This is a genomic window from Streptomyces sp. NPDC058157 (assembly GCF_042884105.1).
Taxonomy (GTDB): domain Bacteria; phylum Actinomycetota; class Actinomycetes; order Streptomycetales; family Streptomycetaceae; genus Streptomyces.
The window spans coordinates 1-57,671 of sequence record NZ_JBHVUQ010000027.1 but is presented as its reverse complement, the minus strand read 5'-3'; the positions used below and the strand labels follow the sequence as shown (position 1 = coordinate 57,671).

Annotated in this window: 46 protein-coding genes (1 of these 46 running past the window's edge); 18 read left to right on the top strand and 28 right to left on the bottom strand. The window is 73.2% G+C overall.

All coding sequences use genetic code 11. The features are described from left to right. Positions 1-906 carry the 3' portion of an alpha/beta fold hydrolase gene (locus tag ACFVXK_RS09985; protein ID WP_389611020.1) on the top strand. 21 nt of this gene lie to the left of the window's left edge, so only the last 906 of its 927 coding nucleotides appear in the window; its start codon lies off the left edge, out of view; it ends in the stop codon at positions 904-906. Here ACFVXK_RS09985 and ACFVXK_RS09980 read toward each other — a convergent pair. The 3 genes from ACFVXK_RS09980 to ACFVXK_RS09970 all read right to left on the bottom strand — a co-directional run bounded on the left by ACFVXK_RS09980 (position 875) and on the right by ACFVXK_RS09970 (position 2,744). Then, positions 875-1,600, bottom strand: a complete 726-nt coding sequence (locus ACFVXK_RS09980; protein ID WP_389611019.1) for a DUF305 domain-containing protein — start codon at positions 1,598-1,600, stop codon at positions 875-877. The genes ACFVXK_RS09985 and ACFVXK_RS09980 overlap by 32 nt on opposite strands. After that, a complete protein-coding gene (locus ACFVXK_RS09975; RefSeq protein WP_389611018.1) occupies positions 1,597-2,247 on the bottom strand; it encodes a DUF3105 domain-containing protein in 651 nt (216 codons plus the stop codon). Before ACFVXK_RS09975 ends, ACFVXK_RS09980 begins: the two co-directional genes overlap by 4 nt. Before the next feature lie 71 nt (positions 2,248-2,318). Continuing rightward, positions 2,319-2,744 carry a hypothetical protein gene (locus tag ACFVXK_RS09970; protein ID WP_389611017.1) on the bottom strand — a complete coding sequence of 142 codons (426 nt, stop codon included), beginning with the start codon at positions 2,742-2,744 and terminating at the stop codon, positions 2,319-2,321. Positions 2,745-2,918: 174 nt separating this feature from the next. On the opposite strand from ACFVXK_RS09970, the gene ACFVXK_RS09965 reads away from it, so the two are divergent. Then, positions 2,919-4,280, top strand: a complete 1,362-nt coding sequence (locus ACFVXK_RS09965) for a glutamine synthetase family protein (RefSeq protein WP_389611016.1) — start codon at positions 2,919-2,921, stop codon at positions 4,278-4,280. Here ACFVXK_RS09965 and ACFVXK_RS09960 read toward each other — a convergent pair. Together ACFVXK_RS09960 and ACFVXK_RS09955 are read right to left on the bottom strand one after the other, a co-directional pair. After that, a complete protein-coding gene (locus tag ACFVXK_RS09960; RefSeq protein WP_389611015.1) occupies positions 4,240-6,426 on the bottom strand; it encodes a PIG-L family deacetylase in 2,187 nt (728 codons plus the stop codon). The two genes, ACFVXK_RS09965 and ACFVXK_RS09960, sit on opposite strands and share 41 nt — an antisense overlap. A gap of 282 nt (positions 6,427-6,708) precedes the next feature. Continuing rightward, positions 6,709-9,219 carry a PIG-L family deacetylase gene (locus ACFVXK_RS09955; protein ID WP_389611014.1) on the bottom strand — a complete coding sequence of 837 codons (2,511 nt, stop codon included), beginning with the start codon at positions 9,217-9,219 and terminating at the stop codon, positions 6,709-6,711. A gap of 223 nt (positions 9,220-9,442) precedes the next feature. Between ACFVXK_RS09955 and ACFVXK_RS09950 the strand changes: the two genes are divergently transcribed. Further along, positions 9,443-12,430: a bifunctional [glutamine synthetase] adenylyltransferase/[glutamine synthetase]-adenylyl-L-tyrosine phosphorylase gene (locus ACFVXK_RS09950; RefSeq protein WP_389611013.1), complete on the top strand. Its 2,988-nt coding sequence runs from the start codon at positions 9,443-9,445 to the stop codon at positions 12,428-12,430. Between the two features lie 351 nt (positions 12,431-12,781). Beyond that, positions 12,782-13,222: a hypothetical protein gene (locus ACFVXK_RS09945; RefSeq protein WP_389611012.1), complete on the top strand. Its 441-nt coding sequence runs from the start codon at positions 12,782-12,784 to the stop codon at positions 13,220-13,222. 15 nt (positions 13,223-13,237) lie between these two features. Here ACFVXK_RS09945 and ACFVXK_RS09940 read toward each other — a convergent pair whose 3' ends face one another. From ACFVXK_RS09940 to ACFVXK_RS09930, 3 genes are all read right to left on the bottom strand, one after another. Continuing rightward, a complete protein-coding gene (locus ACFVXK_RS09940) occupies positions 13,238-14,155 on the bottom strand; it encodes a phosphatase PAP2 family protein (protein WP_389611011.1) in 918 nt (305 codons plus the stop codon). A 102-nt stretch (positions 14,156-14,257) separates the two neighbouring features. Beyond that, entirely contained in the window at positions 14,258-15,295 is a 1,038-nt protein-coding gene (locus ACFVXK_RS09935; protein ID WP_389611010.1) for a LacI family DNA-binding transcriptional regulator, read from the bottom strand. A gap of 26 nt (positions 15,296-15,321) precedes the next feature. Further along, complete coding sequence (locus ACFVXK_RS09930) at positions 15,322-17,073, bottom strand: glycoside hydrolase family 13 protein (protein WP_389611009.1); 1,752 nt, start codon at positions 17,071-17,073, stop codon at positions 15,322-15,324. 222 nt (positions 17,074-17,295) lie between these two features. On the opposite strand from ACFVXK_RS09930, the gene ACFVXK_RS09925 reads away from it, so the two are divergent. The 5 genes from ACFVXK_RS09925 to ACFVXK_RS09905 are packed head-to-tail and all read left to right on the top strand — an operon-like array spanning position 17,296 to position 23,140. Beyond that, positions 17,296-18,570: an extracellular solute-binding protein gene (locus ACFVXK_RS09925; RefSeq protein ID WP_389611008.1), complete on the top strand. Its 1,275-nt coding sequence runs from the start codon at positions 17,296-17,298 to the stop codon at positions 18,568-18,570. A gap of 8 nt (positions 18,571-18,578) precedes the next feature. After that, entirely contained in the window at positions 18,579-19,628 is a 1,050-nt protein-coding gene (locus ACFVXK_RS09920) for a carbohydrate ABC transporter permease (RefSeq protein ID WP_389611007.1), read from the top strand. Further along, the gene (locus ACFVXK_RS09915; RefSeq protein ID WP_389611006.1) at positions 19,625-20,497 is read left to right on the top strand and encodes a sugar ABC transporter permease; all 873 of its coding nucleotides are present in this window, start codon (positions 19,625-19,627) and stop codon (positions 20,495-20,497) included. The genes ACFVXK_RS09920 and ACFVXK_RS09915 overlap by 4 nt, the downstream gene beginning before the upstream one ends. 52 nt (positions 20,498-20,549) lie before the next feature. Further along, entirely contained in the window at positions 20,550-22,145 is a 1,596-nt protein-coding gene (locus tag ACFVXK_RS09910; RefSeq protein WP_389611005.1) for a glycoside hydrolase family 13 protein, read from the top strand. Next, entirely contained in the window at positions 22,133-23,140 is a 1,008-nt protein-coding gene (locus ACFVXK_RS09905) for a LacI family DNA-binding transcriptional regulator (protein ID WP_389611004.1), read from the top strand. The genes ACFVXK_RS09910 and ACFVXK_RS09905 overlap by 13 nt, the downstream gene beginning before the upstream one ends. 434 nt (positions 23,141-23,574) lie before the next feature. Here the strand turns inward: ACFVXK_RS09905 and ACFVXK_RS09900 are convergent, their stop codons facing one another. The 3 genes from ACFVXK_RS09900 to ACFVXK_RS09890 form a co-directional block, all read right to left on the bottom strand. After that, positions 23,575-23,832 (bottom strand): hypothetical protein, encoded by a 258-nt coding sequence (locus tag ACFVXK_RS09900; RefSeq protein WP_389611003.1) that lies wholly within the window; start codon positions 23,830-23,832, stop codon positions 23,575-23,577. A gap of 276 nt (positions 23,833-24,108) precedes the next feature. Further along, a complete protein-coding gene (locus ACFVXK_RS09895; RefSeq protein WP_389611002.1) occupies positions 24,109-25,293 on the bottom strand; it encodes a helix-turn-helix domain-containing protein in 1,185 nt (394 codons plus the stop codon). Positions 25,294-25,398: 105 nt separating this feature from the next. Further along, the gene (locus tag ACFVXK_RS09890; protein WP_389611001.1) at positions 25,399-26,424 is read right to left on the bottom strand and encodes an XRE family transcriptional regulator; all 1,026 of its coding nucleotides are present in this window, start codon (positions 26,422-26,424) and stop codon (positions 25,399-25,401) included. 222 nt (positions 26,425-26,646) lie between these two features. Between ACFVXK_RS09890 and ACFVXK_RS09885 the strand changes: the two genes are divergently transcribed. Beyond that, entirely contained in the window at positions 26,647-28,209 is a 1,563-nt protein-coding gene (locus ACFVXK_RS09885) for a M4 family metallopeptidase (RefSeq protein ID WP_389611000.1), read from the top strand. Positions 28,210-28,478: 269 nt separating this feature from the next. Here ACFVXK_RS09885 and ACFVXK_RS09880 read toward each other — a convergent pair whose 3' ends face one another. Continuing rightward, a complete protein-coding gene (locus ACFVXK_RS09880) occupies positions 28,479-29,759 on the bottom strand; it encodes an RNA-guided endonuclease InsQ/TnpB family protein (RefSeq protein WP_389610999.1) in 1,281 nt (426 codons plus the stop codon). Positions 29,760-29,886: 127 nt separating this feature from the next. Then, positions 29,887-30,321 carry a hypothetical protein gene (locus ACFVXK_RS09875; protein ID WP_389610998.1) on the bottom strand — a complete coding sequence of 145 codons (435 nt, stop codon included), beginning with the start codon at positions 30,319-30,321 and terminating at the stop codon, positions 29,887-29,889. Positions 30,322-30,556: 235 nt separating this feature from the next. On the opposite strand from ACFVXK_RS09875, the gene ACFVXK_RS09870 reads away from it, so the two are divergent. Together ACFVXK_RS09870 and pulA are read left to right on the top strand one after the other, a co-directional pair. Continuing rightward, on the top strand, positions 30,557-32,260 hold the full coding sequence (locus tag ACFVXK_RS09870) for a carbohydrate-binding module family 20 domain-containing protein (protein WP_389610997.1): 1,704 nt from the start codon (positions 30,557-30,559) through the stop codon (positions 32,258-32,260). An 83-nt stretch (positions 32,261-32,343) separates the two neighbouring features. Beyond that, positions 32,344-37,734, top strand: a complete 5,391-nt coding sequence (gene pulA, locus ACFVXK_RS09865) for a pullulanase-type alpha-1,6-glucosidase (protein ID WP_389610996.1) — start codon at positions 32,344-32,346, stop codon at positions 37,732-37,734. Between the two features lie 64 nt (positions 37,735-37,798). Here the strand turns inward: pulA and ACFVXK_RS09860 are convergent, their stop codons facing one another. The 8 genes from ACFVXK_RS09860 to ACFVXK_RS09825 all read right to left on the bottom strand — a co-directional run bounded on the left by ACFVXK_RS09860 (position 37,799) and on the right by ACFVXK_RS09825 (position 45,568). Then, on the bottom strand, positions 37,799-38,383 hold the full coding sequence (locus tag ACFVXK_RS09860; protein ID WP_389610995.1) for a polysaccharide deacetylase: 585 nt from the start codon (positions 38,381-38,383) through the stop codon (positions 37,799-37,801). 156 nt (positions 38,384-38,539) lie between these two features. Continuing rightward, positions 38,540-39,064 (bottom strand): GNAT family N-acetyltransferase, encoded by a 525-nt coding sequence (locus ACFVXK_RS09855; protein WP_389610994.1) that lies wholly within the window; start codon positions 39,062-39,064, stop codon positions 38,540-38,542. A 55-nt stretch (positions 39,065-39,119) separates the two neighbouring features. Further along, positions 39,120-39,836, bottom strand: a complete 717-nt coding sequence (locus ACFVXK_RS09850) for a TetR/AcrR family transcriptional regulator (protein WP_389610993.1) — start codon at positions 39,834-39,836, stop codon at positions 39,120-39,122. 38 nt (positions 39,837-39,874) lie between these two features. After that, a complete protein-coding gene (locus ACFVXK_RS09845; protein ID WP_389610992.1) occupies positions 39,875-40,918 on the bottom strand; it encodes a PDR/VanB family oxidoreductase in 1,044 nt (347 codons plus the stop codon). After that, positions 40,915-41,811, bottom strand: coding sequence for a metal-dependent hydrolase (locus ACFVXK_RS09840; RefSeq protein ID WP_389610991.1), 897 nt, complete (start codon positions 41,809-41,811; stop codon positions 40,915-40,917). Before ACFVXK_RS09840 ends, ACFVXK_RS09845 begins: the two co-directional genes overlap by 4 nt. 146 nt (positions 41,812-41,957) lie before the next feature. Next, positions 41,958-43,883, bottom strand: a complete 1,926-nt coding sequence (locus ACFVXK_RS09835) for a hypothetical protein (protein WP_389610990.1) — start codon at positions 43,881-43,883, stop codon at positions 41,958-41,960. A gap of 128 nt (positions 43,884-44,011) precedes the next feature. Beyond that, positions 44,012-44,806, bottom strand: a complete 795-nt coding sequence (locus ACFVXK_RS09830; protein ID WP_389610989.1) for a tyrosine-protein phosphatase — start codon at positions 44,804-44,806, stop codon at positions 44,012-44,014. A 138-nt stretch (positions 44,807-44,944) separates the two neighbouring features. Continuing rightward, on the bottom strand, positions 44,945-45,568 hold the full coding sequence (locus tag ACFVXK_RS09825; RefSeq protein ID WP_389610988.1) for a rhomboid-like protein: 624 nt from the start codon (positions 45,566-45,568) through the stop codon (positions 44,945-44,947). Between the two features lie 65 nt (positions 45,569-45,633). Here ACFVXK_RS09825 and ACFVXK_RS09820 point away from each other — a divergent pair, with 65 nt between their 5' ends. After that, positions 45,634-46,758: a hypothetical protein gene (locus ACFVXK_RS09820; RefSeq protein ID WP_389610987.1), complete on the top strand. Its 1,125-nt coding sequence runs from the start codon at positions 45,634-45,636 to the stop codon at positions 46,756-46,758. A gap of 79 nt (positions 46,759-46,837) precedes the next feature. Beyond that, the gene (locus ACFVXK_RS09815; RefSeq protein ID WP_389610986.1) at positions 46,838-48,499 is read left to right on the top strand and encodes a PepSY-associated TM helix domain-containing protein; all 1,662 of its coding nucleotides are present in this window, start codon (positions 46,838-46,840) and stop codon (positions 48,497-48,499) included. Between the two features lie 94 nt (positions 48,500-48,593). Here ACFVXK_RS09815 and ACFVXK_RS09810 read toward each other — a convergent pair whose 3' ends face one another. Continuing rightward, complete coding sequence (locus ACFVXK_RS09810) at positions 48,594-49,229, bottom strand: winged helix-turn-helix domain-containing protein (protein ID WP_389610985.1); 636 nt, start codon at positions 49,227-49,229, stop codon at positions 48,594-48,596. Between the two features lie 467 nt (positions 49,230-49,696). Next, complete coding sequence (glnII, locus tag ACFVXK_RS09805) at positions 49,697-50,716, bottom strand: glutamine synthetase (protein WP_389610984.1); 1,020 nt, start codon at positions 50,714-50,716, stop codon at positions 49,697-49,699. 205 nt (positions 50,717-50,921) lie between these two features. On the opposite strand from glnII, the gene ACFVXK_RS09800 reads away from it, so the two are divergent. Continuing rightward, positions 50,922-51,854, top strand: a complete 933-nt coding sequence (locus ACFVXK_RS09800; RefSeq protein ID WP_389610983.1) for a Gfo/Idh/MocA family protein — start codon at positions 50,922-50,924, stop codon at positions 51,852-51,854. Here the strand turns inward: ACFVXK_RS09800 and ACFVXK_RS09795 are convergent. Together ACFVXK_RS09795 and ACFVXK_RS09790 are read right to left on the bottom strand one after the other, a co-directional pair. Next, entirely contained in the window at positions 51,847-52,377 is a 531-nt protein-coding gene (locus ACFVXK_RS09795; RefSeq protein ID WP_389610982.1) for a hypothetical protein, read from the bottom strand. The two genes, ACFVXK_RS09800 and ACFVXK_RS09795, sit on opposite strands and share 8 nt — an antisense overlap. A gap of 132 nt (positions 52,378-52,509) precedes the next feature. Continuing rightward, complete coding sequence (locus tag ACFVXK_RS09790; protein WP_389610981.1) at positions 52,510-52,965, bottom strand: MarR family transcriptional regulator; 456 nt, start codon at positions 52,963-52,965, stop codon at positions 52,510-52,512. A gap of 74 nt (positions 52,966-53,039) precedes the next feature. Between ACFVXK_RS09790 and ACFVXK_RS09785 the strand changes: the two genes are divergently transcribed. Next, positions 53,040-53,897, top strand: coding sequence for an alpha/beta fold hydrolase (locus ACFVXK_RS09785; RefSeq protein ID WP_389610980.1), 858 nt, complete (start codon positions 53,040-53,042; stop codon positions 53,895-53,897). A gap of 37 nt (positions 53,898-53,934) precedes the next feature. On the opposite strand, the gene ACFVXK_RS09780 is transcribed toward ACFVXK_RS09785, so the two are convergent. Then, the gene (locus tag ACFVXK_RS09780; RefSeq protein ID WP_389610979.1) at positions 53,935-54,306 is read right to left on the bottom strand and encodes an ArsC/Spx/MgsR family protein; all 372 of its coding nucleotides are present in this window, start codon (positions 54,304-54,306) and stop codon (positions 53,935-53,937) included. 106 nt (positions 54,307-54,412) lie between these two features. On the opposite strand from ACFVXK_RS09780, the gene ACFVXK_RS09775 reads away from it, so the two are divergent. Then, entirely contained in the window at positions 54,413-54,670 is a 258-nt protein-coding gene (locus ACFVXK_RS09775) for a hypothetical protein (RefSeq protein WP_389610978.1), read from the top strand. A 58-nt stretch (positions 54,671-54,728) separates the two neighbouring features. Here the strand turns inward: ACFVXK_RS09775 and ACFVXK_RS09770 are convergent, their stop codons facing one another. After that, complete coding sequence (locus ACFVXK_RS09770) at positions 54,729-55,673, bottom strand: nuclease (protein ID WP_389610977.1); 945 nt, start codon at positions 55,671-55,673, stop codon at positions 54,729-54,731. A gap of 52 nt (positions 55,674-55,725) precedes the next feature. Beyond that, positions 55,726-56,757 carry a PP2C family protein-serine/threonine phosphatase gene (locus ACFVXK_RS09765; RefSeq protein ID WP_389610976.1) on the bottom strand — a complete coding sequence of 344 codons (1,032 nt, stop codon included), beginning with the start codon at positions 56,755-56,757 and terminating at the stop codon, positions 55,726-55,728. Between the two features lie 186 nt (positions 56,758-56,943). Here ACFVXK_RS09765 and ACFVXK_RS09760 point away from each other — a divergent pair, with 186 nt between their 5' ends. Continuing rightward, positions 56,944-57,633, top strand: coding sequence for a VIT family protein (locus ACFVXK_RS09760; protein WP_389610975.1), 690 nt, complete (start codon positions 56,944-56,946; stop codon positions 57,631-57,633). Positions 57,634-57,671 lie beyond the last annotated feature (38 nt).

Below are 57,671 nucleotides of genomic sequence, written 5' to 3'. Positions count from 1 at the left end.
GGCCGCTTCGTCCGGGTGGACGGCGCCGCCCTGCACACCCTCGTCGAGGGCGAGGGCCGTACGGGACCGCCCGTCGTGCTCAGCGCCGGGCTCGCCATGGCCTGGTTCGACTGGGACGAGACCGCCGGGCTGCTCGTGGCCGCCGGACGGACCGTCATCCGCTTCGACCGCCCCGGCCACGGCCTCAGCGCCCCCGCCACCGCCCCGCCGACCGCCGCCGGAGAGGCCCGCCGCATCGCCGGCCTGCTGGACGCGCTCGGCGTCACCGAGCCCGTCACCGTGGTCGGACACTCCCTCGCCGGGTTCCACGCCGAGGCCTTCGCTCGCCTCCTCCCGGAGCGCACCGCCGCCCTGGTCCTGGTCGACTCCAGCGTCGAGGAGGCCCCCCGTACGCTCCTGCCCGCCGCGCTGCGCACCGGCGTCGCCCGCGCGCTGGGCCGGGCCCTCACCGCCGCCGGTCTCCCCGCCGCGCTGGGACCGGCCGCCCGCCGGGCCGCCGTACGGGCCTCCCGTGCGGGGAGCGGGGCCGCCGACCCGGCCGCGCCGGACCTCGTACGCCGCTGCTACCGCACCGGCCGGGTCTGGCAGGGCGCCCTCCTGGAGAACGCCCGCTACCCGGACACCGCCGCCGAACTCCTCGCCCTGCGCGCCCGCCGCCCGCTGCCGGCCCCCACCACGGTCCTCGCCGCGCACGACGGGGGCCACGGCCGGGCCGCCCGGCGCTGGCTCGCCCGGCAGGCGGCCCTCGCCGACCGGCTGGGCGCCCGCTTCGAGGTGGCCGAGCCGGCCGGCCACCTGGTCATGCTGGACCGCCCGCACCAACTGGCACGGGCGGTCCGCCACGCGGCGGCCCCGCTCCCGCCGGGCCGCCCCGTCACGGGCGCGGCGCGGCCCCCCGCTCCTTGAGCATGTCGGCCATCAGCTTCATCTCCGACTGCTGCGCCTCGACCATCCCCTGGGCCAGCGCCCGTTCCGCCGGGGTCCGGCACTGCTTGGCGCAGCCCTGGGCCATGGCGACGCCGCCCTTGTGGTGCTCGGTCATCAGCTGGAGGTAGAGCACCTCGGCGTCCCGGCCGCTGCTGGTGCGGAGCTGGTCGAGCTCCTCCTTGGTGGCCATGCCGGGCATGAGCGCACCGGGCTTCGTGGCCGCCTCCCCGTGCCCCGCCGAGTGGTCCATGGACCCCATCGATCCCATGGACCCCATCGACCCCGTGGACCCCATCTCCATCCACGACATCGGCGGCTCGTCGGCCACCACCTTCGGCAGCCCCCACAGGTCCAGCCAGCCCAGCAGCATGCCGCGCTGGTTGGCCTGGGTGTTGGCGATGTCGTACGCGAGCCCGCGGACCGGCTCGTCCTGGGTGCGGTCGCGGACGATGAAGGACATCTCCACCGCCTGCTGGTGGTGCACCGACATGTCCCGCGCGAACCCCGCGTCGGGGGAGTACAGCGCCGGCGCGCCCGAGGCGGCGGAGCCGCCCGCGTTGCCGGAGCCCGAGCCGTCCGCCGTGGCGAAGGTGGCCCCGGCGGCGAACAGCGCGGCCAGCACGACCGCCGTGCCGGCCGCCCAGTACGTGCGGTTCGTACGGCTGCGGGTCACTTCTCGCCCAGCCCGTTGGTGCAGGCCGCGCCCGGCTCGGGGGTCTGCGGGCCCTGCACGTACTTGGTGAAGAACTGCGCCACCCGGGGGTCGTCCGCCTTGTCCACCGTCAGCTGCTTGCCCCAGGCGCTGAGCATGATCGTGCCCGCCTGCTCCTTGTCGGGGCTCATCAGCGTGTAGGGGGTCTTGCCGACCTTCCCGGCCAGCGCCTCGACGTCGGCCTTGGCGGCCTTCTCGTTGTACGTCACCCAGACCGCGCCGTGCTCCAGCGAGTGCACGGCGTTCACCTCGGGGACCGCGTTCTTGTAGACGTCGCCGTTGCAGTTCATCCAGCGGGGGTTGTGGTCGCCGCCGACCGGCGGGTTCATCTCGTACTTTACCGGGGTCTCGACGTGGTTGCGGCCGAGCTTCTTCGCGTCCCAGGTCTTCTCGCCGTCGACCGGCGCCTTGCGGGCCGCGACCGCGTCCTTGTCCTTCTGCTTCTGTTCGATGATCACCCACGAGCCGAAGCCGATGAGGCCGGCGACGACCGCCGCGGAGACGCTGATCGCGATGATCTTGTTGCGGCGGTCGCGCGCCTTCTCGGCGCGGCGCATCTCGGCTATGCGGTTCTGGCGGGAGTTCTTGTCGGACGTCCTGCTGGCCATGTGCCCTGGTTCCTTCTGCTGAGGGGGGTGTGGGGGTGGTGCCGGTGGTGTCGTCTACGGCGCCGCAGCCGTCAGGTCCGCAGCACTTGCAGGGCGTACAGGTCGGGGGCGCGCGCGAGGGTCCCCGGCGGACGTACCGGGCCCGTGGCCGCCGCGAGGGCGCCCGGAGCCGGGCCGGGCCGCGCCGCGGTGACGGCGGGCTGCGGGGCCGGTGGGACGGCCGGGGTCACGTGGGACAGGGGGGAACAGCCGGGGGCCTCGTACGGGGACGCGCAGGCGGCACGCTCCCCCGACGGGCCGTGTACGCGGTGTACGCCGTGTCCGGCGTACACCCGTACGGGCCCTTCCGCGCCCCGGGCGTCCTGGGCGGAACCCCCGCCGGGCACGCACAGGAACCCCATTCCGGCCGCCACGCCGAGGGCGAGCAGCAGCAGGAGGGCGCGGCGACGGGCGGGACGTCCGTGACGCCCGCTCCGCGTGTGCTCCCAGCCCCCCATGGCCGCAGATGGTAATGCTCATGACGGGCCCGAGGTCAGAGCGGGGGTGTCATCGGCCTTGGGGGGTGCGTAATGTGGCGGAAACCACCACTAGCGATACTGGACGGGCCCGGCTGCGCCGCCGGTCCTCCGGGTCGGTGGTGTACAGATCGTCTGAACTGCGAGGATGAAGGCATGGACAAGCAGCAGGAATTCGTCCTCCGGACGCTCGAGGAGCGCGACATCCGCTTCGTGCGCCTGTGGTTCACCGATGTGCTGGGCTTCCTGAAGTCCGTCGCGGTCGCCCCCGCCGAGCTGGAGCAGGCCTTCGACGAGGGCATCGGCTTCGACGGCTCCGCGATCGAGGGCTTCGCCCGCGTCTACGAGTCCGACATGATCGCCAAGCCGGACCCGGGCACGTTCCAGATACTGCCGTGGCGCGCCGAGGCCCCCGGGACCGCCCGGATGTTCTGCGACATCCTGATGCCGGACGGCTCCCCGTCCTTCGCGGACCCGCGCTACGTCCTCAAGCGCATCCTCGCCAAGACCTCCGACCTGGGCTTCACCTTCTACACCCACCCGGAGATCGAGTTCTTCCTGCTGAAGGACAAGCCGCTGGACGGCACCCGCCCGGTCCCGGCGGACAATTCCGGCTATTTCGACCACACTCCGCAGAACGTCGGCATGGACTTCCGCCGCCAGGCGATCACCATGCTCGAATCCATGGGCATCTCGGTCGAGTTCAGCCACCACGAGGGCGCCCCGGGCCAGCAGGAGATCGACCTGCGCTACGCCGACGCCCTCTCCACGGCCGACAACATCATGACGTTCCGCCTGGTCATGAAGCAGGTCGCCCTCGAACAGGGCGTCCAGGCGACGTTCATGCCGAAGCCGTTCTCGGAGTACCCCGGCTCCGGCATGCACACCCACCTCTCCCTCTTCGAGGGCGACCGCAACGCCTTCTACGAGTCGGGCGCCGAGTACCAGCTCTCCAAGGTCGGCCGCTCCTTCATCGCGGGCCTCCTGCGCCACGCCGCGGAGACGGCGGCGGTCACCAACCAGTGGGTCAACTCCTACAAGCGCATCTGGGGCGGCTCCTCCCGCACCGCCGGCTCCGGCGGCGAGGCCCCCTCGTACATCTGCTGGGGCCACAACAACCGCTCGGCCCTGATCCGCGTCCCGATGTACAAGCCGGGCAAGACCGGTTCCTCCCGGGTCGAGGTCCGCTCGATCGACTCGGGCGCCAACCCCTACCTCACGTACGCCGTCCTGCTGGCGGCGGGCCTCAAGGGCATCGAGGAGGGCTACGAACTCCCGCCGGGCGCCGACGACGACGTCTGGGCCCTCTCCGACGCCGAACGCCGCGCGATGGGCATCGAACCCCTCCCGCAGAACCTCGGCGAGGCCATCTCCCTGATGGAACGCAGCGAACTGGTCGCCGAAACCCTCGGCGAACACGTCTTCGACTTCTTCCTCCGCAACAAGAAGCAGGAGTGGGAGGAGTACCGCTCGGAGGTCACGGCCTTCGAACTCCGCAAGAACCTCCCGGTGCTGTAGCGCCGGAGCAACGCGTGCGGCCCCGTCCCGGGGAGTTCGGGGTGGGGCCGTTGGTGTTTGTCGGGGTCAGGTGGTCGGGGGTGGGAGGGTTGCCGGGTGCCAGAGGGGGGGGGGGGGGGGGGGGGGGGCGGGGGGCCGTGTGGAGTTGGGCGTCCAGGCCCAGCGCCGTTGTGGTGGGGGTGCCCGTCGTGTCCAGGGTCGCGGCGGGGGCGCCCGTGAAGAGCATGCGGGATTCCGTCCAGGCCGGGGGGCCGCCCAGGGTGGTCGTGGCGGCCGTGCCCGTTTCGGCGCGGCCCGTCAGGAGGCGGCCCGCCGCGGCGATCGCGCCGTAGCCCGCGCGGCCGCCGGATTCCGTGACGCTGGAGACCTGCGGGGCGCCCGGGCCGGCGGTGACCAGGGCGCTGCGGACCACGCCCGAGTCGGGGCGGCGGAAGTAGAGGCGGACGCCCGCGCCCTCGCGGGCCGCCGTGAGGGGGACCGTGGTGGCGGGGAGGCCGGTGGGGTAGGGGCCGCCCAGGGGGGCGTCCGGGGCGGGCTGGGTCCAGGCCAGGACGGACTTGGTGGTGGTGGCGTAGACGTGGCGGCGGCCCGCGGAGTCGACCACCGCGACCGGGTCGCCCTGGAGGTCCTCGCCGCCCAGCTTCTGCCAGTCGGTGAAGGCCCCCGAGGGCTGCTGGACGCGGGCCCGCAGGGTGCGCCGGGTGTCGCGTACGTAGACGGTCAGGCGGCCCGCCCCGTCCACGGCGGCGGCGGGGGCGCTGATGGCGGAGGTGCCGGGTTCGTCGCCCGGCTCGGGGGTGCCGAGGGACTGCCAGGCGCCGAACGGGCCGTCGGGACCGGCCTGGACGGCGTGGACGACCTCGCGCCGGTAGTCGGCGGGCCGGGGCCCGATGACCGTGCGGGTGGCGAGGACCGCGACGCGGCCGTCGGGCAGGCGGGCGGCGGTGGCGCCGGAGTCGATGCCGGTGCCGGGGAGCAGCGCGGGGCCGCTCCAGGTGCCGGAGCGGTCGCGGCTCCAGACGGCCATCCGGCCGTCGAGGGTGGCGAAGGCCCAGAGCCGGCCGGGGGTGCCCTCCGTGAGCCAGGAGGAGTTGTCGGCCCGGGCGTAGCGCAGGGACTGGGCCCAGTTGCGGCCGGTGGGGCTGCCGGCCACCTTGCGGTCGCCGCAGCCGTCGGGGGAGCCGCAGTAGTCGGCGTGGTCCTGCCAGGCGTACGTCTTGAGGTAGCCGATCTTCGTCTCGGCGGTCTGCGGGTCCAGGGCGTGGGGGAGGTTGCCGTTGTGGTAGCCGAGGTAGTTCTGCACGGAGAACCGCGGCCGGTCGGCGACCCGTTCGGCGTACGCGGCGGTGCCGGCCTGCACGAACCGGGCGCCGTACATGTGGTCCTGGTGGTCGGTGTACTTGCCGGTGTCCGGGTAGCGGTTCGGCGTCGGGTCCTGCATCCGTATCGTCGTCGGCCGGTAGCGCTCCAGGATGCCGGATATGGACTGGACGACCTGGTCCTTGGTGTACGAGAACGGCTGCTTGACCGGGGTGCCGGTGGTGAGCTGGGAGCCCAGCGCCGGTATCTCGCCGTTCCACAGGCCGCGCAGGCTGTCGGGGTTCTCGGCCGCCGGGTTGCGGGCCTCCCGCAGCTGGAGCCAGACCAGGTTGACCTGGGGCCGGGCCACGAGGACGTCGAGTTCTGCCTGGCCGCCGCCGGCGGTGGGGATGACGGTGCGCTTCCACGCGCTGGTGCGGTCGCCGGTGGCCATCTGGGCGTAGGCGGAGCGTATGCCGTTCTGCCGGGCCTCGGCGTAGCGGGCGCGGTCGGCGGGCTGCTGGGGGTCCTTGGCCTGGCCGCCGTTGGCCTCGTTGCGGCCGTCGGCCTCGCCGGAGGTGAGGTAGGCGGTGGTGACCGGGAGCCCGGCGAGCAGGGAGCGGCTGAGGTCGGGGTTCATGAAGAACAGGTCGTCGTCGGGGTGGGCGACGAACTGGACGACCGTGCCGGAGGTGGTGCTGGCGGGGAGGAGGGAGGCGGGGTCCTTCCCCTGGGTGGCCTCGGCGGCCGTCTGCTGGCCGGAGGCTATGGAGAGCACGCCGGAGGCGCCCAGGGTGAGCATGGGCACGACGGCCGCGAGGAGGAAGCGGCGGCGGGATACGGGCATGGGTCACGCCTCGATGTCGTTCCGGACGGGTGGAACCGCTGTGCAGTCACTGAGAGGCGAAATCGGCGGAGTCGGTTCTCGGTTCGGGCCGTCGATTTCACCGGTTCCGGTGAGGGCGGGCGCCTTCCCAGGGCGGCCGGGCGTGCCGGTGCACCGCCGGCGGCCCGCACAAGAGGGGGCCCGGCGTGGGGGTTTGGGGACGGTCCGGCACGGATGGTGTCTGTCCAGCCGGTGTGCGGTGTATGCCCCGGTGCGGGGGTGATGCGTGGTGGAGCGGGGGCGTTACGGGGTGGTGTTGCGCGGGCCCACCGGCTGCCAGGGGGCGAGGTAGGCGTCGGGTTCGTCCGCCGACGAGGTCACGTACAGCCGGGCGTCGAGGCCCACCACGGCCAGGCTGACCAGGTTCTTCCCGGTCATGGTGCTGGACGGGGCGCCCACGAACATCAGCGGCGAGCGCTCCCAGGGCCGGCCCTCGCCGACGTCGGCCCCGAGCAGCCCGCCCGCCGAGCGGCCGGCGAGGAGGTGCCCGCTGGCCGTCACCGAGCCGAAGCCCTGGAGTCCGCCGAGGTCGGTGAGACCGGTCGCCTTCAGGCCTTCCGCGTCCGTCATCAGGGCGGTGCGGACGTTGCCGGAGCCGGGCTTGCGGAACCAGATCCGCACGCCGCCCTCGCGGCCCTCGGCGGTCAGGGGCAGGGTGGTCTCGGGCAGGCCGGTGGGGGTGGCGGGGCCGAGGGGGGCGCCGGGGCCGGGCTGGAGCCAGCCGGTCACGGACTTGGTGGTGGCGGCGAAGACCATCCGCCGCCCGGCGCCGTCGGTGCCGGTGACCGGGGTGCCGTGCAGGTCGGAGCCGCCGTGGGCCTCCCACGGGCCCCACGTGCCGTCCGGGTGCTGCACGCGCCCGCGCAGGGTGGACGCGCCGTCGCGGACGTAGACGGCGAGGGCGCCGCCGCCGTCGACGGACACGGCGGGCGCGCTGATGTCGGAGGTCCAGTCGGCGTCGGAGGCCTCGGGGGTGCCGAGGGACTGCCAGGGGCCGAACTCCTCGGAGCCGAGGGCCCGCTGGACGGCGTAGACGACCTCGCGGCGGTAGTCGGCGGGCTTGTCGCCGAAGGAGGTGCGGGTGCCGAAGGCGGCCGTCCGGCCGTCCTTCAGGGTGACGGTGGACACGCCCTGGTCCATCCCGGTCCCGGGGAGCAGGCGGGGGCCGCTCCAGCGGCCTATGAGTCCGCTGCGGTGCCATACGGCGACCTGGCCGTCGAGGACCTTGAAGGCCCACAGGCCGTGTTCGGCGTCGGAGGTCAGCCAGTTGGTGCCGGTGCCGCGCGCGTAGTTGACGGTCTGGGTCCAGCCGTTGCCGGAGGGGTGCTCGGCGACCTTGAGGTCCCCGCAGCCGGCCTCGCTGCCGCAGTGGTTCTGCCGGTCCAGCCAGGCGTAGGTGTCCAGGATGTCCAGCTTCTCCTTGGCTTCGCCGGGGTCGAGGGCGCGCGGGAGGGAGCCGTTGAAGTAGCCGACGTAGTTCTGGACGGCGAAGTGCGGCCGGTCCTTGAACCCCTCCGCGTACAGGTCGGCGGCCAGCTGCACGAACCGGGCGCCGTAGAAGTGGTCCTGGTGGTCGGTGTAGCGCTTGGTGTCGGGGAAGCGGCCGGGGCTGGGGTCCTGGGTGCGGATGGTGGTGGGCCGGTAGCGCTCCAGGATGCCGACGATCGTCTGGACGACCTGGTCCTTGGTGTACGAGAACCCACGCCGGACGGGGCTGCCGGAGGCGAGCACCGACTCCAGGCGGGGCACCTTGCCGTCCCACAGGCCGTGCAGGCTGTCGGGGACGTCCTGGTAGACGTTGCCCGCCTCGCGCAGCTGCAGCCAGACGAGGTTGATCTGGGGCCGGGCGACGAGGACGTCGATCTCGGCGTGGCCGCCGCCCTTGGTCGGGACGACGCTGCGCTTCCAGGCGCTGCTGCGGTCGCCGGTGGCCATCTTGGCGTAGGCGGCGCGGATGCCGTTCTGCCGGGCCTCGGCGTAGGCCGGCTTGTCGGCGTGGGCGGAGGCCTCCTTGCCGGCGGCGGCGTTGATGCCGTCGGCTTCGCCGGAGGTGAGGTAGACGGTGGTCACCGGGTGGCCGGCGGCTATGGAGTACCCCAGGTCCGGGTTCATGAAGTACAGGTCGTCGTCGGGGTGGGCGACGATCTGGAGCACCCGGCCGGGGTCCGGGGCGTCCGGGGCGGTGGCGGCCGAGGGCCGGGAACCGGGGCCGGCGGGCGCGGTGAGGCCGGCGAGCGCCTCGTTGCCGCGCAGGACGAGCATGCCGCCGGCGGCGGTGGCGGCGAGGAGGGCGACGGCCTTGACGACGGCGCGTGCGCGGGGGTGCCCGACGTAGTGGTGGCCGTGCCGGGTGGCTGCGCCGCGCTGGCGGGGGACGACCACGCCGGGGCCGGGCCGTGGGACCGCGTCGGGGCCGGGCGGGGCGGTCGGGCCGTGTTCCGCGGGCGTGTCGCGGTTGGGCCGAGTCGTCGAGCGGGGGCCGGGTCCCGCGGGCCTGTCGCGGTCGGGCCGGGTGGTCGGGCCGGGGCCGGCCGGGGTGGCGGGGGTGTGATCGGGCGGGGAGGTCGGGCCGGGGCCGGGTCCTGCGGGCTTGTCGCGGACGGCCGGGCCGGCCGGGGCGTGATCGGGCCCGACGGGCGTGTCGCGGTCGGGGTGGGTGGTCGTGGGGGCCTCGGGGGCCGGCCCAGGCTCGCTCGGGGCGGGCTGGTGGGCGGGCGCGGTGGCAGGGCGCGAGGACAGGGGTCCGTGGGACATGGGGCTCCTCGCGGCCGGTCGGGCGGGGACCGGGCCCCTGACGCACAGATCTGGAGAGCTAAAAGTAAGCAGATAATCCGATAATCCTCCTCATGATATCGGCCACGGCACCCGGTGAGTCGAACGCCTGCTCCGGCTAGGCTCGCTCCCGGGCAGGACCAGACCACCGGCGGTGACGGGCAGGACCGGACCACCGGCAGCGACAGACTCGGGAGGCGGCGGGATGACAGTCCCGGGGCGCAGGAGCAGTACCTTCATCCGGCTGCTGCGGAGCGGGTTCACCGACCCCACCGCCGCGTCCCGGCTCCTCGACGCCGACGCGCTGGCCGCCGTACGCACCGACCCGGTGCTCCTCGACGCCCTCGGCGCCACCGCCGACCCCGACCTCGCGCTCCTCGGCCTCGTCCGCCTCGCCGAAGCCCAGACCGCCGAGGACCTGCCGCTCCTCCTCGACACCCTCGTGGCCGCCAAACCCCTGCGCGACCGCCTCCTCGGCGTCCTCGGCGCCTCCGAAGCCCTCGCCGACCACCTCGCCCGCCACCCCCGCGACTGGCAGGCCCTCGTCACCTACGAGGCCGCCGACCTGCACCCGGGCCTCCCCGAGTTCGAAGCGGGCCTCGCCGACGCCCACGACCCCGTCACCCTGCGCGTCGCCTACCGCCGCTGCCTGCTCTCCATCGCCGCCCGCGACGTCTGCGCGACCATAGACGTCGCCCAGACCGCCGCCGAACTCGCCGACCTGGCCACCGCCACCCTCCGCGCCGCCCTGCGCATCGCCTCCGCCGCCGCCCCCCAGGACGCCGCCGCCTGCCGGCTCGCCGTCATCGCCATGGGCAAGTGCGGCGGCAACGAGCTCAACTACGTCTCCGACGTCGACGTGATCTTCGTCGGCGAGGCCGCGCCCGGCACCGACGAGGGCAAGGGCATCCAGGCCGCCACCCGCCTCGCCTCCCACCTCATGCGGATCTGCTCCGAGACCACCGTCGAGGGCACCATCTGGCCCGTCGACGCCAACCTCCGCCCCGAGGGCCGCAACGGCCCCCTCGTCCGCACCCTCGCCTCCCACATGGCCTACTACCAGCGCTGGGCCAAGACCTGGGAGTTCCAGGCCCTCCTCAAGGCCCGCGCCGTCGCCGGCGACCCCGAACTCGGCGCCCAGTACGTCGAGGCCATAACGCCCCTGGTCTGGCAGGCCGCCGAACGCGAGAACTTCGTCGCCGACGTCCAGAAGATGCGCCGCCGCGTCGTCGACAACATCCCCGCCTCCCAGATCGACCGCGAACTCAAACTCGGCCCCGGCGGCCTGCGCGACGTCGAGTTCGCCGTCCAGCTGCTCCAGCTCGTCCACGGCCGCAGCGACACCACCCTGCGCTCCGGCACCACCCTCGACGCCCTCCACGCGCTCGCCGCCGGCGGCTACGTCGGCCGCGCCGACGCCGCCCAGCTCCACGACGCGTACCGCTTCCTGCGCAGCATGGAACACCGCATCCAGCTGTACCGGCTGCGCCGCACCCACCTCGTCCCCGAGGACGAGGCCGACCTGCGCCGCCTCGGCCGCTCCCTGGGCCTGCGCACCGAACCCGTCGCCGGGCTCAACAAGGCCTGGCGCCGGCACGCCTCCGTCGTCCGCCGCCTCCACGAGAAGCTGTTCTACCGGCCCCTCCTCGACGCCGTCGCCCAGCTCGCCCCCGGCGAGACCCGGCTCTCCCCGGCCGCCGCCGGCCAGCGCCTCGAAGCCCTCGGCTACGCCGACCCGGCCTCCGCCCTGCGCCACCTCGAAGCCCTCGCCTCCGGAGTCAGCCGCAAGGCCGCCATCCAGCGCACCCTGCTGCCCGTCCTCCTCGGCTGGTTCGCCGACTCCGCCGACCCCGACGCCGGGCTCCTGGGCTTCCGCAAGGTCTCCGACGCCCTCGGCAAGACCCCCTGGTACCTGCGCCTGCTCCGCGACGAGGGCGCCGCCGCCGAGAACCTCGCCCGCGTCCTGTCCGCCGGCCGCCTCGCCCCCGACCTCCTCATGCGCGCCCCCGAGGCCGTCGCCCTCCTCGGCGACCCCGAAGGCCTCCAGCCCCGTACGCCCGAGGCCCTCGAACAGGAGGTGCTCGCCGCCGTCGGGCGCGCCGACAGCGGGGAAGCCGCCGTCGCCGCCGCCCGCGGGGTACGCCGCCGGGAACTCTTCCGCACCGCGGCCGCCGACATCATCGCCTCCTACGGCACCGAGGAGAACCCCGCCGAGAAGGACTGCGGCGCCCTCGTCGACCGGGTCGGCGACGCCGTCTCCGAACTCACCGCCGCCACCGTCGCCGGAGCCCTGCGCGCCGCCGTCCGCGACCACTGGGGCGAGACCCTCCCCACCCGCTTCGCCGTCATCGGCGTCGGCCGCTTCGGCGGGCACGAGCTCGGCTACGGCTCCGACGCCGACGTCCTCTTCGTCCACGACCCCCGCGAGGGCGTCGACGAACAGGAGGCCGCCAAGGCCGCCCAGACCGTCATCGCCGAGATGCGCAGGCTGCTCCAGCTCCCCACCGCCGACCCGCCGCTCCTCATCGACGCGGACCTGCGCCCCGAGGGCCGCTCCGGCCCCCTCGTGCGCACGCTGGCCTCCTACGCCGCCTACTACCGGCGCTGGTCCCTGACCTGGGAGAGCCAGGCCCTGCTGCGCGCCGAGCCCGTCGCCGGCGACGCCGACCTCGGCCGTACGTTCATCGACCTGATCGACCCCCTGCGCTACCCCGCCGAGGGCCTGGGCGAGGACGCGGTCCGCGAGATCCGCCGCCTGAAGGCCCGCATGGAGGCCGAACGCCTCCCGCGCGGCGCCGACCCCACCCTCCACACCAAACTCGGCCGCGGCGGCCTCAGCGACGTCGAGTGGACCGTCCAGCTCCTGCAGATGCGCCACGCCTGGGCCGAACCCGGCCTGCGCACCACCCGCACCCGCCAGGCCCTGGCCGCCGCCCACGCGGCCGGCCTGATCCCGACCGAGGAGGCCCAGATCCTCGACGAGGCCTGGGTGCTCGCGACCCGCGTCCGCAACGCCGTGATGCTGGTCCGCGGCCGCGCCGGCGACACCTTCCCCGCCGACGCCCGCGAACTGGCGGCCGTCGGCCGCTACCTCGGCTACCCGGAGGGCAGGGTCGGCGAAATGCTGGACGACTACCGCCGCACCACCCGCCGCGCCCGCGCGGTCGTCGACGACCTCTTCTACGGGGCCTGACCCGGACGGCGTCGTGACCGCGGTTCCCGGCGCGGATGGAAGTCCTCACATCGGGATCGACTACCAGGTGAACGTGTGGGACCGCTACAACTGGGACCGCGGGAAGGGCACGCCCATCGGCCCGACCACGGTGACCGACAGTGACATGGCACGGTTCCACACGGTCGGCCTGGCGAGGGAATTCGACATGAGGGGAAGCAGCTCGGTGCAGGGATACGACCTGCGCTCGGACGGAGTCGGGCCGGCTCCCGCTGACCCCGGCAGGGACGGCACGAGCACGGACCTCGGCCGTAACGGAGATGCCCGCTGACCCGGCCGCGCGGGCGGATCGGCCTTGTGTGCGGTGCGCTGGTGCTGGGTGCCGCCCTCGTCGGAGGATGCGGGGAGGGGGCGGCCGAGCCGCCCGGCCCCTACTGGATGGAGGGGGTCAGCGCGGACGCGGTGGCACAGCACCTCAAGGTGGAGCTCCCCGCCGTGGCGACCGCAGCCAAGGCCGCACGGCAGCGGGGGCACGACGACCTGCTGCTCCTGTCGTTCGTGCTGCCCACCTCCGACGTGGACGGCTTCCTCGACGGGCTGGCGCCGGAGCACCCCGTGCGGCAGGGGATTCCCTTCGCCGGCGAGACAGGACTGTTCGACCGACTCGGGCTGCCCGACCCGGTCTCCGCACCGGGGGTTCGGGAGACACAGGTGTGCGCCCCCTGCGTCAAGCGGGACCTGGACTTCCTCCAGCTCGCGGTGGCCCCCGTGGACGGCAAGAGCAGCCGGGTCTATCTCAGGGCCGTCGACTGAGCCCGCCCGCCGAGGTCAGCCCCGGCGGAAGCGGTTCAGCAGGGCTGCCGTTGCCGGGTGGGGGGTGGTGTCCAGGGGGCTGCGGGGGAGGTGGTGGGGGAGGGCGCCGTACCAGGTGCGGGAGATCGTGTAGCCGAAGGCCAGGCAGAGCATGCCGCCCAGGGCGTCCAGCCAGAAGTGGTTCGCCGTGGAGACGATGACGACCAGGGTCGCCGTCGGATAGAGGAGGCCCAGGATCCGGGCCCAGGGGGCCGAGGCGACCGCGAAGATCGTCAGGCCGCACCAGAGCGACCACCCTATGTGCATGGACGGCATCGCCGCGTACTGGTTCGACATGTGCTTGAGGTTCCCCGAGGCCATCGAGCCCCAGGTGTGGTGCACCAGCACGGTGTCGATGAACCGGCCGCCGTTCATGAGGCGGGGCGGCGCGAGCGGGAAGAAGAAGTAGCCGAGCAGGGCCACGCCCGTCGTCGCGAAGAGGACGAGGCGGGTGGCCGCGTAACGGCCCGGATGGAAGCGGTAGATCCACACCAGCACGCCGATGGTCACGATGAAGTGCAGCGTGGCGTAGTAGTAGTTCATGCCCACCACCAGCCACGTCACCGAGTTGACGGCGTGGTTGACGTGGTGCTCCACCGCGATGCCGAGGCTCCGCTCGACGCTCCAGATCCAGTCGGCGTTCGCGAGCGCGGCGGCCTTCTGCTCCGGGACCGCGTTGCGGATCAGCGAGTACGTCCAGTAGCTGATCGCGATCAGCAGGACCTCGAACCAGATGCGCGGCCGGCGTGGAGCGCGGAGCCGGGCGAGGAGGCCGGAGTCCGCTGCCGGGCGGCCCTCGCTCCCTTTCGCGGGGGGCGACGAGACGTCCGTGCTGGGGGTGCCCCCGGCGGCGGCCGGGGGAGTTTCCAGTGTCTTCACGCTCGCTTCACCCATGGGGAGAGAGTCTGCCAGATGCGTCCTCGCCTCCGATCATCCCTCCGGACGGTCTTCCGCGCCCGCGCTCCGCCCTGCGGAGGACACCGTCCCGGAGGTCCGCTACCCTGCCCCGCCGCGCCGCTGGCCGGGTCCGGAAGCCGTGGACCCGCGCACCACCAGCTCCGGCAGGAACACGAACTCGCTGTGCGGGGCCGGCGTACCGCCGATCTCCTCCAGCAGGGTCCGCACCGCCGCCTGCCCCATGGCCTGCACGGGCTGGCGGATGGTGGTCAGCGGCGGATCCGTGAACGCTATGAGCGGGGAGTCGTCGAAGCCCACCACGGAGACGTCCTGCGGCACCCGCAGCCCCTGCTGGCGCGCGGCCCGGATCGCGCCGAGCGCCATCATGTCGCTGGCGCAGACCACGGCCGTGCAGCCCCGCCCGATGAGCGCCGCCGCGGCCGCCTGGCCACCCTCCAGGGTGTAGAGGGAGTGCTGGATGAGCTCCTCCGCCTCGGCCTCGTCGAGCCCGAGGCGCTCCTTCACGGCGAGGCGGAAGCCCTCGATCTTGCGCAGCACGGGAACGAACCGCTTCGGGCCGACCGCGAGGCCGATCCGGCTGTGCCCGAGGGCCGTCAGGTGGGTCACCGCCAGGTGCATCGCGGCCCGGTCGTCGGGGGAGACGAAGGGGGCCCGCACCTTGTCGGAGAAGCCGTTGATCAGGACGTACGGGACGCCCTGGCCGCGCAGCTGCTCGTAGCGGCCCATGTCGGCGGTGGTGTCGGCGTGCAGCCCGGAGACGAAGATGATCCCGGAGACGCCCCGGTCCACCAGCATCTCGGTCAGCTCGTCCTCCGTGGACCCGCCGGGCGTCTGCGTGGCCAGCACGGGCGTGTACCCCTGCCGGGTCAGCGCCTGCCCGATGACCTGCGCGAGCGCCGGGAAGATGGGGTTGTCCAGCTCGGGGGTTATCAGGCCGACCAGGCCGGCGCTGCGCTGCCGCAGCCGTACGGGCCGCTCGTAGCCGAGCACGTCGAGCGCGGCCAGCACGGACTCGCGGGTGCCTGCGGCCACACCGGGCTTGCCGTTGAGCACGCGGCTGACTGTGGCTTCGCTGACCCCCGCCTGGGCTGCGATGTCGGCAAGCCGTGCGGTCACGGGATCGGACTGTACCGGTACGGGGCTCAGAAAGCCCACCACGTGCAGGAATCGGGGGGAAGCCGGACCGTGCGCCCGTCGGTCTCCACGGGGGCGCTGGACAGCACGGGGCGGCCGGGCGAGGGCAGCTCGACGGCGGTGGGGCGGGTGTTGACGGTGCAGGCGAAGCCGGGCCGGGTGAACAGGAGGACCCCCTCGGGGGACGGACGCCAGCGCATGCCCCGCGCGTACACGGCGGGCCCGGCCCCGGCGCCGGGCCACTCGTCGGCCGGCCCGCCCTGCCCCGCCTCGACGGCGCCGAGGCCCGGCATCGCCCGGCGGAGCTCCAGGGCGGCGCGGTAGAGCTCCAGGGTGGAGTGCGGGTCGCCCGTCTGCGCGGCGACGCTGAGCCCGCCCCATCCCTCGGGCTGCGGCAGCCAGCTCCCGCCGCTGCCGAACCCGTACGGGGCCTCGTGCCCGGACCACGGGATGGGCACCCGGCACCCGTCCCGCAGCCCCTCCTGCCCGTCGGCCCCCGCCGGCCCGGCCTGCCCACCGGTTCCGGGCCCGTCGGCCCCCTGACAGCCCCCCGCGGGGGACCGGCGGCGGAAGGCCGGGTCCTTGCGGGACTCCGCCGGGAGGTCGGTGACCTCCGGGAGGCCGAGTTCCTCGCCCTGGTAGACGTACGCCGACCCCGGCAGCGCCAGCATCAGCAGCGCCGCCGCCCGCGCCCGGGCCAGCCCCTGCGCCCCGCCTCCGTACCGGGTCACATGGCGTACGACGTCGTGGTTGGACAGCACCCACGTCGTCGGTGCCCCCACCGCCGAGGTCGCCGCCAGGGACTCGTCGATGACCGTCCGCATCGCCGCCGGGTCCCACGGGCAGTTCAGGAAGCGGAAGTTGAACGCCTGGTGCAGCTCGTCGGAGCGTACGTACAGGGCCAGCCGCTCCGAGGTCGGCGCCCACGCCTCCGCGACCCCGATCCGCCCGCCCCCGTAGGAGTCGAGCAGGCGCCGCCAGGAGCGGTGGATGGCGTGCACCCCGTCCTGGTCGAAGAAGGGGAGCGGCTCGGTGCCGATCAGCGTGGCCTGCGCGCCCCGGCCGATGTCCGGCAGGCCCGGGGCCTTGACCATGCCGTGGGCCACGTCCACCCGGAACCCGTCCACCCCGAGGTCCAGCCAGAACCGCAGCACCGAGGCGAACTCCTCCGCCACCTCCGGGTGCTCCCAGTCCAGGTCGGGCTGCTCGGGGGCGAACAGGTGCAGGTACCAGTCCCCGTCCGCGACCCGGGTCCAGGCGGGACCGCCGAAGACGGACTCCCAGTCGTTCGGCGGCAGCGAGCCGTCCACCCCGCGCCCCGGCCGGAACAGGTACCGCTCCCGGGCGCCGGGCACTCCGGCGAGGGCCTCCCGGAACCAGGGGTGCCGCTCGGAGGTGTGGTTCGGCACCACGTCCACGATCACCCGCAGCCCCAGCGCGTGCGCGGCCCGGACGAGGTCGTCGGCGTCGGCGAGGTCCCCGAAGAGGGGGTCCACGGCCCGGTAGTCGGCGACGTCGTACCCGCCGTCCGCCTGCGGGGACACGTAGAAGGGGGTCAGCCACACCGCGTCCACCCCCAGCCGGGCCAGGTGCGGCAGCCGCTCGCGCACCCCGCGCAGGTCCCCGACGCCGTCGCCGTCGCTGTCGGCGAAGGAGCGGACGTACACCTGGTAGATGACGGCATCGCGCCACCAGCCGCCGCTCGCGGACGGGTTGCTGGAAGCTCTTGCAAGCGGGAGGGCCGTCAACTCGTGGTTCATACCGCAGTCAACGCGCGTACACGCCCCGTGGTTGCGGGCCTGTGGAATCGAAGCCGCCTCGAACTGACAGCAAGCTGCGGCAACCGTACGGACACACGGATGTAACGATCCCCTCCGCTTGCAGAAAATTGCCGCAAGGTCTTTCGGTCGGCTTTCAGTCTTGTTACGTTCCCTGCAACTCGGGACCGCGAGGGCGCGGCCGGGATCATCGAAGGAGTTCATATGCGGCGTGGCATAGCGGCCACCGCGCTGGTCGCGACCCTGGCGCTCGCGGCGACGGCCTGCGGCGGTGACACCAAGGACAACGGTGGTGGGACGAACGCCGGCGGCGAGCTGTCCGGCACCGTGACCTGGTGGGACACCTCGAACGAGGCCGAGAAGGCGACCTTCCAGAAGATCGCCGAAGGCTTCACCGCGCAGCACCCGAAGGTGACCGTCAAGTACGTCAACGTGCCCTACGGCGACGCCCAGAACAAGGTCAAGAACGCCTTCAGCAGCGGCGCCGACGCCCCCGACGTGATCCGCGCCGACGTCGGCTGGGTCGCCGACTTCGCCTCCCTCGGCTACCTCGACGAGGTCCCCGCCGACCAGGTCAAGAAGGTCGACGCCGAGTTCCTGCCGCAGGCCGCCGCCAGCGGGAAGTTCGACGGCAAGACGTACGCCGTCCCGCAGGTCATCGACACCCTCGGCCTCTTCTACAACAAGAAGATGCTCGCCGACGCCGGCGTCCAGCCCCCCAAGAACCTGGAGGAGCTGAAGACCGCCGCCGCCGCGATCAAGGCCAAGACCGGCAAGACCGGCCTCTACCTGCGCGGCGACGACTCCTACTGGTTCCTGCCCTTCATCTACGGCGAGGGCGGCGACCTCGTCGACGCCAAGAACAAGACCGTCACCGTCGACGGCCCGGCCGGCGTCAAGGCCTTCAAGGCCGCCCGCGACCTGGTGGCCTCCGGCGCCGCGGTCACCAACGCCACCGACGGCTGGACCAACATGCAGACCGCCTTCAAGTCCGGGGAGGTCGCGATGATGATCAACGGCCCCTGGGCGGTGGAGGACAGCTACGCCGGCGACCAGTTCAAGGACAAGGCCAACCTCGGCGTCGCCCCCGTCCCGGCCGGCTCCGTCAAGGCCGGCGCCCCGCAGGGCGGCCACGACCTCGCCGTCTACGCCGGCTCCAAGAACACCGCCGCCGCGCACGCCTTCGTGGAGTACATGACCTCCCAGGACGTCCAGGTGCGGTCCGCCAAGGAGCTGAGCCTGCTCCCGACGCGCACCGCCGCCTACGACCAGCCGGACGTCAAGGCCAGCGAGATGGTCCAGTTCTTCAAGCCGGCCGTCGACCAGTCCGTCCAGCGCGCCTGGATCCCGGAGAACGGCTCCCTCTTCGAGCCGCTGAAGGTCGAGTACACCAAGGCCGTCACCGGGGCGTCGAGCCCCGAGGACGCGGCCAAGGCGGCCGGCGTCGAGTTCCGCAAGATCCTCAAGGGCTGGAAGTAGTACGCACGATGGCTGCTGACACCAGCCGGTCGGTGACCGGGGCCGCGGCCGGCGAGACGACCCTCGCCGGCCGGGGCCCCGGCCCCGGCCGTACGACCGCCAAGAGCGACGCGCCCGCCGCCGCGAGCCCGCGCGGCGGGTTCCGCCGCGCCCTCGCCACGCACTGGTACGCCTGGACGATGGTCGCCCCGGTCGTCCTCGTCCTCGGCGTCATCGTCGGCTGGCCGCTCGTCCGCGGCGTCTACCTGTCGCTGACCGACGCCAGCGAGCGCAACGTCGCCCGGACGATCGGCGTGCGCCACATCGAGGCCACGTACGAGTTCGTCGGGCTCGACAACTACGCGGCCGTCCTCGGCGATCCCGTCTTCTGGCAGCGGCTGGTGTGGACGGTGGTGTGGACGGTCGTCTGCGTCTGCGTCACCTTCGCCCTCGGCCTCGCCCTGGCCACGATGCTCAACCGGCGGTTCCGGGGCCGCGCCGCCTACCGGATGGCGCTGATCCTGCCCTGGGCCGTGCCCGGCTTCGTCTCCGTCTTCGCCTGGCGGTTCCTCTTCAACCGCGACAACGGCATCCTCAACAAGGTCCTCGACGGCGGGGGCATCTCCGCCGTGCCGTGGCTGGACGACCCGACCTGGGCCAAGCTCTCCGTCATCGCCGTCAACGTCTGGCTCGGCGTGCCCTTCATGATGGTCGCCCTGCTCGGCGGGCTCCAGTCGATCCCCGGCGAGCTGTACGAGGCCGCCGAGATGGACGGCGCCGGGCCGTGGCAGCGGTTCCGGCACATCACCCTGCCCGGGCTGCGCGCCGTCAGCATGACGGTGGTCCTGCTCTCCACCATCTGGACCTTCAACATGTTCCCGGTGATCTTCCTGCTCACGCGGGGCGGCCCGGGCGACTCCACCGAGATCCTCGTGACCCAGGCCTTCCGCCAGGCCTTCATCGCCAGCCCGCGCGACTTCGCCGGCTCCGCGACCTGGGGCGTGCTGATCCTCGGCCTGCTCATGATCTTCGCGCTGGTCTACCGGCGCTCGCTGCGCAAGCAGGGAGAGGTGTGGTGACCACCGTGTCCACGACCGAAGCCAGGCCCAAGGGAGTCCGGCCGCGCGGTGCGCGGTCGCCGCTCGCCTCCTTCGGGCTGCACGCCACGCTCCTCGCCGCGTCCGTGATCGCCGTCTTCCCGGTGCTGTGGATCCTGCTGACCTCGCTGAAGCCCGCGAAGTACGCGATCAGCACGGACTTCGTCAAGGAGCCGTCGCTGGACAACTACTCCTACCTGCTGGAGTCCAGCCACTTCATGAGCTGGTTCGGGAACTCCGTGCTGGTGGCGGGCGTCACGACGGTGCTCGGCGTGTTCATCGCCGCCACCACCGGCTACGCCGTCAGCCGGTTCAGGTTCCCCGGCATGAAGCCGCTGATGTGGACCCTGCTGATCACGCAGATGTTCCCGATGGCCATCCTCATCGTCCCGCTCTACAACATGATGGGGGAGTTCGGGCTGCTGAACCAGCCGCTCGGCCTGATCATCACGTACCTCACCATCGCCGTGCCGTTCTGCGCGTGGATGATGAAGGGCTTCTTCGACACCATCCCGGTCGAGATCGACGAATCCGGCCGGGTCGACGGGCTCAACCCCTTCGGCACCTTCTGGCGCCTGATCCTCCCGCTCGCCAAGCCCGGCCTCGCCGTCACCGGCTTCTACGCCTTCATCACCGCGTGGGGCGAGGTCGCGTACGCGTCGGCCTTCATGGTCGGCGAGGAGAACCTCACCCTCGCGGGCGGGCTGCAGACCTTCGTCACGCAGTACACGTCCAACTGGGGTGCGATGAGCGCGGCTTCCGTGCTGATCGCCATCCCGGCGGCCGTCTTCTTCCTGTTCGCCCAGCGTCACCTCGTCGCCGGCATGACGGCGGGCGCCACCAAGGGGTGACCACCCCGCGCTCCGCACCGTGTCGCACCGGCCCGATCTCTCCAAGGACACCATGACCCAGCACCTCGCCGACGCTCTCCCCACCCCGACCGGGACCCGGTCCGGCTGGTGGAGAGACGCGGTGATCTACCAGGTCTATCCGCGCAGCTTCGCCGACTCCAACGGGGACGGCATGGGGGACCTGGCGGGCATCCGCGGCAGACTGCCCTACCTCAAGGAGCTCGGCGTCGACGCCGTCTGGCTGAGCCCCTTCTACGCCTCCCCGCAGGCCGACGCCGGCTACGACGTGGCCGACTACCGGGCCATCGACCCGATGTTCGGCACCCTGCACGACGCCGACGCCGTCATCCGCGAGGCCCATCGGCTGGGCCTGCGCATCATCGTCGACCTCGTCCCCAACCACTGCTCCGACCAGCACGAATGGTTCAAGCAGGCACTGCGGGAGGGCCCCGGGACCCCGCTGCGCGAGCGCTTCCACTTCCGCCCGGGGAAGGGCGAGTCGGGCGAGCGGCCGCCGAACGACTGGGAGTCCATCTTCGGCGGGCCGGCGTGGACGCGGGCCGAGGACGGGGAGTGGTACCTGCACCTCTTCGCGCCCGAGCAGCCCGACTTCAACTGGGAACACCCGGCGGTCCAGGACGAGTTCCGGTCCGTGCTCAGGTTCTGGCTGGACCTGGGGGTGGACGGGTTCCGGATCGACGTCGCGCACGGGCTGGTCAAGGCGGCCGGTCTGCCCGACCTGGGGCGGGACGAGCAGCTCAAGCTGCTGGGGAACCAGGTGCTGCCCTTCTTCGACCAGGACGGGGTCCACGAGATCTACCGCTCGTGGCGCAAGGTGCTCGACGAGTACGCGGGCGAGCGGATCGGGGTCGCGGAGGCGTGGGCGCCGAGCGTGGCCCGGACCGCGCTGTACGTGCGGAGCGACGAGCTGCACCAGGCGTTCAACTTCCACTACCTGACGACGGGGTGGGACGCCGCCGCGCTGCGGGCCGCCGTCGACGAGTCGCTGGACGCCATGCGGCCCGTGGGGGCGCCGACCACCTGGGTGCTGTCCAACCACGACGTGGTCCGGCACCGGACGCGGTTCGGCAGCCTGGCGCGGGCGCGGGCGGCCGTGCTGCTGATGCTGGCGCTGCCCGGGTCGGCGTACGTGTACCAGGGGGAGGAGCTCGGGCTGCCGGAGGTCGTCGACCTGCCGGACGAGGTGCGCCAGGATCCGTCCTTCTTCAAGGCGAACGGGCAGGACGGGCTGCGCGACGGGTGCCGGGTGCCGATCCCGTGGTCGGGGGACGCCGCCCCGTACGGCTTCGGGGAGGGCGGCAGCTGGCTGCCGCAGCCGGCGGAGTGGGCCGCGCTGAGCGTGGAGGCGCAGACCGGTGACGCCGGGTCGACGCTGGAGCTCTACCGTGCGGCGCTGCGGATCCGGCGGGAGCACGCGGATCTGGGTGCGGGGGACGCGGTGGAGTGGCTGGAGGGGCCCGAGGGGGTTCTTTCGTTCCGGCGGGGGGCGTTCGTCTGCACCGTCAACACCACGGGGGAGGACGTGCGGATAGCGGGGGTGGGTGGTTCCGTGCTGCTGGCCAGTGGTGAGCTGGGGGCCGATCCCGCGGTGCTGCCCGCCGACACCACGGTGTGGTGGCAGGGGTGAGTTCCCCGTTGCGGCTGACGGACATCGCCTCGCAGGCCCAGGTCAGCGAGGCGACCGTCAGCCGTGTGCTCAACGGCAAGGCGGGCGTGGCGGCCGGCACCCGGCACCGGGTGCTGGCCGCCATGGACCTGCTGGGTTATGAGCGGCCCATGCGGCTGAAGCGGCGGAGCAACGGGCTGGTGGGGTTGATCATCCCGGAGCTGACCAACCCGATCTTTCCGGCGTTCGCGCAGGTCATCGAGCAGGCCCTGGCCGGGCACGGGTATACGCCCGTGCTGTGCACGCAGACGCCGGGCGGGGCGACCGAGGACGAACTGGTCGAGCAGCTGGAGGAACGGGGGGTCACCGGGATCGTCTTCCTGTCCGGGCTGCACGCCGATGCGAGCTCCGATCCGGCGCGGTACCAGCGGCTGGCGGCGCGCGGGGTCCCGTTCGTGATGGTCAACGGCTTCAACGAGCACGTCCAGGCCCCGTTCGTCTCCCCGGACGACCGGGCCGCTGCGGAGATGGCCGTACGGCACCTGGAGGAGCTGGGGCACCGCAGGATCGGGCTGGCCATCGGGCCCACGCGGTACGTGCCGTCGGCGCGCAAGGAGCAGGGGTTCCTGGCCGCCCGGCCGGGGGCGGATGCGGAAGGGCTGGTCCAGCGCACCCTGTTCACGGTGGAAGGGGGCCACGCGGCGGGCATCGCCCTGCTGGAGCGGGGGTGCACGGGCGTGGTGTGCGCGAGCGACATGATGGCGCTGGGCGTCGTACGGGCCGCCCGGGAGCGGGGGCTGCGGGTGCCGGAGGACGTCTCGGTGGTGGGGTTCGACGACTCCCCGCTGATCGCCTTCACCGACCCGCCGCTGACGACGGTCCGCCAGCCGGTCCGCGCGATGGCCACGGCGGCGGTGGGGGCGCTGCTGGAGGCGGTGGCGGGGACGCCGGTCCAGCGGACGGAGTACGTGTTCCAGCCGGAGCTGGTGGTCCGGGGGTCCACGGGGCCGGGGTAGGGGGGCTCGCGGTGCGGGCCCGTTGTCACGCGCCCTCGCGGCGCGGGCCCGCCATCTCCCCCTCGACGGGCAGGGGCTGAGCGGTGTTTGCCCACCCGCCTCCCCGGGTGCGGGCCGGTGGGTGGGGGGCCGGGTTTCGGCGGGGCGGCCTCAGGGATGTCTTGGGGGTTTCCCGTCAGTCCCACTGTCCTTCCGGTTCGGGCCGGCCTGTCAAGGGCGCTCCTTCGTCGCGTCGCTTCGCGATGGCCTGCGGCCACCCTTGACAGCCCGACCCGCCCCGGAAAGACAAGGACTGTCGGGAAACCCCCAAAGGAACGGGACGGACGTACGGCAGGCATGCGGCTCCCTCAGCGATGAGCCGGGCGGTCGGGGGCCGGCAGACCGGCATGCGGCCCCCATCAGCCGCAAGCGGGGCCGACGTCCGCGTCAGATCGCTACGCGCTTCTCCCGTCTCGGCGGCTGCCGGCCGTCCGGGGATGGTCATAGGCGGGCTGGACGTTCGCGACGGCGGTCGTGAACTCGCGGCCCGAGGCGTTGCGGATGTACGCCAGTTCCGTCCAGTGCTCGTAGTCGATGTCGTCCGAGACGTTCTCGTTGATCACGGCCATCAGCACACCCTCCACACCGGAGGCGATGTCACGGACCCGGCGGCGGAGGAGGCGGTGCGGGACGTACTCGTACTGCTCACTCATCCGGCGCTCCCTCGAAGACGTCGAGGAATCGCCGCCAGCCGGGGTGGGCTCGGGTGAGCAGGTCGGTGCCGGCTGTGTCTATGACCGTCACACGGGTCGGCGGGTTGTCCGAGGTTCCGGGGTGGAGTGCCTCGGGGGCACAGCTGTGTGCGACGTGGCTGGTCACAGGCCACTCCCTGCCGTTGTCAGCGGATGAGGTGACCAGGGTGGGGGTGCGGGAAGGCCCCGACTGACACGCGTTGGTGATAGTCGGGGCCAGGGCCTTACGGGGTGCTGTCAGACGCCGAGCCAAGTGCCGTAGGAGAGGAAGTTGTCGGGCAGCTGGCGGCGGGCGGCTTCCAGGCCGGTGTAGGTGTCTCTCACCGTCTGGTGGTAGCGGGCCTGCTGCGGGGCGGCCTTCCGGGCGCGGAGGAGGTGGTCGAACGACGTGTCCAGGTCGCCGGTCCACAGGTGCGCCCGCGCGAGCTCCGCGTAGTGGTGGGCCTTTCTCGACTTGGGCCAGTCCTGCGGGATCTCGACGCCGCGTCCGGTGCGCGCGGCCTCCCCGTACTCGTCCAGCTCGGCCAGGACGCTCACCCGGTGGACCTTCACGTTCGTGGGGCCGAAGGACAGGTAGTGCACGGTGGGTGCTTCCCCTGTGTGGGCGGCGATCCGTTCGGCCTCGGACAGGTGGGTCTCGGCGGTCGCCCGGTCCTTCGAGCGGCCGGCCATGACCGACGCGCCGAGGTGCAGCTGGCCGGTGACGACCTCCCGCTCCTGGCCGGGGTCGGCCTGCTCCAGCAGGCTCAGGCCGAGGGCGGTGAGGCGCTGGCCCGTGCGGTACTGGCCGTCGCGGAGGTAGGTGAGGGCGCGCATGTAGCGGTAGATGCCGCCGAGGGCGGCGCTGGAGGCGCGTTCGGCGGCCCAGTCCATGCGGGCCAGCGCGATGGTCGCCAGGTCGCCGTAGCCCAGCTTGGTCGCGATGTCGTAGGCGGTCCGGTAGGTGCTGGCCAGCAGGAGCCAGCGTTCGTGTCCGGGTGCAGCGTGGGCGGAAGTGGTGGCCTCCAGGATGAGGCCGGGAACGGCTGCGGCTGCCTGCTTGATCTCCCCGGCGCGGACGGCGACGAGGAGCGATTCGGCGTCGGCGGTCAGGAGTTGATGGGGCCGGGGGCTGATCTCCGGGTCGGCGCCGAGGTCGTAGACGTCCAGGGCCTCGCGGATCGGCTGGACGAGGACGTCCAGTTGGTCTTCGCGGAGTTCGGCGGTATAGGGCTGGCCGAGGACCGTGGCGACGTCGACGCGGAGGGCGCGGGCCACCTGGGCGATGACGTACGGGGAGGCCGGCTTCACACCCTGCTCCGCCTTCGTCAGGGTGGAGTAGGGGACTTGGGAGAGATCGGAGAGGGCCTTCTGGGTGAGGCCGTGCTGCAGGCGGAGGCGCTTGATGCGGGCGCCGGTGTGGTCGTGCGGGAGAGCGTGCATGCTGTTGCTCCGTTCTGACTCGACACCGGAAACAGTAGCCGGGTGTGACGTTCTCCTTTCGGGTCAGGAAGGGGTAGCGCAGGTGGTGTTGGGGTGCCCTGTGAGTCAGGAGACAAGACCCAGGCGGGCTGCCAGGTCGGAGGCTCGGCGGCGGCGGGAGGGGGACTTGGCTTCTGCTTCCTCCAGGATGATCCTGCGGGCGTAGCCGTTGTAGCGGACGGTGTCGGGGGCCGTTGCGTGTGCCTGGGCCAGGGTGGCCAGGGCTACGTCGGGTTGGGCGTCCAGGTGGTAGGCGCGGGCCTGTTCGATGCGGTGGCGGGGGCGGGAGGGGATGGTTTCCGATTCGGCGCGGGCGGACTGGCGGACGGATTCGCCGCCCGCGTGGAGTTCCACCGCCACCGTGACCGCGTGGGCGGCGATGACCGCCCGGGAGAAGCTCGTGACCGGGTGGAAGTAGGTGCGGGGGAGGGTTTCCGCCAGGAGGCGGGCCTGGTCCCAGTGGTGCCATGCGGTGCCGGTCTCGCCGCGCCGGGCCGCCGTGAGGCCCGCCTCGACGGTGAGTGCGCCGGCCACGGCCCGTACGTCCTTGGTGGCGTCGGGCAGGAGGGGGGTGAGGTAGCGGAGGGTTTCGTGGGTCACGGCGTCAGCGGCCTCGTAGTGGGCGCTGTCGCGGTGGGCCTGGGTGGTGAGCCAGGCCGCGAGGCCGATGGCGTGGGGGTCCTCGGAGTCCTGGGCTGCCGTCATGCCGCGTTCGGCCACCCGCCAGACCAGGGGGGCGTCGGGTTGGTACGCGCAGAAGAACTGGGCCAGGAAGTAGGCCTCTGCCAGCAGGGACTGGGCCGTCCTACGGGTGGCGGCCGTCCTCGCCTGGAGGGCGGAGGCTTGTGCGTCCCGGATCAGGCCGGGGAGCAAGGCGCCCACGACCTCGCGGTGGTCGGGGGACGCGTGGCGGACCGTCCAGGCGCGGGTCAGGCGGGCGGTGAGATGGGCGGCCGGGGGTGCCTCGTGGCCGGGGTTCAGGGAGTCGAGGGCCTGGCGTACCTCGGCGAGCCGGGGGTGGGGCGGGCCCGTGAGGAGCGCCGGGTGGAGGGGTGGATCTGAGTGCGGGTCAGGGGTTGGTTCGTGCGGCATGCGGGATCGCCCCTTCCTTATGGCTCGGCACCGGCAGGTGGTGCTCGGGTAACTGCCTTGCGGCGCAACCGGAATGGGGGGTTTTCGTTCGTTGAGCGGTGCTTCGGGGTCGCTCAACGGACAACGGCAGGTCAAATCCTTGTTGCGTACCTGTCACTTCGGCCAATCTCCTGGCACTCTCTCAGCCAGTCCCCCCACGGCTATCAAGGAGTGACCTTCCCCATGTCCTCATTCCGCACCCCCCGCACGATGCGCGCCGCCGCGATCGTCGCCTCCGCGGCCATGGTCGCCATCGCCGTCCAGACCGGTTCCGCCAGTGCGTCCGCAGAGCGGGAGGCCGGGGCCACCGCGCTCACGCTGTCCTCCGGGGCGCGTGCCCAGGCGATCGGTGAGGCGCAGAACGCGGCCGCCGGTACCGCCCGTGCCATCGGGCTGGGCGGCGACGAGGCCCTCGTGGCCCGTGACGTCGTCAAGGACGCCGACGGCACGGTCCACACCCGCTACGAGCGCACCTACGCCGGGCTGCCCGTCCTCGGCGGTGACCTCGTCGTCCACCAGAAGAAGGACGGCAGCCGAAAGACCGACAAGGCCGTCGAGGCGAAGATAGCCCCGGCCGGGGCGCGTTCGAGCCTGCGGGCGCCCGCCGGTGCGCGGCAGGTCGTGTGGGCCGCGACCGGCAAGCCGGTCTTCGCCTACGAGGCCGTCGTCAGGGGTACGCAGGCCGACGGGACCCCGAGCGAGCGGCACGTCGTGACGGATGCCGCGACCGGTGCCGAGCTGTACTCGTACGAGGCCATCGACACTGGTGTCGGGACCAGTGAGTACTCCGGTTCCGTCACCCTCGGCACCGCGCCGAGCGGTTCGGTGTACAGCCTCACCGACACCGCGCGCGGTGGTCACAAGACGTATGACCTGAACGGCGGCACGTCCTCCGGTACGGGGACGCTGTTCACCGACGCCGACGACAAGTGGGGCGACGGCACCCCGTCCAACCGCCAGACGGCGGCGGTCGACGCGCACTACGGCGCGGCCGTGACCTGGGACTTCTACAAGTCGGAGCTCGGCCGCAACGGCATCGCCGGTGACGGCAAGGCCGCCTACTCCCGCGTCCACTACGGCAATGCGTATGTCAACGCGTTCTGGGACGACAGCTGCTTCTGCATGACCTACGGCGACGGCCAGAACAACCAGAAGCCGCTGACCGCGCTGGACGTGGCCGGTCACGAGATGAGCCACGGTCTCACGGCCGCCACCGCCAAGCTCAACTACAGCCGCGAGTCCGGTGGGCTCAACGAGGCCACCAGTGACATCTTCGGGACCTCGGTGGAGTTCTTCGCCAACAACCCCTCCGACCCGGGCGACTACCTGATCGGCGAGAAGATCGACATCCGGGGCGACGGCAAGCCGCTGCGCTACATGGACAAGCCGAGCAAGGACGGCGCCTCCGCCGACTACTGGTCCAAGACCGTGGGCCGGCTCGACGTGCACAACTCGTCGGGTGTCGCCAACCACTTCTTCTACCTGCTGTCCGAGGGCAGCGGGGCGAAGACCGTGAACGGTGTGGCGTACAACTCGCCCACGTACGACGGCTCCACCGTCGCGGGCATCGGCCGGACCAAGGCGTACAAGATCTGGTACAAGGCCCTCTCGACCTACATGACCTCGACCACCGACTACGCGGGCGCCCGTACGGCGACCCTCAAGGCGACGGCCGACCTGTACGGCTCGACGGGCGTGGAGTACCAGCAGGTGGCGGCCGCCTGGAAGGCCGTGAACGTCAAGTAGCGCATCGCTGAACGGGTGTGGGGGAGGGGGTGCGGCGAACCGCACCCCCACCTTTTTGCGTAGGAGCACGGCATCGACCCCGGACGGGCCGCCGGACGCCGGGCGGCTCGTCGGGCGGCAGTGTCAGTTGCAGGTGTTCAGGCTCTCGATGAGCTTGGCCTTCTACGACGCTGTGATGCTCAACTTGTAGAGGCTCTTGATGTGCGTCCGGTCTCTGGAGTACGTGCACCATTGAAGTGCTCTCCTGGCTGCAGCCGGGAGATTCCTGCTTACCTTGCGGCAGCTGGCTTGACGCGTTTGGTGCGCCTGACGACTGCCCTTCCGGCAGCCGGGATGAGCGCGAGGCCCATCCGGTAGAGGTGCAAGACGTTCAGCGCTGCGTTGTGGTCGGCGTTGCCCGACCAGCCGCAGTCCGGGTTCTTGCAGACGAACACAGCCTGGGACTCCCGGCTGCCGGGAGTGGTGCGGCCACAGGCGGAGCAGCGCAAGGAGGTGCCGGGGGCGGGGACCTTGACCAACGTGCCGCCGTGCTGGACGGTCTTGTACGCCAGCATGGTGATCGTCCGTCCCCACGCCTCCCCGCTGATGGAGCGGTTCAGCCCAGCCTTCTGGGCGACGTTCGTGCCCGGCACTTCGATGGTTCCCCTGGCGGACTTGACCATGTTCGTGATGGTGAGTGCTTCGACCACGATCGTGCCGTATGTGCGGGCGATGGTGGTGGTCGTCTGGTGCTGCCAGTCCAGGGCGCGGCGCTTGGCTTTCGCGCGGAGTCCTGCGATCTGGTCGTAGATGCGGTGCAGCCGACGGCTGGTGGGCTCGCCGGGCTTGCGGTGGCGCTTGCGCTGCGCGGCGCGCTGCTCCAGGTGCAGGAGCTTGGCCCTCTCCTTGTCAGTCAGCCATTCGCCGTGCTCGTACGTTTCGCCATCCGAGAGGGCGATGGGTACGGTGACGCCCACGTCGATGCCGATGTCCGGCCCCTGGTGGGGTTTGGACTTGCGCTGAAGGGTGTGGATGCGGAAGGCGATGTGCCAGCCGAGCGCGTCCTTGATCAGCCGGGCCCCGGTGATCCGATTCGTTGCGTTTGCCTGCTTTCCCACGGGCAGGTCCTTGGTCCACCGGAACCGGACACGGCCCACCTTGGGAATGTTGACCTGCCCCCAGCGGCGGTGCGCGCGGGTGATGTTCAGGTCGCGGCCCTGCGGGATGTCCACGGACATCACCGTGCGCAGGCGGCCCTTGAAGTTCGGGGCGGCGGCGCGGCCGTCCCAGCAGTTCTTCCACGCCTGGAAGTAGGTCTTGAGTACCGCTTGTGCGGCCTGGGCAGGAAGGACTGCCAGGAAGTCGATGTCCTGGCGGGCCTGCCGGATTGCGGCGTCAGCGTGTGCGAGAGTTCGCCTTTCCTTCGGCATTATCTGCCACCAGGCGTGCAGCAGGTTCCACAGGGTGCGGGCCGCGTGTGCCTGGTCAGCGGTCTTGACCACTTGGGTAGGTGACAGGGCAAGCCGGGCACGGTGCCCGAACTGCCGCTTGACCAGGCTGTCTTGACTCACAATCGAAAGCCTAGCGTTGGTTCATGTCACCGCGCTGGAACTCGTATCCCGATGTCAGAAGCGGTCGCCATGTGTCCACAACCTGCACGTTCATTTGGTTTCGTCACCAAGTGCAGGCGGAAGGTGTTCACTGGCGCCATACCGACCCGCATCGAAGGATCACGCGGTTGGGCTGCGCCGACTTTGAGACGGTCGTGTCGTCGTACTCGCTGTACCAGGTGCCGGTGCCGGTGCCGGTGCGGCAGGCCGAGTCCTGGGTCACCTCCCGTCCGTCGCGGGAGAGGACGACCTCGCGGGTGTCGCACTCCCCGTACTGCTTGGCCCAGTGCGGGAACATCGCCCGGCTGTAGCCCGCCATCGAATGCGGGACCTCGACCGTGAGCCGGTCGACCTCGGCGCGGACGATGTCGGCCGGCGGGGGCTCGGGGAAGACCCGGCGGTGGAGGGACGGGGCGGCGGCCGCCGGGGGAGCGGCCGCGCCGTGGGCCGGGGTGGGGGCGAGGGCGGGGAGGGCGGCGAGGGCGAGGGCGGGCAGGCCGCGTGCCATCAGGTGTCTGATCACCTCACGGGGTGTAGCGGGAACGGGATGGCCGGGGGCGGTGGCCGGGCCGTCGGCTAGGCCGCCTGGACCGTCGGGTTCACCTGCAAAAACGGCACTGCGCGCGCTCGGGTGTTCGGCTTGGGCAGGTATGTCGGAAACAATTCTGCAATCTCTTGCGCAAAGTCTTGCAACACTCCTGGCCTCCCCCTACGGTCGCGTGCAACCCCCCACACCTTCCCGCCAGGAGGTCCCCCCCATGGCCAGATCCGTATCCGCGCGCGCCGGCAGAGCCGGGCTCGCGGTGGTCGCGCTCGCCGCCGCCTCCCTCACCGTGCAGGCGCCGCAGGCGCAGGCCGCGCCGCCCGGGGAGCGGGACGTCACCGCCGTGCTCTTCGAGTGGCGGTTCGACTCCGTCGCCAAGGCGTGCACCGACAGCCTCGGGCCCGCCGGGTACGGGTACGTCCAGGTCTCGCCGCCGCAGGAGCACATCCAGGGGCCCCAGTGGTGGACCTCGTACCAGCCCGTCAGCTACAAGATCGCCGGGCGGCTCGGGGACCGGGCCGCCTTCAAGCGGATGGTCGACACCTGCCACACCGCCGGGGTCAAGGTCGTCGCCGACTCCGTCGTCAACCACATGGCCGCCGGTGACGGAGTCGGCACCGGCGGGTCCCCGTACACGAAGTACGACTACCCGGGCGTCTACTCCGGCGCCGACATGGACGACTGCCGGGCGACCGTCTCCAACTACCAGGACCGGGCGAACGTCCAGAACTGCGAGCTCGTCCAGCTCGCCGACCTCGACACCGGCGAGGAGTACGTACGCGGCCGGATCGCCGCCTACCTCAACGACCTGCTCTCCCTGGGCGTCGACGGCTTCCGGATCGACGCCGCCAAGCACATGCCGGCCGCCGACCTGGCGAACATCAAGTCCCGGCTCGCCGATCCGAACGCCTACTGGAAGCAGGAGGCGATATACGGGGCCGGTGAGGCCGTGCAGCCCAGCGAGTACCTCGGCAACGGGGACGTGCAGGAGTTCCGGTACGCCCGCGACCTGAAGCGGGTGTTCCAGGGGGAGAAGCTCGCCTACCTGAAGAACTTCGGCGAGGGGTGGGGGTACATGCCCTCCGGCCAGGCCGGAGTCTTCGTCGACAACCACGACACCGAGCGCGTCGGCGACACCCTCACCTACAAGGACGGCGCGAACTACACCCTCGCCTCCGTCTTCATGCTGGCCTGGCCCTACGGCTCACCCGACGTCCACTCCGGCTACGAGTGGACCGACAAGGATGCGGGACCGCCCAACGGAGGCACCGTCAACGCCTGTTACGCCGACGGATGGAAGTGCCAGCACGCCTGGCCCGAGATCTCCTCCATGGTGGCGTTCCGCAACACCGCCCGGGGCCAGGGCGTCACCGACTGGTGGGACAACGGCGGCAACCAGATCGCCTTCGGACGCGGGACCAAGGCGTACGTGGCCCTCAACCACGAATCCGGCACCCTGACCAGGACCTTCCAGACCTCGCTGCCCGCCGGGAACTACTGCGACGTGCAGAGCGGTCGTGCCGTGACCGTCGACTCCGGCGGCCGGTTCACCGCCACGCTCGCCCCTCAGACCGCCCTCGCCCTGCACACCGGCGCCCGCACCTGCACCGGGAGCCCCTCCGCCCCCGCCGGGGCCTCCTTCGCCGTCAACGCCACCACCGTCCCCGGCCAGGACGTCTACGTCACCGGCGACCGCGCGGAGCTCGGCGGCTGGAACACCGGCGCCGCCCTCAAGCTCGACCCCGCCGCCTACCCCGTGTGGAAGCTGGACGTCACCCTCCCCGCCGGGACCGCCTTCTCCTACAAGTACGTCCGCAAGGACGCCTCCGGCACCGTCACCTGGGAGAGCGGGGCCAACCGCGCCGCCACCGTCCCGGCCAACGGCAAGGTCACCCTGACCGACACCTGGCGCAACTGACCCCGCGCCCTCCGACCAGGGCCGCCCGGCACCCCTGACCCTGCCGCGCCGGGCGGCCCTCACCTCCCCGAGGAGAGACCCCCTTGACACGCCCCGCAGCGGGACTCGCCGCCGCCGCCCTGGCCGTGGCCCTCCTGCCGGCCCTGCCGCACAGCGCGGCCGCCGCCACGCCACCGGCCCCGCCCTCGGACGCGAAGCTCGCCGCCGAGCCCGCCCGCCACGACCTGACCCGCGAGCAGTTCTACTTCGTGCTCCCGGACCGCTTCGCGAACGGCGACCCGCGCAACGACACCGGCGGACTGACCGGCACCCGCCTCCAGACCGGCCTGGACCCCTCCGACAAGGGCTTCTACCAGGGCGGGGACCTCAAGGGGATCACCGACCGGCTCGACTACATCAAGGGGCTCGGCACCACCGCCATCTGGCTGGCGCCGATCTTCAAGAACCAGCCCGTGCAAGGGGAGGGGCCCAACGCCTCGGCCGGCTACCACGGTTACTGGATCACCGACTTCACCCAGGTCGACCCGCACTTCGGCACCAACGCCGACCTCGCCCGCCTGATCGACAAGGCGCACGGCAAGGGGATGAAGGTCTTCTTCGACGTCATCACCAACCACACCGCCGACGTCGTCGACTACAAGGAGGGCTCCCACGACTACCTGTCGAAGGGTGCCTTCCCCTACCTGACGAAGGACGGCGTCCCCTTCGACGACAGTGAATACGCCGACGGGAAGAAGAAGTTCCCCGCCGTCGACCCCGCCCGCACCTTCCCCCGCACGCCCACCGTCCCCGCCGCCAAGAAGGACCTCAAGTCCCCGGCCTGGCTCAACGACCCGGCGATGTACCACAACCGCGGCGACTCCACCTTCGCCGGGGAATCAGCGGAACAGGGGGACTTCGCCGGGCTCGACGACCTGTGGACCGAGCGTCCCGAGGTCGTCAGCGGCATGGAGAAGATCTACGAGAAGTGGGTCCGCGACTTCGACGTCGACGGCTTCCGCATCGACACCGTCAAGCACGTGGACATGGACTTCTGGACCCAGTGGGCCACCGCCCTGGACCAGTACGCGGCCAAGCGCGGCCGCAAGGACTTCTTCATGTTCGGCGAGGTCTACTCCGCCGACACCGCCGTCACCTCCCCCTACGTCACCCGCGGCCGCCTCGACGCCACCCTCGACTTCCCGCTCCAGGACGCGATCCGCGCCTACGCCTCCCAGGGCGCACCCGCCGGGCGCCTCGCCTCCGTCCTCGGTGACGACTACCGGTACACCACCGACAAGGCCAACGCCTACGAGCAGGTGACCTTCCTCGGCAACCACGACATGGGCCGCTTCGGCAGCTTCCTGAAGCAGGACCGCCCCGGCGCCGCCGAGCCCGAGCTGCTGGACCGCTACCGGCTCGCCAACGAGCTGATGTTCCTCTCCCGCGGCAACCCGGTCGTGTACTCCGGCGACGAGCAGGGCTTCACCGGCTCCGGCGGTGACAAGGACGCCCGCCAGCCCCTCTTCGCCACCCGGATCGCCGACTACCTCGACGACGACGAACTGGGCACCGCCCGCACCGCCGCGAGCGACGCTTACGACATGGAGCACCCGCTCTACCAGCAGATCAGTGCTCTCTCGAAGCTGGTGAAGGCCAACCCGGCCCTGCGCGACGGCATCCAGAGCGAACGCCTCTCCGACGGCGCCGTCTACGCCTTCGCCCGCACCGACCCCGAGACCCGCACCGAGTACCTGGTCGCCGCCAACAACTCCGCCGAGCCGAGGACCGTCCGGCTCGACGCCCCCGCCGGCGCCCGCTACCGCACCCTCTACGGCGCCCCCGCCACCCCCGCCTCCCTCTACTCCACCGGCCTGACCACCGCCTCCACCGACGGCAAGCTCACCGTCACCGTCCCCGCCCTCTCCACCACCGTCCTGCGGGCCACCGCCCCCCTCCCCGCCCCCGCCACCGGCCCTTCCCTCACCCTCACACCCCCCGCCCCCGGCGCCACCGGCACCGTCGAGCTGTCCGCCGCCCCCTCGGGAGGCTCGCTCAACCGCGTCGTCTTCGCCGCCCAGACCGGCACCGGCCCCTGGAAGGTCCTCGGCTCCGCCGACCACGCCCCCTACAAGGTCACGCAGGTCATCGACCCCGCCACCACCGCCGGCACCCCCCTGCGCTACAAGGCCGTGGCCGTCGACTCCACCGGCCGCACCGCCTCCGCCCTCGCCGAGACCACCGCCGGGCGGACCCCGCCGCCCACACCCCCCACCGCCACCCAGCGGGACTACGCCGTCGTCCACTACAACCGCCCCGACGGGAACTACGCGGACTGGCGGCTGTACGCCTGGGGCGACCTCGCGGACGGCGAAGCGACGCCCTGGCCCGAGGGACACCCCTTCACCGGCCGCGACGCCTACGGCGCCTTCGCGTACGTCCGCCTCAAGCCCGGCGCCTCCACCCTCGGCTACCTCGTCATCGACAAGGACGGCACCAAGGACGTAGCCGCCGACCGCACCCTCGACCTGACCCGAACCGGCGAGGTCTGGCTGGAGCAGGGCAAGGAGGCCGCCCGCACCGACCGCCCCGCCTACCCGCCCCAGGACCAGACCAAGGCCGTCCTCCACTACCAGCGCCCCGACGGCGCCCACGACGGCTGGGGCCTGCACGTGTGGACCGGCGCCGCCACCCCCACCGACTGGTCCAAGCCCCTGCTCCCGGTCCGCACCGACTCCTACGGCGCCGTCTACGAGGTCCCCCTCGCCCCCGGCGCGACCAGCCTGAGCTACATCCTCCACAAGGGCGACGAGAAGGACCTCCCCGCCGACCAGTCCCTCGACCTCAAGGCCACCGGCCACGAGGTGTGGATGCTCGGCGGCCGCGAGAAGTACCTCCTCCCGCAGCCCGCCGGATCCGGCGCCGCCCTCGACCTCACCAAGGCCGAGGCCGTCTGGATCGACCGCGACACCCTCGCCTGGAACGCCCCCCAGGCCGCCGCCTCCGCCCAGCTCCTCGCCTCCCGCGACGGCCGCATCACCGCCGACGGCGGCGTCCTGCACGAATCCGGCGCCCAGTGGCTGCGCCTGACCCGCTCCACCCTCACCCCGGCCCAGAAGCAGAAGTTCCCGCACCTGGCCGCGTACACCGCCTTCACCGTCGACCCCCGCGACCGCGACCGGGTCCGCGAAGCCCTGCGCGGCCAGCTCGTCGCGAGCGCCCGCGCGGCGAACGGGGCCGTCCTCGCCGCCACCGGCGTCCAGCTCGCCGGAGTCCTCGACGACCTCTACGCCGGCCCCGCGAAGAACACCCCCCTCGGCCCCGTCTTCGCGGACGGCCGACCCACCCTCTCCGTCTGGGCCCCCACCGCCCAGCGGGTCGACCTCGAACTCGACGGCCGCACCGTCCCCATGCACCGCGACGACACCACCGGCGTCTGGTCGGTGCGCGGCGAGCGCTCCTGGACCGGCAAGCCCTACCGCTACGCCGTCACCGTCTGGGCCCCCAGCACCCGCCGACTCGTCCGCAACCTGGTCACCGACCCCTACTCCACCGCCCTGACCACCGACTCCGCCCGCAGCCTCGCCGTCGACCTGGCCGACCCGAAGCTCGCCCCGTCCGGCTGGAAGGACCTGCGCAAGCCCGCCCCCGTCCCCTTCACCAGCGCCCAGATCCAGGAACTCCACATCCGCGACTTCTCGATCGCGGACGCCACGAGCAAGCACCCCGGCCAGTACCTGGCCTTCACCGACACCGACTCCGCCGGCATGCGCCACCTGCGCGAACTCGCCGCCGCCGGAACCTCCTACGTCCACCTCCTCCCGGCCTTCGACTTCGGCAGCGTCCCCGAGGACCCGAAGACCCGCACCGCCCCCGCCTGCGACCTCAAGGCGTACGCCCCCGACTCCGAAGCCCAGCAGGCCTGCGTGACGGCCGCCGCCGCCAAGGACGGCTTCAACTGGGGCTACGACCCGCTGCACTACACCGTCCCCGAGGGCTCGTACGCGAGCGACCCGAACGGCACCGCCCGCACCGTCGAGTTCCGCAGGATGGTCCAGGCACTGAACGGCGCCGGGCTGCGCACCGTGATGGACGTGGTCTACAACCACACCGTCGCCTCCGGACAGGCCGACCAGTCCGTCCTCGACCGCATCGTCCCCGGCTACTACCAGCGCCTCCTCGCCGACGGCAGCGTCGCCACCTCCACCTGCTGCTCCAACACCGCCCCCGAGAACGCCATGATGGGCCGCCTCGTCGTGGACTCCGTGGTCACCTGGGCCCGGCAGTACAAGGTCGACGGCTTCCGCTTCGACCTCATGGGCCACCACCCGAAGGCCAACATCCTCGCCGTCCGCGAGGCCCTCGACGCGCTGACCGTCGCCAAGGACGGGGTCGACGGGAAGAAGGTCGTCCTCTACGGGGAGGGCTGGAACTTCGGCGAGGTCGCCGACGACGCCCGCTTCGTCCAGGCCACCCAGAAGAACATGGCCGGCACCGGCATCGCCACCTTCTCCGACCGCGCCCGCGACGCCGTCCGCGGCGGCGGCCCCTTCGACGAGGACCCCCGCGTCCAGGGCTTCGCCACCGGCCTGTTCACCGACCCCAACGGCTCCCCGGCCAACGGCACCCCCGACCAGCAGCGCGCCCGCCTCCTCCACGACCAGGACCTCCTCAAGGTCGGCCTGACCGGCAACCTGGCCCCGTACGCCTTCACCGACTCCACCGGCCGCCGCACCACGGGCGCCGGGCTGGACTACAACGGCGCCCCGGCCGGCTACGCGGCCGCCCCCGGCGACGCCCTCGCCTACGCCGACGCCCACGACAACGAAACCCTCTACGACGCCCTGGCCTACAAGCTCCCCGCCGGCACGCCCACCGCCGACCGGGCCCGGATGCAGGTCCTCGCGTTGGCCACGGCCGCCCTGTCCCAGGGCCCGGCCCTCTCCCAGGCGGGCAGCGACCTGCTCCGCTCGAAGTCCCTGGACCGCAACTCCTTCGACAGCGGCGACTGGTTCAACGCCCTGCACTGGGACTGCCGCACCGGCGACGGCTTCGGCCGGGGCCTGCCGCCCGCCGCCGACAACCGCGCCAAATGGCCCTACGCCAAGCCCCTGCTGACCGGCCCGGTCCCCGGCTGCGCGGACATCGACGGAGCCTCGGCCGCCTACCGCGACCTGCTGAGGATCCGTACGACCGAACCCGCCTTCGCCCTCACCACGGCCCGGCAGGTCCAGGACCGGCTGTCCTTCCCGCTGTCGGGGCCGGGCGAGACCCCGGGCGTCCTCACCATGGCCGTCGGCGACCTGGTGGTCGTCTTCAACGCCACCCCCACCGCCCAGGCCCAGCGGGTGTCCGCCCTCGCCGGCACCGGCTACGCCCTGCACCCGGTCCAGGCGGGCGGCGCCGATCCGGCCGTCAAGGCGTCCGCGTACGACCGGGCGACGGGGGAGTTCACCGTCCCGGCGCGCACGGTCGCGGTGTTCAAGCGCTCCTGACGCACCACCCCCGAGGGGGAGGTACCGGCCGCGGTCCGGTACCTCCCCCTCGGCGTATTCCCGCTCAGACCCAGATACGGACGGCTTCCATCCGCCGGGACTGCCCGGTCGTGCCCACGTACACCGGGTTCCCGTTCAGGGCGTTCAGCCAGCCGTAGTCCGCCACGTGCGCCTGCGCCGCCACGCTGCCGTTGCCGACCTGGAGGCCCAGGGCCTCCATCCGCCGGGACTGCCCGGTGGTGCCGACCGTCACCGCCTTGCCGTCGGCCGCGCACCGCCAGCCCTGCCAGCCGACGTCGGCCAGATGGGCGTCGGCACACACCCCGCCCGTCCCGCTGGTCGCCACGGTCAGGGCCTCCATCCGGCGGCTCTGCCCGGTGGTGCCGGCCACGGCGCCGTCGCACACCGCCGCCTGCCAGCCGACGTCCTGCACGTGCGCGGCGTAACAGACCACCCGCGCGGCCGGCGCGAACGCGTGCTGCCGGGCGGCCGCCGCCTCGACGTCGGCGACCACCGAGGCCGGGGCCTCGGCCACCGCCCCGCCGGCCCGGTTCGGCGCGGACGGCTGCGCCTGTGCCCCGGCCACCCCCGTGGCCCCCAGCACCCCCGCCAGCGCCAGCCCTAAGACGGCGCCCGCGGACCTCTTCATGGACATCCTCATGGTGTTCCCCTCCTGGTACCGACTGGTCGCGACCATCAGTACCGGCGGGCCGGGAACCCGGGCAACCGCTCCCCGCGCGGACGGCCGAGAGCCGCCCCGGCATGGCGTGCGCGGCGGGCTTGCGCGGCCCCGCGGCGCCGTGCCTCAGACGTCGAGGCGCCGCTCCAGGAGGATCACCCCGTACACCCGGCCGTCCTTGGCCTGCTTCGACGGGAACTCGCCCACCACCCGGTAGCCCGCGCCCCGGTAGTACGCCAGCAGCCGCGGGTTCGTGGACACGCAGTCCAGCCGCGCCCGCTCCCGCCCGGTCCGCGCGATCCGGTGCTCGGCGTGCTCCAGGATCCGCAGCCCGGCCCCGGGCGGGGCCGTCTCACGGTCCACCATCAGCCGGTGCACGTAGCCCGCGACCGGCGGCTGGACCCCCCACGCCTCCTCGTCGGACCACCACAGCTCGTACGCCCCGACGACCTGCCCGTCGGCGTCCGCCGCGAGCCACACCTCCCCGTCGCGCATCTTCCCCCGGAAGTGCGCGGCGTCCTTCTCGCCCGGCTTCCACTGGTCGATGCCCTGCTTGCGCATCCACCGGGCGGCCTGGTCGTACAGCTTCACCAGGATTCCGGCGTCCTTCTCCTCGGCCGCCCGGAACACGATCCCGTCGTCAATGATCACGCGGGCATTATCGCCAGCCGCGCCGCCCGGTCCCACCCGCCCCCACGGGCGGCCGTCAGGTCTCCTGTCCGCCCTCGCGCGGCCCGGGCACCAGCGCCGCCAGCCGCCCGACCAGCTCCCCGAACGGGCCGTCGGCCGGCTCGCCCGCCAGGATGCGGACGAGGATCCCCGCCATCTCCGCGTCGTACGCGGCGCTCACGGCGGCCAGCGCGGCGAAGTCGTGCACCAGCTGGAGCTCCAGCTCGGCCCGCGGGATCCGCCGCCCGTCCAGCCACAGCAGCGCCGTCGACTCGGCCAGCGACACCCAGGAGCGCACCACCAGCTCCAGCCGGGCGGGCGGTTCGGCGACGCCGATGTGCAGGAGGATCTGTTCGTACGCGGCCTGCCGCACCTCGTCGATCATCGCGTTGGCCCGGCTGCTGCCCGCCGCCGGACCGCCGCGCAGCAACGCCGAGAAACCGGGCCCGTGGTCGTCGACGAACGCGAAGTACCGGCCCATCACCCGCAGCAGCCGGGCCCCGAGCGGCCCCTCGTGCGGTTCGACGAACCGCTCGGCCAGCTCGTCGGCGGCCCGCCGCAGCGCGGCCTCGTACAGGCTCAGCTTGCCCGGGAAGTAGTGGTAGACGAGCGGCCGGGATATCCCGGCCGCCGCCGCGATCTCGTCGATCGACACGTCGTCGGGGGAGCGGTGGCTGAACAGCTCCAGGGCAACCCCGATCAGCTGCTGCCGCCGCTCCTCGACACCCATCCTGCGCCGCACCCCGGTCGTCATGGCGAACACCCTACTTCGAGGGCGGGCGCACCACTTGTTCAGAGGTCCAGGGTCAGCCGGTCCGACGCGGCGCGCGAGACGCACAGCAGCATCGAGTCCGCCCGCTCCTCGTCCGTCAGCAGCTCGTCGCGGTGGTCCACCGCACCCGCCAGCACCCGGTGCCGGCAGGTGCCGCAGAAGCCCTGCTCACAGGAGTACGGCGTGTCGGGCAGGACCCGGCGCACCGCGCTCAGCGCCGACTCCCCGGCCCCGACCTCCACCGCGCCCCCCGTGCGGGCGAGTTCGACGGTGAAGGGCCGGGCCGGGCCAGCCGCCGCCGCGCCGAACCGCTCCAGGTGCACCGCCGCGGGGTCGGGCGCCGCCGCCAGGACCGCGGCCGTCAGCGGCTCCGGCCCGCAGCAGTACACGAGCGTGCCCGGCCGGAGCGCGGCCAGCGGCGCCAGGTCGGGCAGGCCCGCCTCGTCCTGAGCGACGACCGTCACCCGGTCCCCGTAGGCGGCGAGTTCGGCCAGGAACGGCATCGAGGCCCGCGAACGCCCCCCGTAGAGCAGGGTCCAGTCCGCACCCGCCCGCGTCGCCGCACGCAGCATGGGCAGGACCGGGGTGATCCCGATGCCGCCCGCGACGAAGGCGTACGAGGGCGCGGGCAGCAGCTCGAAGCGGTTGCGCGGCGTCCGCACGTCCAGCTCGGCGCCCTCCACGAGCTGGGCGTGCGCCTCGCGCGAGCCCCCGCGGCCGTCCTCGACCAGCCGGACCGCGATCGTGTAGCGGCCGGTGTCGGCCGGGTCCCCGCACAGCGAGTACTGGCGCACCAGCCCCGACGGCAGCCGTACGTCCACGTGCGCGCCGGGGGTCCAGGCCGGCAGCTCGTCGGACTCCAGCACCAGCCGCAGCACCCCCTCGGCGGGCTCGGTGCGCGAGACGATCAGGGTGCGCAGCCAGCGGCGCGGGGAGTGGCCCGACACCGGGGTCTCCAGTGCGGGCAGCGGCCACAGGGGGGAACGGCCGATGCGCCTGCGCAGCGCCCGCCGGGTGAGGACGGCGGCCCCCGCCACCGCCGTGACGGCCAGCGCCCGCCTCACGGCCGCACCCCGCCGTTGGCGCCGGGGGAGGCGGCCAGGTAGGCCACGGCCTGGGCGGTGGAACCCTCCTGCGAGGGGTGGTAGGTCCGTGAGAGGTAGGTCGGGATCGACCGCACCATCGCTCCCGTGGACGGCAGGACCCCCTTCCGTCCGGCCCGGACGAACTGGCCGAGGGAGGCCTTGGCGCCGGGCCGCAGGGGGTCGTTCTCCATGAAGAAGCGGGCGCCGCGCTGCCACAGGAAGACCAGGGCGGCGAAGGCGGTGGCCCAGGTCCGGGCGCGGCGGCGGTAGTTGCCGTCGACGTGCATGAACAGGTCGAAGGCGACGGAGCGGTGCTCGACCTCCTCGGCGCCGTGCCAGCGCAGCAGGTCCAGCATCATCGGGTCGGCCCCGCGCCGGTCCAGCTCCTGCGCGTTGAGGACCCAGTCGCCGAGGAAGGCCGTGTAGTGCTCGATGGCGGCGATCATCGCGACCCGCTCCATCAGCCACCACCTGCGGGCCCGGCCGGGCGGCAGGGTGCGGTCGCCGAGGAGCTTCTCGAACAGCCAGTCGACCTGCGCGGTGTAGGGGGTCGGGTCGAGGCCGAGGCGCTTGAGGTGGGGGAGCACGTCGTCGTGCGCGGCGGCGTGCATGGCCTCCTGCCCGATGAACCCGACGACGTCCGCCCGCAGCCGCTCGTCCGTGATGTACGGGAGCACCTGCTTGTAGACGTGCACGAACCACCGCTCACCGGCGGGCAGCAGCAGGTGCAGCACGTTGATGGTGTGCCCGGCGAAGGGCTCGCCGGGCAGCCAGTGCAGCGGCGTGTCCTCCCAGGAGAAGGAGACGTTCCGCGCCTGGAGGTCTATGTGCTCCGACTCCACGGGGGCGGGCGCGAGCGGCGTATTAGACATGGCGTCAATGTACTGAGGGGTACGCCCGAGGAAAACCCCTCGGCACGGCCGAATCCAGGAGAGGCACGCCCCCGCCAGGGGCGCGGGGAACTGCGCGACCGGCCACGACGAGTCCGCAGCCGACCGACCACCCGAGCCCCCGAAACCTAGCGGAGCGCCCCCGCTGTGCTGCCGTCCGTCAGCTTCCCCGACAGGTCCACCTGCGCCCCCTCCGGCGCCTTCACCGCCAGCCGGTTGCCGTTCGCGGTGCCGTTCACCCCGCCGCCCGTCGCCGTCAGGGACGTGAACTGCGCGCTGCCCGCGGCCAGGACGTACCACTGCCCCGCCCGGGACTTCCACAGCACCCCGGCCAGCACCCTCGGCTCCCGGGCCCCGCACGCCGGCGAGCCCTCCGCCTTGGCCGCCTGCACGGCCAGCGCCGCCCCCGGCGCCAGGAACTGCACCTGGACCCGGTCCGCCGCCCCCTGCCAGGTCTCCGCCCGGCTGCACAGCCAGGTCGCCGCCCCGTCGCCCTCCGGCAACGGCTGCTTCGCGTACGTCCACGCGTTGACGGAGCGCACCCCGTGCGACCGCACCGACGGCAGCAGGCACGCCGTCTTCGACCACTCGCCGAGCTCCGCCGCCTCCGTCACGTCCCGCGCGGCACCCGGCGCGCCCGAGGTCAGCCGGGCCGGGGTCAGCTCGCCCAGGTCGGTGACCAGCCGGGTGGCCCCGTCGCCGGTCAGGGCCAGCGCGTTCCAGCCGGTGCACTGGCCGTTCGGTGCGGGCCCCAGCACCGGCGGGGTCAGCCCGTCCGGGGTGAGCTTCAGCGCGGTCGGCTGGTCACCGGGCTTGAGCAGGTCCCGTACGGCGGCGCCGGTGACCCACGGGGCCGCCAGATAGCGGACGTTGCCGTCGACCCGGCTGAGCACCAGGGCCGTCGCGGTGTCCGCCGTCGCTCCGTCGGTCCGCGCGAAGTCCAGGGCCGCGCCGGCCGTACCGTTGCGCGGCTCGGCGTACCGCACCACCCGCAGCCCGTCGTACAGCAGCACCACCACCGCCTGGTCGACGGTCCCCGCGAACAGCAGTTGCGGCGGCCCCATGGGCGGCCCCGACGGGGTGCCCGGGGTGGCCGAGACCACCACCGACGCGCCGGGGCGGGCCCACACGGCCAGCGCCCGCCGCAGCAGCTCGGTGTCCGCGGCCCGGTCGCCGCGCGCCGGCCACACGGAGTAGTCCGTACGGGAGGACGCCTTCCACGCCGTGGCCGCCACCCGCACCAGCTTCCCCGGGTCCAGGGCCTGCTGCGCCGCAGCGTTCTGCGCGTACAGCGGGGCGGCCGGCCCGTCCGCGCCCCAGCCGCCGCCCGGCAGCGCCAGCAGCGCCCCGCACACCGCGAGCGCGGCCGCCCCGGCCAGGCCCGCCCGGGCGAAGCGGCGCCGGCGCAGCAGGTCGGTGGGCCGGGCCTGGAGCACGCAGGGGTCGAACTCGGGGGAGGCGAACAGGGCGTCGTGCGCCGGGTCCCCGGACTCCGCGACGGCCGCCGCCGGATCGGCCACCCCGGCCTCCGACAGCACCCGCAGCACGTCCGGCTCCGCCAGCCCCTCCAGCGCCCGCAGCACGCACGCCGCCCGGCCGGGGCCGTTCAGGGTGGCCAGCCACTGGTCCAGCGCCAGCTCCTCGGCCCCGCCCGCGCGCGGGAACAGCCGCAGCCCCCATACCTGCGGGAGCAGCGCCGGAAGCTGCCCGCGCAGCGGGAGCGCCTTGAACGTCAGCGGGACCCCCGCCTCCAGGGCGGACCGCAGCACCCGCAGCCGTACGTACGCGTACCCGGACTCGGGCCCTCCCAGCCCGCCCCGCTGCGCCGGCACCCCGCCCTGCACCTCCGCCTCCGCGCCGGAGGCCCGCCGTCCGCGCGGCAGCGCGCGCTGGGTCAGCGAATGGGCGGTGAGCACCCGCCGGTTGCGGCCGAGCGAGGGCGGCAGCACCAGGTAGGCGAGCCGCACCAGCCGCGGGTAGTGCTCGACGATGGCGGCCTCGGCCTGCTCGACGTCGGGGGGCAGGGGGCGGGTGGCGGTATCCGGCGCAGTCACGTTCAGCAGAACGAGCGAATCGTGGGATGGTCACCCGCACCGGCGCACACGTTCGGACGAATCGGGCGCGCCGGGCGTGACGTGGGGAGTACGTGGGGCGCGTCGTCGGCCCGGCCCGGCCCGGCCGGTCAGGCGACGAGCCGCGCGCGCAGCGCCTCGACCGTCTCGTCCGGGACCTTCAGGCCCTCGCGGACGTACTTCTCCATCGACCCGAAGCGCAGGTAGAGCTCGTCCAGGCCCGCCTCCAGGTACGAGGGGAACACCCCGATCAGCGCCAGCGCGATGTCCGGGTCCCCGCCGGCGGCCGTGAAGCCCTCGATCATCGGGGCGAACGCCGCCTTCACCGCCGGGTTCACCGACAGGTATTCGGCCATCAGGGTCTCGTCGTCCGCGCCGAGCAGCGACAGCAGCACCGTCGCGCCCCAGCCCGTGCGGTCCTTGCCGGCCGTGCAGTGGAACAGCAGCGGGCCCGCCTGCGGGTCGGCGGCCTCGGTCAGCAGCGTGCGGTACGCGGCGTGCGCGGAGGCGGTGGTGACGAAGGAGCGGTAGACCGAGCCGAACAGGGCCTGCGCCTTGCCGTCGCCCAGGTGCTCCTCGGCCACCACCGGGTCGGCGAGGAGGTCCTTGAGCTGCGCGGCGGCGGGCATCCGCGCCTCGCTGATCTTGTCCGCCAGGACGTCGCGCACCAGCAGCCGGGCACCTTCCGGTATCCGGTCCGGGTGGTCGGCCCGCTCGGCGTCGCTGCGCAGGTCGATGACCGTGCGCAGGCCCAGCGCGGCCATCGCCGGGTCGGCGTCGAGGTCGAGCCGGTCGAGTGCGGCCGAGCGCAGGACGAGGCCGGAGCGGACGGTACGGCCACCGGCGAGCGGGGTGCCACCGAGGTCGCGGAGGTTGGCGACGGTGGTGGAGGTCGTGGCGGTCATCGTGGCGGCTCCAGCGTCGGGCGCGCGGCGCGGGGGATCCGGCCGCACGGGGTGAGGTGACTCGTGTAAGGCGTGTGGTGCGAGTGGTGCGTGTCCTGCGGGGTGCGGGGCGGTGGCGGCCGCCGTCGCGTTGCTTGGTCACATATGAGCGATTTTCCGATGGTTCGACCGGGAAAGACAATCGACGGCGAACGAGACCCCCATGCCGAGGCCCAGGGCCACGAGGTGCCCGGCGTCGGTGAAGGTCCGCTCCCGCCGCAGCACCGGCCGCACCGCGAGGGCCAGCAGCCCGGCCCGGACCGTCGTGCGGACCGCTCCGCGCGGCAGGGCCGAGGTCAGTGCGCCGAGGACGGCGTTGAAGCCGTAGCTGGTGCCGACGTCCACGGCCCGGCGGGTCTCACGGTCGGCCGTCCGGCGCAGCACCCCGTAGACGAGGAGCGTCGCCGAGGCGTGCCCGAAGAGGAACACCGCGGCCGTCCACCAGGCCCCGTACGCGTACTCCGCGTAGCCCAGCACCGCGACCAGCAGCAGCGCGTACGGCAGCGGCATCGGTTCCTCGACGACGAGCGCACTGCTCAGCAGGGTCTCCCAGCGGCCGCGGTCGAGGTTGTCGACGTTCGTCGAGCAGTCGCGCAGCATCCGCTCCCGCTCGGCCGGAGCCAGCCGCTCCAGCGCGTGGGCCCCCAGCTGGACCCCGCCGGTGTAGAGCGCGCCCAGCGGCCCCAGGGGGAGCGAGGAGGATGACCATGGCAGTGGATTCACCCGTCCATGATCGGATACGGGTCCGGCGCGTGGGGCGGCGGGCCCCGTGAGAGCATGACCGGGACATGTCTGAAACCCGCCCCCGCGTGCCGATGCGCGCCCCGCGCGCCGCGATGTTCGCGGCGGTGTGCGTGGCGCTGGCCGCCGTGGGGCACGCGCACATGTCGGGTGCGGACATCCCCCTGCCCTGGCTCCTGGGAGCCTTCGCCGCCACGGCCGCCCTCGCCTGGACGGCCGCGGGCCGTCGCTGCGGCCCGCTGGGCATCACGGCGTCCCTCCTGGCGGTCCAGGCGGCCCTGCACGTCACCTTCTCCGCAGCCCAGGGTCACACCCACGGCGCCCCGGCCCCGATGGCGGGCCACCACCACCCCCCGACGCACGCCACCGGGCCCGGCGCGACCCACGCCGCCCATGGCCCGGGCCATGCCATGGACGCGGCCGGTGCCGGCCGTGTTCCGGGTGCGGCTCACGTCCGGGACGTGGCCGGTGCGGGGTCCGGGCATGCGTCCGGTCTGGTTGATGCCGGTTCGGCGCATGCCCTGGGCGTGGCTCAGGTCGGGGACGTGGCCGGTGCCGGGTTCGGTCATGCCCCCGGGCTCGCTGACGCCGGTTCGGCGCACAGCTTGGCCGACGCCGTCGGGGCGGCTCACGCCGCCGGGGTGCACGACCCCGCCGCCCTGGCGCACTCCGCCGGTCTGATCGACCCCGCCGGGCTGGCCCATGCCACCGGGATGGCCCACTCCGGCATGGCCCACGCCACCGGGACGGCCTCCCACTCCGGCATGGCGGACGGCATGGCCTCCACCACCGGTACGGCCGACGGCATGGCCGGGCTCGTCGATCTGCTCGGGATGGCCGGGCACGGCGGCTTCGGCATGGTCGCCGCGCACCTGCTCGCCGGGCTGTTCTGCGCCCTCTGGCTCGCCTGGGGCGAGGCCGCCGTGTTCCGGCTGGCCGGGGCCCTCGGGGCCACCGCCCTGCTGGCCGCCCGGCCGCTCGCCCGGGTCCTCGCGCTGCTCCGCACCCGGCCGGCCCCCGTACCCGGCCCGCCCGCGCAGCGCCCCTCGTACCGGCCGCCCCGCCGCCTGCGCGGGGCCGTGCACGCCCATACGGCCGTCCGCCGGGGGCCGCCCCGTCGGCGAGACACCCGCACCACGGCCCTCCGGCCGCTTTCCGCCCGCGCCGCCTGACCGGCGCGCACCCTCCGTACGTGAGGGGAGGGGCGAGACCGGGGGCCGATCCCCTGTTTCGCCGAACCCTAGGACCGACATGTCCCTCGACGACCTCACGGACGCCCGCGCACGGGCCACCGACCCCGCCCCCACACCCGACGCCGCCCCCGCATCCGGCACGGCCACCGGGCCCGCGGCCGAGCCCGAGCCCGGATCCGCAGCCGGGGCCGCCCCCGGCACGGCCACCACGCCCACGCCCGCGGCCGGCACCGAGCCGGACCCCGCGCCCGCAACCGGAGACGAATCCGCACCCGCAGACGAATCCGCACCCGCGGACGACGCCGCCCCCGCCCCCGAAGCCGCCGGCGGAGCCAAGCGGGCCGGTGGGTGGGCCGCCCTGCGGCCGCTGCTCCTGCGCGTGCACTTCTACGCCGGGGTGCTCATAGCCCCCGTCCTCTTCCTCGCCGCCGCCACCGGCCTGCTCTACGCCGGGTCCTGGCAGGCCGAGCGGATCGTCTACTCCCACGAGCTGACCGTCGACCGGGTCGGCGAGGCCGCCGTCCCGCTCAGTACCCAGGTGAAGGCCGCCAAGGCAGCCGAACCCCGCGGCACGGTCGTCGGCGTGTGGCCCGGGCCCGAGGCCGACGCCACCACCCGCGTGATCATGGAGGCCCCGGGCCTGGCGGAGGGCCAGACCCGCACCGTCTTCGTCGACCCCTACACCGCCGAGGTCCGCGGGCAGCTCACCACCAGCGGCGACGCCCTGCCCCTGCGGGCGTGGCTCAGCGAGTTCCACGCCAGCCTCCAGCTCGGGGAGTTCGGCCGGAACTACAGCGAACTCGCCGCCAGCTGGCTCTGGATCGTCGCCCTCGGCGGCCTCGCCCTGTGGATCGGCCGCCGCCGCACCCGCAAGGCCGCCCTCCTCGTACCCGACCGGAAGGCCACCGGCCGCCGCAAGACCCTCTCCTGGCACGGCAGCATCGGCCTCTGGGCCGCCGTGGGCCTCGTCGGCCTCTCCGCGACCGGTCTGACCTGGTCGAAGTACGCCGGTGAGAACATCGGGCAGCTCCAGGACCGGCTCGGCGGGGCCACCCCCTCCGTCGCCGCCAAGCTGACGCCCGGCTCCGGCGGAGCGGACGGCGGCGGCGAGCACGCCGGTCACGTCATGCCCGACGGCACCGAGATGACCATGCCGATGCCCGCCGCCGACATCGGCATCGACAAGGCCGTCGCCGCCGCCCGCGCCGCCGGGGTCACCGAGAGCCTGCGCGTCACCCTGCCCGCCAAGGGCAAGGGCTACGTGGTCAAGGAGGCCGACAAGACCCTGCCCGTGCACCTGGACTCGGTCGCCGTCGACCCCGCCGACGGCCGGATCATGGACGAGCTCCGCTTCGCCGACTACCCGCTGCTCGCGCAGCTGACCCGGTTCGGGATCGACCTGCACATGGGCCTGACCTTCGGCATCGCCAACCAGATCGCGCTCGCCGCGCTCGCCGTCGCGGTGATGTTCCTGATCGTCTGGGGCTACCGGATGTGGTGGATGCGCCGGCCCACCAAGGACCGCGCCCTCTCCGTCGGCCGCGCGCAGCCGCGCGGGGCCTGGCGCCGGCTCCCGGTGACGGTGCTGCTGCCGTTCGCCGCCGTGACCGCGCTGGTGGGCTGGTTCGTCCCGCTGCTGGGACTCAGCCTGCTGGCGTTCCTCGTCGTGGACGGGGCCCTCGGCTTCGCCGCCCGCCGACGGGCGCCGAAGACCGCGTGACCGCGACGGTGACCGTGACCGTGACCGCGTAACGAGGAGGCCGAAGGGCCCGTACCCGCTCCGGCGGGTACGGGCCCTTCGGCCATGTCGTCCGTCAGGGCGTGTACTTGTACCCCACGCGGCGGACGGTCTGGATCGCGCCGCGGTGCGCCGTGCCCAGCTTGCGCCGCAGACGGGCGATGTGGACGTCGACCGTCCGGCCGTCGCCGACGTGGCCGTAGCCCCACACCGTGGTCACCAGCTGGTCGCGGCTGTGCACCCGGTGCGGGTGGGCCACCAGGTGGGCGAGCAGCTCGAACTCCAGGTAGGTGAGGTCGAGGAGTTCGCCGTCCACCTCCGCCGTGCGCTGCGCGGAGTCGATCCGCACGAGCGCGTCTCCGGTGGTGGTCGAGGCCTGAGCCGCAGGCTGGACGGGAGCCGCGGCCCCGGCCCCCGGTCCCTGCACCGGCAGGGGGACGGAGTGCGGGGCGAAGGCGATCGACTGCTGGTCGGCCGGTACGAGGACCAGGTAGCCGACCATCGGCGGCTGGCCGGGCAGCGTGGGCACGGCGTGCTGGGGTGCGGGCAGCCAGGTGGCGCCCGGCGGGAGCAGGTCCACCACCCGGGCCACCTCGTCCCGGTCCACGGCCCGCAGCCGGTGGCGCGGACCGGCCGCCGGGAACGGCGGGAAGGGCAGGGGAGCGGAGGTCGCAGCGGAGGCGGCGGAAGCGATGGAGCGGGTGTTCGCCATGAGTGGTCAGCTCTTTCACGCGGAGTGGTCGGCAGAAGACGTACGTGTGCATGAGCAGCACGTGTGCGTGTGCACGTAGTCGTTGCGTACCGCGCAGACCGAAGGCCCCGGGCGGGTCTGGTGAGAGGTCCCGGAAGGCTTTAGAGGGCCGGCGCGTTCTCGGCGCGGCAACACACCCGGTCGAAGTCGTGGTCCTGACGGGACGGCCAGAACGGCTCCAGGTCGCTGCGACCTGTCGGGGTGTACGGATGGCTGGCCATGTGCGTCATTGAAGCAGAAAGCGCGGGGCCGGGGCAGGCCGCGTCTCACTTCATGGACCGGAATCTCATATTCTGTCGTCAAGTCTTCGTCAGGCCGTCACAATCCCGACAAACCATCAACAGGAAATCCGCTTCCGCCGGTCCGCCCCGTTCACGCGTATCGCATCGTGGGCCGATTCGTCCCACCTCTGCGACAGTCCGGGCGGGTCAGACCAGACCGTCCCGTTCCAGGCCGGTGCAGCAGGTGTCCACGATCAGCCGCGTCACCACGTACGGGTCCACATTCGCGTTCGGGCGGCGGTCCTCGATGTACCCCTTGCCGTCCTTCTCCACCTGCCACGGGATCCGGACGGACGCGCCCCGGTCCGAGACGCCGTAGCTGAACTCGTTCCACGGGGCCGTCTCGTGCAGCCCCGTCAGCCGCTCGTCGATGCCCGCGCCGTAGTTCTTGACGTGGTCCAGCGGCTTGCTGCCCTCGCCCAGCGCCTCGCACGCGGCGATGATCGCGCGGTAGTCCTCGCGCATCGCCTTCGTGGAGAAGTTGGTGTGCGCCCCGGCGCCGTTCCAGTCGCCCTTCACCGGCTTCGGGTTGAGCGTCGCCGACACGTTGAACTCCTCGGCCGTGCGGTACAGCAGCCAGCGCGCGATCCACAGCTGGTCCGAGACCTCCAGCGGGCCGACCGGGCCGACCTGGAACTCCCACTGCCCCGGCATGACCTCCGCGTTGATGCCGGAGATCTCCAGGCCGGCGGCGAGGCAGTGGTCCAGGTGCTTCTCGACGATCTCACGGCCGAAGATCTCGTCCGCGCCGACACCGCAGTAGTAGCCGCCCTGCGCCGCCGGGAAGCCGCCGACCGGGAAGCCGAGCGGGCGGGCGCCGTCGAAGAAGGTGTACTCCTGCTCGATGCCGAAGACCGGCTCCTGCGCGGCGAACTTCTCGGCGACCGGCCGCAGCAGCGCGCGGGTGTTCGACTCGTGCGGGGTCATGTCGATGTTCAGGACCTCGCACAGCACCAGGATGTCCTCCCCGCCGCGGATCGGGTCCGGGCAGGAGAACACGGGCTGGAGCACGCGGTCGGAGGCGTGGCCCTCCGCCTGGTTCGTGCTGGAGCCGTCGAAGCCCCAGACGGGCAGCTCCGCCCCGTCCTGCAGGATCTTCGTCTTCGAGCGGAGCTTCGCCGTCGGCTCGGTGCCGTCGATCCAGATGTACTCAGCCTTGTAGCTCACGGGCCCATCCATCCTGACTCTGCGGGTGCTGCGCGGGTGCTGCGCTCCTGGCCGAAAGCGTCCCCTTCGGCGATTTCTCCTCCATTGCCCGTATGTGAATCCTTTGTTACCGGGGTTTACGCCGCAGGTGGGGCGGCGTACGCGGGTCGCCGGCCGCACGCCCGTCCGGGTGGGGCAGACTGAGCAGGTGAGCATTTCGTACGATTTGAACTCTTCCGGAGAGGGCTCCGAGTGGGCCCCCGGCCGCCCCCGTCCCCGCGTCGGCCTGCTGGGCACCGGCCCCTGGGCCCGCCGCACCCACGCCCCCGCCCTCGCCGCCCACACCGGCTCCGACTTCGCCGGCGTCTGGGGCCGCCGCCCCGAAGCGGCGGCCGAGCTGGCGGCCGCGTCCGGGGTGAAGGTGTACGAAGACCCCGACGAGCTGTTCGCGGACTGCGACGTGGTGGCCTTCGCCCTGCCGCCGGACGTCCAGGCCCCGCTCGCCGTCCGCGCTGCGGCCGCCGGCTGCCACCTGCTGCTCGACAAGCCCGTCGCCACGACCGTCGCGGACGCCCGCGCCGTCGCCGACGCCGCCGCCGCGCACGGCGTCGCCTCCGTCGTCTTCCTGACCCTCCGCTTCGCCGAGCCCACCGCCGGGTGGGTCCTCGACCAGGCCGGGCGCAGCGGCTGGTTCACCGCCTCCGCCCACTGGCTCGGCGCCGTCTACCCGCCCGACGGCGAGCCCAGCGCGTACGCCGAATCGCCCTGGCGCGAGGCCAAGGGCGGCCTGTGGGACGTCGGCCCGCACGCCCTGTCCGTCCTGATCCCGGTCCTGGGCGACGTCACCGCCGTCACCGCCGCCCGCGGGCCGTCCGACCTGGTCCAGCTCGCCCTGCGGCACGCCTCGGGCGCCGCCAGCACCGCCGTCCTCAGCCTGAGCTCGCCGCGCGCGGCGGCCGGGGTGGGGCTGGAACTGCGCGGCGCCGAGGGCGTCTTCAGCCTGCCCGGCTGGAGCGACGTCCCCGGCGCCTACGGGCGCGCCCTCGACGCCGTCCTCACCGCCGCCCGCACCGGCGTCCCGGACCCGCGCGGGGCGGAGTTCGGAGCCCGGCTGACGGAGATCCTGGCGGAGGCGGAGGCCCGGCTGGCCGCTACTTGATGAGGGCGTTGGCGACGATGATGGCCAGCCCGATGGTGGCGTCGGCCAGGCCGATGAGCAGGGCCGAGGCGAGCCGGTAGCCGACCCGGATCGCCACGAAGGAACCCCAGGCGAACAGCAGCGCGGTGTTCAGCCCCAGCCCGACGGCCGTCACCCCGTACGACTCCCAGTGCGCGACCCCGGCGAGGACCAGCAGCAGCACGGTGGGCAGGGTGGCCGCGATCATCGGCCACTCGTTCCACAGCGCCCGCACCAGCAGCCGCCACCGGTGCGCCGCCGAACCGGCCTGGTGGGTGGTCATGTGGTGCGAGTACCCGTGCGCGAGCCCGGCGGTGGCGGCGGTGACGAGGACCCAGCTGGCGTCGTAGAAGGGGGTGTACTCCCCGCCCTTCTGGTCGAGCGCGGCCAGGAGCCCACTGGCCAGCACGGTCCCGTACACCCCGCCGAACATCCAGTCGGCCCCCCGCCGGGGCGGCGGAAGTGTCACGGCGGCGGCGGGCTGCGGATGCTGCTGTTCGGTCATGGTGGTCGTCCGGTCCCTGTGCTCGTCACGGCGCGGCGCGTATGGCGGTTTGCGGTGTTTTCTTCCCTTTGGTGCAGCCCTCACCCTACGAGGTGCGGGATGGGGATGAGATGAAGATCCGCCGGCCTCCCCTCACCCCGCCGCCCCGCCACAGCCGCCGAACGCCGTCTGAGCCGTAGCCAGGAAGCGCCGCACCGCCTCGTGTTCCGTCGGGGTGAGGGATGCCGCGGCCCCGGCCAGCGTTTCGATCGCCGGGCCGAAGAAGGCCTGGCCCAGGCGGGTCGCCTCCGGGGTGACGGACAGCAGGACGCGGCGGCGGTCGCGGGGGTCGCGGGTGCGGGTCACGTGGCCGAGGCGTTCCAGGCGGTCGATCACCGCCGTCGTGCCCGCCGAGTTCAGACCCAGGCGCGAGCCCAGCAGCCCCGCCGTGGCCGGTTCGGCGGCTCGGGCGGCGTCCAGGAGGGAGACCAGTGCCCGTACGTCCGTCGGGTGCATCCCGTTGGCGGCGGCGAACTCCGCCTGCCGCAGGCTGAATTCGATGCTGACCGCCCGCAGCAGGTGCACCAGTTCCAGATGGTTGTCGTCCACGTCGCCTCCGCCTAGGATCTCTCGCTGAGCGAGATTATCGCTCAGCGAGGCATCGAGGGAACGGGGCGGGCGGAATGGTCGAGAGAACGGTCCGGGCGTCCTTCCGTGCCGCCTACGACGAGGTCCTCGGCCAGTGGCCCGTGCCCGTCGAGGCCGTCGACGTCCCCACGCCCTACGGGGTCACCCGCGTCAACAGCTGCGGTCCCGTCGGCGCGCCACCCCTCGTGCTGCTCCCCGGTGGCGGGGCGACCTCCGCCGTGTGGGGCGGCTGCGTCGCCGCCGGGCTCGCCCGGGAGCGGCGGGTGCACGCCGTGGACCTGGTGGGGGAGCCGGGGCTGAGCGTTCCGGCGCCGGAGCGGGCCGTGCGGACCCCCGGAGACCTGGCCGGCTGGCTCGGTGCGCTGCTCGACGCCCTCGCCGACGGGCCCGTGACCCTGGCCGGGCACTCCTACGGCGCCTGGATCGCCGCCCACGCGGCCACCCGCCTGGCCGCCGCGCGGCCGGGGCGGCTGGAGCGGCTCGTGCTGCTCGACCCGACCCAGGTGTTCTCCGGGCTCCGGCCCGGCTACGTCCTGCGCGCGCTGCCGATGCTGGTGCGGCCCACCCCCGGGCGGATTCGCTCGTTCCTCGCCTGGGAGGGCGGCGGGTCCGCGCCGGGCCCGGACCCGGCCTGGCTGCGCCTGCAGGACGAGACGGCCGCCTTCCCCACCGTCCGGCCCGTCACCGGCCCGCGCCCGGACCTCGCCGGGGTCGGGGCGCTGCCGGTCGACGTCCTCCTCGCCGGGGCGGCCCGCTGCCACGACGCCCGGCGCGTCGCACGGGCGGCGCGGGAGGCGCTGCCGGGGGCGCGGGTCGAGGTGCTTCCCGGCGTCCCGCACCACGCCCTGCCGCTCACGGCGGGCGCTGCCGTCGCCCGTTTCCTGGCCGGTTAGCCCCCGCCCGCCCGCCCGCCCCCCGCCCCGCCGGCCCCTACGCCTTGCGGGACAGGGCCTCGCGGACCGCCTCCTCCGAGCGGGCCACGAGTGCCGTGCCGTCCTCGGCGGTGATGATCGGGCGCTGGATCAGCTTCGGGTGGGCGGCGAGGTGGGCGATCCAGCGGGACCGGGCCCCGTCCGTCTCCTCGCGCGGGAGGTCCCGTACGCCGGTCTCCTTCGCCAGGGGGTCTGAGGTGCGGGTGATGTCCCAGGGTTCGAGGCCGAGACGGCCGAGCACCTCGCGGATCTCTGCCTCGGACGGCACGTCCTCCAGGTAGCGGCGCACGGTGTAGTCGGCGCCTTCCGCGTCCAGCAGGGTCAGTGCGCTGCGGCACTTCGAACAGGCGGGATTGATCCAGATCTCCATGGCCGCCAGCCTAGCCAGGTCCCGTCCGGCCAGGGCTTTTGTCAGTGCCCCCCGGTAAAATCGAGGGAGAACGACAGGAAGCCAACTACCGTTTGGGAGGCTGTAGATGGCCGCTGCCGCGAGCATTGTGATGCCCAGGAAGAAGCCGTTGCCGGCGGGGCTGCCCCGCGAGTGGTACGAGAACCACAACCGCCGCCTGAAGGCCATGCGGCTGGCGATCTCCCTGCTCGACACGGGGACGTACGACGCCAAGCGCGCCACCAACCGCAAGATACGGACGATGGCCGTCCGGGTGGGGATCCACCGGCCGTCCAACCACACCTGCCGGATGGTCCGCGCCTTCATCGTCGCGAACGCCGGCTGACGCACGGGTGCGCCGACGGCCGGCCGGCAGCCCCGCCGGCCGGCCGTCGCGCCGTGTCCTACTTCTCCACGAAGACGATCTCCTCCGGCCCGTGGGTCATCCTCACCGTGTTCCCGCCGGTGACCTCGACGACGTGGTGCATGCCCCGGTACACCTCCGGCTTCCCCTGGAGGTAGTACTGGTCGTCCGAGGCCCCCGCCAGATAGGCGCGGAAGCACGACAGGGCGGGCTGCGACGGGTCGCGGTCGAGCTCGAGGTAGTCCTTCAGGCGCCGGAAAAGCTTGGGGAGGATCACCGCGCCCGTGGCCTCGTCCGTGAGTGAGGAGATGTCGGTGACCTGCACCCCCGGCAGGGCCGTGGTCGCGTCCCTCGCCCACACGCCCTTCTTCGGCTCGTGTGCCGCGGCCGCCGCGGCGGCCGCGGCGAGGGAGGCGCGCAGGAGCTCGGGGAACTCGCTGTAGAAGGTCGGGTAGACCAGGCCGGCCTCCATCAGCTTGTAGTTGGCGGTGTTCTTCAGCATCTGCTCGTCGACCTCGACCTGGTAGCCGTTGGGCGCCGGCTGGAAGTCCCTGCCGACCAGGGCGACGCAGCGGCCGAAGACGTCGGCGCCGCGCGTGAGGACGTAGCCGTGCGTGACCTCGGGGATGGTGCTGATGATCTTCTCGTCGTCAGGCTGGTGCGCGTGGCCCGCTTCGACCACCGGCCGGTGGAAGTCCGTGAAGCCGATCAGCCCCAGCAGGGTGTCGGCGGCCGCGTGGGCCAGGTCGAGGGGCTGGTGCTGGACGCCCGACAGCAGGTCCTTCTGGCCGTAGTGGGTCTCCAGCGCGTCGATGCCTTCCAGGCGGATGGAGGCGCTGCCGTCCCACTTCGGTACGACCGGTCTCGCGCCGGGCACCAGCTTCCAGTCGTCCACCTGGTCAGGGGTGAAGGTGACGGTGTCCCCGTCCGGCTTGAGGCCCTTGGCCCGGAAGGTCCCGGTGATCAGCAGCATCGGCATGGACATGGCGGCTCCTACGGGTGTCGGCACCAGGACGCGCAGTGCATGCCCCCTGAACCTAGAGGGGTCCCCGGCCGCCCGACAGACGCTGATCGGGCGACAGCACCAGCAGGGCCACGTCGTCGCGGGGCCCGCCCCCGCTGAAGGCCGCGAGGTCCTGCCAGAGCGCCGGGACGAGGCCCTCCGGGTCGCCCGCCAGGATCGGGACCCGGGTGGCCAGCGGGTAGAAGCAGCCGCTCGCGTCGCGCGCCTCCGTCACCCCGTCGGTGTGCGCGAGCAGCCGGTCGCCGGGCAGCAACGGCAGCTCGGCGACCTCGGGGAGGGCCGGCCCGCCCAGGCCCAGGCCCAGCGGCGGGCCCGGTTCCACGGCCACCTCCGTGACCGCGAAGTCCCGCAGCAGCAGCACCGGCGGATGCCCGCACGAGACGATCCGTACGCGGTCCAGCCCGGGCGGGAACTCCAGCAGCACGGCCGTGGCGAACAGCTCCGGGTGCGCCACGCAGTCCGCCGCCGCGTCGGCCGCCAGCCGCCGGTCCAGCCGGGCCGCGACGGCCGCCAGCCCCGGGTCGTCCAGCACCGCCTCCCGGAAGGCGCCGAGCAGCGAGGCCACCGTGCCGACGGCGGCCAGCCCGTGCCCCTGGACGTCCCCGACCACCGCCCGGACCCCGTACGGCCCGGCCCGTACGTCGTACAGGTCGCCCCCGATGAGCGTGCCCCGCTGGGCCGCCCGGTACAGCCCCGAGCAGTTCACCCCGCCGACCCGCTCCGGGACCGGCGGCAGCACCGCCAGCTGGGCGGCCTCGGCGACGGTGCGGACGCTGACCAGCTGGGCGTCGCGGCGCCGCCGGACCCAGGCGATGACCACGCTGAGCAGGCCGACGGTGGCCACGGTGGCCAGGTCGGCGCCGCGGGCGTGCCCGACGCCGAGCTCGGGGACGCCGAGCAGGACCAGCACGAGGACGGCGAAGAAGGCGGTGCCGACGGCTCCGTAGGAGAAGGCCGCCACGGCGGGCAGGGCCGCCAGGAAGTAGCCGAGTTCCGCGGTGGAGGTGGTCCACTGGGCGGCGCAGAGCACGACCAGTGCCACCACGGGCGCGATCCTGGCCCAGCGGGGCGGCGGGGCCCCGTGCAGCCAGCCGGGCTCGTCCCCTCCGAGTCTCGCCCTCCGTCGCGCCCCAGGTCTCACCCCTCCACCCTGGTACCGGGTCGGGGGCGGCGCACGCCGGGTGGCCCCGGCGGGCTGGCCGGGGCGGGCGCGGGCCGCGACAGTGGAGCCGTGACGCAGACGCAGAGCGCGGCGATCAGCACCCGGCTGAACTGGCTGCGGGCCGGAGTCCTCGGTGCCAACGACGGGATCATCTCCACGGCCGGCCTGGTGGTGGGCGTGGCCGGCGCCACCACCTCGCGGACGGAGATCCTCACGGCCGGGGTGGCCGGGCTGCTGGCCGGCTCGCTGTCGATGGCGGTGGGGGAGTACGTGTCGGTCAGCTCGCAGCGGGACTCGGAGCGGGCGGCGCTGGATCTGGAACGCCGCGAGCTGGCGGAGGACCCGGAGGCGGAGCTGACCGAACTGACGGAGCTGCTGGCCGCGCGGGGCCTGACCCAGGAGGTGGCCCGGGAGGCGGCGGAGCAGCTGACGGAACGGGACGCGCTGAGGGCGCACGCGCGGGTGGAGCTGGGGATCGAGCCGGACGAACTGGCGAACCCGACGCACGCGGCGCTGGCCAGCCTGGTCGCCTTCACGGTGGGGGCGCTGCTGCCCCTGCTGGCGATCGTCCTGCCGGGGGCTTCGGGGAGGGTGCCGGTGACGGTGGGGGCGGTGCTGGGGGCGCTGACGCTGTGCGGGGTGGTGAGCGCGCGGCTGGGCGGGGCGCCGGTGCCGCGGGCGGTGCTGCGGAACGTGCTGGGCGGGGGGCTGGCGATGGCGGTCACCTACGCGGTGGGCACCTGGCTGGGCTCGACCTGACCCCCCTGCTCCCGCTGCGCGGTGCTCGCTCCCCGCCC

What these genes read in the sequence shown, in the direction of transcription:
- ACFVXK_RS09860 (WP_389610995.1), bottom strand. Translation starts at nt 38,383, where the DNA reads ATGAAGAGGTCCGCGGGCGCCGTCTTAGGGCTGGCGCTGGCGGGGGTG.
- ACFVXK_RS09870 (WP_389610997.1), top strand. Translation starts at nt 30,557, where the DNA reads ATGGCCAGATCCGTATCCGCGCGCGCCGGCAGAGCCGGGCTCGCGGTG.
- ACFVXK_RS09770 (WP_389610977.1), bottom strand. Translation starts at nt 55,673, where the DNA reads ATGTCCATGCCGATGCTGCTGATCACCGGGACCTTCCGGGCCAAGGGC.
- ACFVXK_RS09885 (WP_389611000.1), top strand. Translation starts at nt 26,647, where the DNA reads ATGTCCTCATTCCGCACCCCCCGCACGATGCGCGCCGCCGCGATCGTC.
- ACFVXK_RS09900 (WP_389611003.1), bottom strand. Translation starts at nt 23,832, where the DNA reads ATGAGTGAGCAGTACGAGTACGTCCCGCACCGCCTCCTCCGCCGCCGG.
- ACFVXK_RS09965 (WP_389611016.1), top strand. Translation starts at nt 2,919, where the DNA reads ATGGACAAGCAGCAGGAATTCGTCCTCCGGACGCTCGAGGAGCGCGAC.
- ACFVXK_RS09850 (WP_389610993.1), bottom strand. Translation starts at nt 39,836, where the DNA reads ATGACGACCGGGGTGCGGCGCAGGATGGGTGTCGAGGAGCGGCGGCAG.
- ACFVXK_RS09970 (WP_389611017.1), bottom strand. Translation starts at nt 2,744, where the DNA reads ATGGGGGGCTGGGAGCACACGCGGAGCGGGCGTCACGGACGTCCCGCC.
- ACFVXK_RS09925 (WP_389611008.1), top strand. Translation starts at nt 17,296, where the DNA reads ATGCGGCGTGGCATAGCGGCCACCGCGCTGGTCGCGACCCTGGCGCTC.
- ACFVXK_RS09840 (WP_389610991.1), bottom strand. Translation starts at nt 41,811, where the DNA reads ATGTCTAATACGCCGCTCGCGCCCGCCCCCGTGGAGTCGGAGCACATA.
- ACFVXK_RS09940 (WP_389611011.1), bottom strand. Translation starts at nt 14,155, where the DNA reads ATGGGTGAAGCGAGCGTGAAGACACTGGAAACTCCCCCGGCCGCCGCC.
- ACFVXK_RS09890 (WP_389611001.1), bottom strand. Translation starts at nt 26,424, where the DNA reads ATGCCGCACGAACCAACCCCTGACCCGCACTCAGATCCACCCCTCCAC.
- ACFVXK_RS09775 (WP_389610978.1), top strand. Translation starts at nt 54,413, where the DNA reads ATGGCCGCTGCCGCGAGCATTGTGATGCCCAGGAAGAAGCCGTTGCCG.
- ACFVXK_RS09815 (WP_389610986.1), top strand. Translation starts at nt 46,838, where the DNA reads ATGTCCCTCGACGACCTCACGGACGCCCGCGCACGGGCCACCGACCCC.
- ACFVXK_RS09975 (WP_389611018.1), bottom strand. Translation starts at nt 2,247, where the DNA reads ATGGCCAGCAGGACGTCCGACAAGAACTCCCGCCAGAACCGCATAGCC.
- ACFVXK_RS09920 (WP_389611007.1), top strand. Translation starts at nt 18,579, where the DNA reads ATGGCTGCTGACACCAGCCGGTCGGTGACCGGGGCCGCGGCCGGCGAG.
- ACFVXK_RS09960 (WP_389611015.1), bottom strand. Translation starts at nt 6,426, where the DNA reads ATGCCCGTATCCCGCCGCCGCTTCCTCCTCGCGGCCGTCGTGCCCATG.
- ACFVXK_RS09895 (WP_389611002.1), bottom strand. Translation starts at nt 25,293, where the DNA reads ATGCACGCTCTCCCGCACGACCACACCGGCGCCCGCATCAAGCGCCTC.
- ACFVXK_RS09955 (WP_389611014.1), bottom strand. Translation starts at nt 9,219, where the DNA reads ATGTCCCACGGACCCCTGTCCTCGCGCCCTGCCACCGCGCCCGCCCAC.
- ACFVXK_RS09950 (WP_389611013.1), top strand. Translation starts at nt 9,443, where the DNA reads ATGACAGTCCCGGGGCGCAGGAGCAGTACCTTCATCCGGCTGCTGCGG.
- ACFVXK_RS09810 (WP_389610985.1), bottom strand. Translation starts at nt 49,229, where the DNA reads ATGGCGAACACCCGCTCCATCGCTTCCGCCGCCTCCGCTGCGACCTCC.
- ACFVXK_RS09930 (WP_389611009.1), bottom strand. Translation starts at nt 17,073, where the DNA reads ATGAACCACGAGTTGACGGCCCTCCCGCTTGCAAGAGCTTCCAGCAAC.
- ACFVXK_RS09780 (WP_389610979.1), bottom strand. Translation starts at nt 54,306, where the DNA reads ATGGAGATCTGGATCAATCCCGCCTGTTCGAAGTGCCGCAGCGCACTG.
- ACFVXK_RS09785 (WP_389610980.1), top strand. Translation starts at nt 53,040, where the DNA reads ATGGTCGAGAGAACGGTCCGGGCGTCCTTCCGTGCCGCCTACGACGAG.
- ACFVXK_RS09795 (WP_389610982.1), bottom strand. Translation starts at nt 52,377, where the DNA reads ATGACCGAACAGCAGCATCCGCAGCCCGCCGCCGCCGTGACACTTCCG.
- ACFVXK_RS09910 (WP_389611005.1), top strand. Translation starts at nt 20,550, where the DNA reads ATGACCCAGCACCTCGCCGACGCTCTCCCCACCCCGACCGGGACCCGG.
- ACFVXK_RS09830 (WP_389610989.1), bottom strand. Translation starts at nt 44,806, where the DNA reads ATGACCGCCACGACCTCCACCACCGTCGCCAACCTCCGCGACCTCGGT.
- ACFVXK_RS09820 (WP_389610987.1), top strand. Translation starts at nt 45,634, where the DNA reads ATGTCTGAAACCCGCCCCCGCGTGCCGATGCGCGCCCCGCGCGCCGCG.